Annotated in this window: 48 protein-coding genes, 1 tRNA gene and 1 riboswitch; of the genes, 6 read left to right on the forward strand and 43 right to left on the reverse strand. The window is 49.6% G+C overall.

Features of this window, described 5'->3' with window-relative positions:
- A complete protein-coding gene (locus GF404_08170; GenBank protein MBD3382158.1) occupies positions 1–267 on the forward strand; it encodes a cupin domain-containing protein in 267 nt (88 codons plus the stop codon).
- Between the two features lie 106 nt (positions 268–373).
- On the forward strand, positions 374–862 hold the full coding sequence (locus GF404_08175; GenBank protein ID MBD3382159.1) for a hypothetical protein: 489 nt from the start codon (positions 374–376) through the stop codon (positions 860–862).
- A 120-nt stretch (positions 863–982) separates the two neighbouring features.
- Here GF404_08175 and GF404_08180 read toward each other — a convergent pair whose 3' ends face one another.
- Genes GF404_08180 through rfaE1 form a run of 5 tightly spaced genes read right to left on the reverse strand, consistent with a single transcriptional unit; the run spans position 983 to position 5,899 of the window.
- Positions 983–2,098 carry a PilT/PilU family type 4a pilus ATPase gene (locus GF404_08180; GenBank protein MBD3382160.1) on the reverse strand — a complete coding sequence of 372 codons (1,116 nt, stop codon included), beginning with the start codon at positions 2,096–2,098 and terminating at the stop codon, positions 983–985.
- 39 nt (positions 2,099–2,137) lie between these two features.
- The gene (gene accB / locus GF404_08185; protein ID MBD3382161.1) at positions 2,138–2,674 is read right to left on the reverse strand and encodes an acetyl-CoA carboxylase biotin carboxyl carrier protein; all 537 of its coding nucleotides are present in this window, start codon (positions 2,672–2,674) and stop codon (positions 2,138–2,140) included.
- 16 nt (positions 2,675–2,690) lie between these two features.
- Positions 2,691–3,761, reverse strand: a complete 1,071-nt coding sequence (locus tag GF404_08190; protein MBD3382162.1) for a M24 family metallopeptidase — start codon at positions 3,759–3,761, stop codon at positions 2,691–2,693.
- A gap of 3 nt (positions 3,762–3,764) precedes the next feature.
- Positions 3,765–4,370 (reverse strand): hypothetical protein, encoded by a 606-nt coding sequence (locus GF404_08195; GenBank protein MBD3382163.1) that lies wholly within the window; start codon positions 4,368–4,370, stop codon positions 3,765–3,767.
- Between the two features lie 56 nt (positions 4,371–4,426).
- On the reverse strand, positions 4,427–5,899 hold the full coding sequence (gene rfaE1, locus GF404_08200) for a D-glycero-beta-D-manno-heptose-7-phosphate kinase (GenBank protein ID MBD3382164.1): 1,473 nt from the start codon (positions 5,897–5,899) through the stop codon (positions 4,427–4,429).
- 76 nt (positions 5,900–5,975) lie between these two features.
- Between rfaE1 and GF404_08205 the strand changes: the two genes are divergently transcribed.
- The 3 genes from GF404_08205 (at position 5,976) to GF404_08215 (ending at position 8,828) form a co-directional block, all read left to right on the forward strand.
- Positions 5,976–6,290 carry a DUF3467 domain-containing protein gene (locus tag GF404_08205; protein ID MBD3382165.1) on the forward strand — a complete coding sequence of 105 codons (315 nt, stop codon included), beginning with the start codon at positions 5,976–5,978 and terminating at the stop codon, positions 6,288–6,290.
- Positions 6,291–6,356: 66 nt separating this feature from the next.
- Positions 6,357–8,105, forward strand: a complete 1,749-nt coding sequence (locus GF404_08210; protein ID MBD3382166.1) for a DUF1957 domain-containing protein — start codon at positions 6,357–6,359, stop codon at positions 8,103–8,105.
- A gap of 150 nt (positions 8,106–8,255) precedes the next feature.
- Positions 8,256–8,828 (forward strand): DUF1579 domain-containing protein, encoded by a 573-nt coding sequence (locus GF404_08215; GenBank protein ID MBD3382167.1) that lies wholly within the window; start codon positions 8,256–8,258, stop codon positions 8,826–8,828.
- Positions 8,829–8,875: 47 nt separating this feature from the next.
- Here GF404_08215 and GF404_08220 read toward each other — a convergent pair whose 3' ends face one another.
- Complete coding sequence (locus tag GF404_08220; GenBank protein ID MBD3382168.1) at positions 8,876–9,244, reverse strand: VOC family protein; 369 nt, start codon at positions 9,242–9,244, stop codon at positions 8,876–8,878.
- 343 nt (positions 9,245–9,587) lie between these two features.
- On the opposite strand from GF404_08220, the gene GF404_08225 reads away from it, so the two are divergent.
- Positions 9,588–11,942 carry an endonuclease MutS2 gene (locus tag GF404_08225; GenBank protein MBD3382169.1) on the forward strand — a complete coding sequence of 785 codons (2,355 nt, stop codon included), beginning with the start codon at positions 9,588–9,590 and terminating at the stop codon, positions 11,940–11,942.
- A gap of 6 nt (positions 11,943–11,948) precedes the next feature.
- Here the strand turns inward: GF404_08225 and GF404_08230 are convergent, their stop codons facing one another.
- From GF404_08230 to GF404_08410, 37 genes are all read right to left on the reverse strand, one after another.
- Positions 11,949–12,905, reverse strand: coding sequence for a ChbG/HpnK family deacetylase (locus GF404_08230; protein MBD3382170.1), 957 nt, complete (start codon positions 12,903–12,905; stop codon positions 11,949–11,951).
- A 512-nt stretch (positions 12,906–13,417) separates the two neighbouring features.
- A complete protein-coding gene (locus GF404_08235) occupies positions 13,418–14,659 on the reverse strand; it encodes a hypothetical protein (protein MBD3382171.1) in 1,242 nt (413 codons plus the stop codon).
- Complete coding sequence (locus GF404_08240; GenBank protein MBD3382172.1) at positions 14,656–16,887, reverse strand: TonB-dependent receptor; 2,232 nt, start codon at positions 16,885–16,887, stop codon at positions 14,656–14,658. Before GF404_08240 ends, GF404_08235 begins: the two co-directional genes overlap by 4 nt.
- A 27-nt stretch (positions 16,888–16,914) precedes the next feature.
- A riboswitch (cobalamin riboswitch) is annotated at positions 16,915–17,112 on the reverse strand.
- Between the two features lie 44 nt (positions 17,113–17,156).
- Complete coding sequence (gene rlmN, locus GF404_08245) at positions 17,157–18,188, reverse strand: 23S rRNA (adenine(2503)-C(2))-methyltransferase RlmN (protein ID MBD3382173.1); 1,032 nt, start codon at positions 18,186–18,188, stop codon at positions 17,157–17,159.
- Positions 18,181–19,506, reverse strand: a complete 1,326-nt coding sequence (locus tag GF404_08250) for a ribosome biogenesis GTPase Der (GenBank protein ID MBD3382174.1) — start codon at positions 19,504–19,506, stop codon at positions 18,181–18,183. The genes rlmN and GF404_08250 overlap by 8 nt, the downstream gene beginning before the upstream one ends.
- A complete protein-coding gene (locus tag GF404_08255) occupies positions 19,506–20,783 on the reverse strand; it encodes a DUF512 domain-containing protein (GenBank protein MBD3382175.1) in 1,278 nt (425 codons plus the stop codon). Before GF404_08255 ends, GF404_08250 begins: the two co-directional genes overlap by 1 nt.
- A 15-nt stretch (positions 20,784–20,798) precedes the next feature.
- Positions 20,799–20,870: transfer RNA gene (locus GF404_08260), tRNA-Gly, on the reverse strand.
- A gap of 137 nt (positions 20,871–21,007) precedes the next feature.
- Complete coding sequence (locus tag GF404_08265; GenBank protein MBD3382176.1) at positions 21,008–22,528, reverse strand: DUF342 domain-containing protein; 1,521 nt, start codon at positions 22,526–22,528, stop codon at positions 21,008–21,010.
- A gap of 4 nt (positions 22,529–22,532) precedes the next feature.
- Complete coding sequence (locus GF404_08270; protein MBD3382177.1) at positions 22,533–22,940, reverse strand: response regulator; 408 nt, start codon at positions 22,938–22,940, stop codon at positions 22,533–22,535.
- Between the two features lie 22 nt (positions 22,941–22,962).
- A complete protein-coding gene (locus GF404_08275) occupies positions 22,963–23,610 on the reverse strand; it encodes a hypothetical protein (protein MBD3382178.1) in 648 nt (215 codons plus the stop codon).
- A gap of 107 nt (positions 23,611–23,717) precedes the next feature.
- The gene (locus tag GF404_08280) at positions 23,718–24,071 is read right to left on the reverse strand and encodes a hypothetical protein (GenBank protein MBD3382179.1); all 354 of its coding nucleotides are present in this window, start codon (positions 24,069–24,071) and stop codon (positions 23,718–23,720) included.
- Positions 24,071–24,424 (reverse strand): response regulator, encoded by a 354-nt coding sequence (locus tag GF404_08285; GenBank protein MBD3382180.1) that lies wholly within the window; start codon positions 24,422–24,424, stop codon positions 24,071–24,073. The genes GF404_08280 and GF404_08285 overlap by 1 nt, the downstream gene beginning before the upstream one ends.
- A 3-nt stretch (positions 24,425–24,427) precedes the next feature.
- Complete coding sequence (locus GF404_08290; protein ID MBD3382181.1) at positions 24,428–26,182, reverse strand: GAF domain-containing protein; 1,755 nt, start codon at positions 26,180–26,182, stop codon at positions 24,428–24,430.
- Between the two features lie 52 nt (positions 26,183–26,234).
- Entirely contained in the window at positions 26,235–26,837 is a 603-nt protein-coding gene (locus GF404_08295) for a hypothetical protein (GenBank protein ID MBD3382182.1), read from the reverse strand.
- On the reverse strand, positions 26,837–27,355 hold the full coding sequence (locus tag GF404_08300; protein MBD3382183.1) for a hypothetical protein: 519 nt from the start codon (positions 27,353–27,355) through the stop codon (positions 26,837–26,839). Before GF404_08300 ends, GF404_08295 begins: the two co-directional genes overlap by 1 nt.
- Positions 27,356–27,365: 10 nt before the next feature.
- Positions 27,366–28,292 carry a hypothetical protein gene (locus GF404_08305; GenBank protein ID MBD3382184.1) on the reverse strand — a complete coding sequence of 309 codons (927 nt, stop codon included), beginning with the start codon at positions 28,290–28,292 and terminating at the stop codon, positions 27,366–27,368.
- Positions 28,117–29,319 (reverse strand): DUF2225 domain-containing protein, encoded by a 1,203-nt coding sequence (locus GF404_08310; GenBank protein MBD3382185.1) that lies wholly within the window; start codon positions 29,317–29,319, stop codon positions 28,117–28,119. The genes GF404_08305 and GF404_08310 overlap by 176 nt, the downstream gene beginning before the upstream one ends.
- A 12-nt stretch (positions 29,320–29,331) precedes the next feature.
- Positions 29,332–33,690, reverse strand: a complete 4,359-nt coding sequence (locus GF404_08315) for a hypothetical protein (GenBank protein ID MBD3382186.1) — start codon at positions 33,688–33,690, stop codon at positions 29,332–29,334.
- A gap of 93 nt (positions 33,691–33,783) precedes the next feature.
- Entirely contained in the window at positions 33,784–34,065 is a 282-nt protein-coding gene (locus tag GF404_08320; GenBank protein ID MBD3382187.1) for a hypothetical protein, read from the reverse strand.
- A 15-nt stretch (positions 34,066–34,080) separates the two neighbouring features.
- Positions 34,081–34,845: a FliA/WhiG family RNA polymerase sigma factor gene (locus GF404_08325; GenBank protein MBD3382188.1), complete on the reverse strand. Its 765-nt coding sequence runs from the start codon at positions 34,843–34,845 to the stop codon at positions 34,081–34,083.
- Positions 34,842–35,783, reverse strand: a complete 942-nt coding sequence (locus GF404_08330; protein MBD3382189.1) for an AAA family ATPase — start codon at positions 35,781–35,783, stop codon at positions 34,842–34,844. The genes GF404_08325 and GF404_08330 overlap by 4 nt, the downstream gene beginning before the upstream one ends.
- A complete protein-coding gene (locus GF404_08335; GenBank protein ID MBD3382190.1) occupies positions 35,767–36,891 on the reverse strand; it encodes a hypothetical protein in 1,125 nt (374 codons plus the stop codon). The genes GF404_08330 and GF404_08335 overlap by 17 nt, the downstream gene beginning before the upstream one ends.
- Complete coding sequence (gene flhA, locus GF404_08340) at positions 36,881–38,965, reverse strand: flagellar biosynthesis protein FlhA (protein ID MBD3382191.1); 2,085 nt, start codon at positions 38,963–38,965, stop codon at positions 36,881–36,883. Before flhA ends, GF404_08335 begins: the two co-directional genes overlap by 11 nt.
- Before the next feature lie 2 nt (positions 38,966–38,967).
- Entirely contained in the window at positions 38,968–40,032 is a 1,065-nt protein-coding gene (gene flhB / locus GF404_08345) for a flagellar biosynthesis protein FlhB (protein MBD3382192.1), read from the reverse strand.
- A 3-nt stretch (positions 40,033–40,035) separates the two neighbouring features.
- Complete coding sequence (gene fliR, locus GF404_08350; GenBank protein MBD3382193.1) at positions 40,036–40,815, reverse strand: flagellar type III secretion system protein FliR; 780 nt, start codon at positions 40,813–40,815, stop codon at positions 40,036–40,038.
- A 181-nt stretch (positions 40,816–40,996) separates the two neighbouring features.
- Entirely contained in the window at positions 40,997–41,266 is a 270-nt protein-coding gene (fliQ, locus tag GF404_08355) for a flagellar biosynthesis protein FliQ (GenBank protein MBD3382194.1), read from the reverse strand.
- A gap of 11 nt (positions 41,267–41,277) precedes the next feature.
- Positions 41,278–42,033: a flagellar type III secretion system pore protein FliP gene (gene fliP / locus GF404_08360; GenBank protein MBD3382195.1), complete on the reverse strand. Its 756-nt coding sequence runs from the start codon at positions 42,031–42,033 to the stop codon at positions 41,278–41,280.
- Positions 42,034–42,037: 4 nt separating this feature from the next.
- Positions 42,038–42,544, reverse strand: a complete 507-nt coding sequence (locus GF404_08365; GenBank protein ID MBD3382196.1) for a hypothetical protein — start codon at positions 42,542–42,544, stop codon at positions 42,038–42,040.
- Positions 42,541–43,218, reverse strand: coding sequence for a flagellar motor switch protein FliN (gene fliN / locus GF404_08370; protein ID MBD3382197.1), 678 nt, complete (start codon positions 43,216–43,218; stop codon positions 42,541–42,543). The genes GF404_08365 and fliN overlap by 4 nt, the downstream gene beginning before the upstream one ends.
- An 11-nt stretch (positions 43,219–43,229) precedes the next feature.
- Positions 43,230–44,213, reverse strand: a complete 984-nt coding sequence (gene fliM / locus GF404_08375) for a flagellar motor switch protein FliM (protein ID MBD3382198.1) — start codon at positions 44,211–44,213, stop codon at positions 43,230–43,232.
- A 6-nt stretch (positions 44,214–44,219) separates the two neighbouring features.
- Complete coding sequence (locus GF404_08380; GenBank protein MBD3382199.1) at positions 44,220–44,807, reverse strand: hypothetical protein; 588 nt, start codon at positions 44,805–44,807, stop codon at positions 44,220–44,222.
- Between the two features lie 6 nt (positions 44,808–44,813).
- Positions 44,814–45,023, reverse strand: coding sequence for an endoflagellar protein (locus GF404_08385; protein ID MBD3382200.1), 210 nt, complete (start codon positions 45,021–45,023; stop codon positions 44,814–44,816).
- 5 nt (positions 45,024–45,028) lie between these two features.
- The gene (locus GF404_08390; protein MBD3382201.1) at positions 45,029–46,972 is read right to left on the reverse strand and encodes a flagellar hook-basal body complex protein; all 1,944 of its coding nucleotides are present in this window, start codon (positions 46,970–46,972) and stop codon (positions 45,029–45,031) included.
- A gap of 63 nt (positions 46,973–47,035) precedes the next feature.
- Positions 47,036–47,389 carry a hypothetical protein gene (locus GF404_08395; protein ID MBD3382202.1) on the reverse strand — a complete coding sequence of 118 codons (354 nt, stop codon included), beginning with the start codon at positions 47,387–47,389 and terminating at the stop codon, positions 47,036–47,038.
- A 9-nt stretch (positions 47,390–47,398) separates the two neighbouring features.
- Positions 47,399–48,076, reverse strand: a complete 678-nt coding sequence (locus tag GF404_08400) for a flagellar hook assembly protein FlgD (protein ID MBD3382203.1) — start codon at positions 48,074–48,076, stop codon at positions 47,399–47,401.
- A 13-nt stretch (positions 48,077–48,089) separates the two neighbouring features.
- The gene (locus GF404_08405) at positions 48,090–49,997 is read right to left on the reverse strand and encodes a hypothetical protein (protein ID MBD3382204.1); all 1,908 of its coding nucleotides are present in this window, start codon (positions 49,995–49,997) and stop codon (positions 48,090–48,092) included.
- Positions 49,997–50,629 carry a hypothetical protein gene (locus tag GF404_08410; GenBank protein MBD3382205.1) on the reverse strand — a complete coding sequence of 211 codons (633 nt, stop codon included), beginning with the start codon at positions 50,627–50,629 and terminating at the stop codon, positions 49,997–49,999. The genes GF404_08405 and GF404_08410 overlap by 1 nt, the downstream gene beginning before the upstream one ends.
- Positions 50,630–50,727 lie beyond the last annotated feature (98 nt).

Below are 50,727 nucleotides of genomic sequence, written 5' to 3' on the forward strand. Positions count from 1 at the left end.
ATACTGAATAAATCCAATGCCGCCCGGATGATCTCCGGATTCGTGACTTTAAAACCTGGCGAAGAAGTCGGCATCCACAACACCGAGGACTACGAAGAGCTGATTGTGGTACTGGAAGGCTCGGGCGTGGTCGTAACCGAGAGCGATGGTGAGCGCGCGGTCAGAATCGGCCAGGTGGCCTACAATCCTCCCCATTCCGAACACAATGTCAAAAATTCAGGTAAGAGCCTTTTGCGTTATATTTATATCGTTTCTAAAGCTGACTAGATCGCCTACTTTATCTTCATCCTCATGATGAGTTAAACTGTAAGCCAAGAAATCCTCCAATCCAAATATCATCAACATACCCAATGACTCCATGGAAATCAGCGATATGCCGATTGATCTGGATAAATTCAACATCTACGGTCGAGATGAAAATGCTGAAACACCAATTCTTATTGGATTTACAGGAAAACAGGAAGACTTAGAAAGGCTCGGAATAAGATTAGACTGGATCTCGGAGACTACTATATCGACATCTATTAAACTTAAGATGTTACCACTTTTATGTCAAGTTAAGGGAGTACAAAGAATCAAATCTCAACCTATACCAGACTTGGAACTAAATTACAGCACAGACGATATCAATTGTGTTTATTCAAATGTACAGACGAATTTGAAAGTGAGTGGCGACAGTGTTATAGTTGGAATAATCGATGGCGGTCTGGATTGGCTGCATGAGGACTTCATAGATTCCAGCGGAAACACGAGAATACGCTATTTCTGGGATCAAAGCGACTCATCGGGACTAAATCCCATAAATCCCGCCTTCAATTTCTTCAGTAAACACTCAAATATACTCTTTCACAAACACTGTTAAGCTATGATGTTTATCTAAATATCAATTAAATACTTTGTCTACCCAACAGGTGGGATTATAAAAAACCGCCCTTTCGAGCGGTTTGCATTTTTATCAAATCTATGCGGATATGTATGCGATTTATTCCGTCTGGCTGGGTTCCCAGTCGTTCCAGCCCCGGTCCGAAGCGGCCGTGATTCCCTTCAATCTCAAATCGAAATCATCAGGATTAGTCGCCTGGGTCATCGCCTCCTCATAGGAAATAACCCCGTTGCGATAGAGCTTCATAATCGACTGGTCAAACGACTGCATACCATATTGTACACCGCCCGACTCGATCAAATCCTGGATCTCCATCGTCCGATCCGGCTTGATCAGACATTCCCGGATCGACCCCGTCGAAACCATCACCTCCACCGCCGGAACTCGTCCCGGACGGTCAGCCCGTGACAACAGTCTCTGGCAGATGATCGATTTCAGGGTTCCCGCCAGAAGCAGGCGGATCTGCTGGTGCTGATGGGGCGGGAAAAACGAAATAATTCGCGAGACAGTCTCGATCACATTCATGGTATGCAGAGTGGTCAGCACAAAGTGCCCGGTATCGGCCGCCGATAAAGCAGTCGACATCGTATCGGCATCACGAATCTCACCGATCAGGATCGTATCCGGATCCTGGCGGAAAGCGTGGCGCAGAGCCGAAGTAAACGAAGGCGTGTCTCCGCCGACTTCACGTTGCGAGACGATACTTTCCTTATCCCGGTAAATATATTCAATCGGGTCCTCGATCGTCAGGATATTGTCCTTGCGGTTGCCGTTGATATGCTCAATCATCGAGGCCAGTGTAGTCGATTTACCCGAACCGGTGGTCCCGGTAACGATCACCAATCCGCGGCGATTCTCGGCGATCTTCTTGATAATCGGCGGAAGATACAATTCCTCAAAAGTCGGTACAGTAGTGTTGACCGCGCGCAGGGCGATACCGATCGTGCCACGCTGGCGAAAGAGGTTGATCCTGAACCGTCCCAGCTTGGCTACCGACAACGCCAGATCCATCTCGTTTCTGGCCAGAAATCGCTTCTGCTGTTCTGGGGTTAATATCTGGTTGATGACCTCATTTAGATCATCCTTGGACATCGGCGCAGTATTGATCGGTGTCAATACACCATCGACACGCAAAGTGGGCCTGATTCCCACACGGATATGCAAATCGGAGGCGCCCTTGGAAAGCATCTCCACCAGCATCTGGCGCAGATTCATACACAAACCTCCCCGGGATGTAAGCGATAGTTATTTAGATCAGGTGGGATCGACCAGAAACAGGGTCTGCCCGAATTCCACCGGCTGACCATTTTCGACCAGCCGCTTGACAACTTTGCCCGATACCTCCGATTCGATCTCGTTCATCAGCTTCATAGCCTCGACAATACAGACGACTGTGCCCTTCTGGACATTGCCACCCACTTCCACATACGGCGGAGCGCTCGGCTCCGGCGAGATGTAGAACGTGCCGACCATCGGAGATTTTACCGGTACATAATTATCATCGGCAGATTCGGTTTTCTCTGCAACCGGTGCGGGTTCTTTTTGTTGCGGAACCGCCGCGGGAGGAGGTGAGGAAACTTCGGATGGTGCTGAAACCGGTGCCGGTTCCATACGCTGAGAAACAGCCGGGACATTGATCTCGGTCGCGCCTCGATTCTTGCCATGGCCGTTCGAGCCCGACGCGAAACGCTTAATTATCTTAACCTTTCGTCCCCAGCGGGTTACCTCGAGTTGAGCGATATCGGATTCTTCAACCAACTTGACCAGTTTTCTTATCTGTGACTCAAACATAGCAACCACCCATTTATTACAGTTCGATAAGTTCTTTTTCAGCCTTGTTCAAAATCAGGCTCTTGTTCTTCTTGATAACGACATCATCCTCGATCCGGACTCCTCCCCAGTCAGGAATATACACTCCCGGCTCGATCGTAATGACCATATTCGATTTCAGTTCCGTTTCGGAACGGTTTGAAACCGCGGGTTTGTCGTGAACCACCACCCCGAGGCCATGACCGAGGCCATGACCGAAATACTTACCATAGCCGGCCTTGTCGATCATCTTACGTACTTTTTCGTCCAGGTCTTTGGCCATAATCCCGGCTTTGGCATAACGGCATCCAGCCTTCTGCGCCTTGAGCACGAGATTATACACCTTTTTCTGTTTCGAAGTTGCCTTGCCCAGAACGATAGTACGGGTCATGTCGGAATGATAACCATTGTAAATCGCCCCGAAATCCATGGTGATGAAATCACCTTTCTCGACCTTCTTGTCGGAAGCTACTCCATGAGGCATGGCAGAACGATAGCCGGAAGCGACGATTGTATCGAAAGCGGGATTGGAAGAACCCAGCATCTTCATCTGGTATTCCAGTTCGGCGGCAATTTCATTTTCACGAACACCCGGCTCGATTATATTTAGAATCCTCTCGAAGGCGGCGTCGGAAATCTTGACTGCCTCTTTGATATCATTGATTTCGCTTTGTGTCTTGGTGATCGATAATTCACCGACCAGATCTTCCGCGGGAATAAAAACCGTATGAGGCAACAGCTGGCGGAGCTGTTCCAGCATACCGAAAGTCAGGTCACCCGACTGGAAGCCGATCTTGATATTTTTCTTTTGAAGCGGTTTGAATTCCGGAAAATCCATTACCGGGTCTCGCTGACCGATCTCTATTTTGGCCCCTTTGACCTGTTGGGCAGATTGATCTTTGTAACGGAAATCTGTAAAGAAATAAGATTGAGTCGGAAATACCAGAACCTTTGCCGACGATCCGGAAAAACCAGTCAGGTACCTGATATCTGTAATCCGTGTAACCAGCAGGCAATCAAGATTGTCCCGCTTAACAAGTTTCTGTAGTTTTTTCAAATTCTGTACCATGATCTAATTCTCCAGTGATTCCAGCAATTCCTCAATCCGCTTGTTATCGGGTTGCCGTTGTAAAATCTGTTTGCACATCCTTTTAGCCTGGTTTTTATGTCCCTGGCGAATAAACAGCTTGACCATTGTCAGAGTCGCAAACTCTCCTTTTAAAGCAGTATCATCGGATTTCGTACTTTTAGGCCTCGCTTTGGGCTCAGGTTTCAGCTCGATTTTAGAAATTTCCCTGAAATCAACCTGACCCAGCGGATCAAGTTGACTTACCTGTTTTAAATACGACCTTGCCAGTGCATGTTCCCCGGTTTCCATATAAATCCTGCCAACCAGCTCAAGCGCGGCGGGATGTTCCGGGAGAATCTGCAGAGTCCGAAGCAGGTAATCTAAGGCCTTCTCCTTTTTATCGAGCGTATAATAGACTTTACCCAGCATCCAATACAGGGTTGGGTAACCGTCAAAATCGTTAAGATGTTCCTTTAATACATCTAAAGCCTTCTGGCACTCATCTCTCGACAGGTGTACATCAGCTAACCGGGCAAAAGCTTCCGGCAGTAACCGTTCGCATTCAGCTATATCCTCAACTCGTCCCCTGATAAATGTAAGCTTCGCCACGACCTGCCTTTCCGGGTCAAAGTTAAGTTTACGTTAGTTTAGTGTCAAGTAAAACTTTAGCTCTCGGAATTGGCCACGATCCGATTTATTATCTCGGTGGTAGACAATCCCGGCTGAAGTTTCACCCGTACGACCTTTCCCCCGTTATTTTTGACCTGTTCCGCTCCGACTATTTCCGATATGGCGTAATCCGCACCCTTGGCGAGGATGTCCGGTTTGATATTTTTAATCAATTCCAGCGGAGTTTCATCGTCAAAAGGGATCACGTAATCGACCGCCTCTAAAGCGGCCAGCACCCTGCTTCGGTCGGTATACGGTATAATCGGTCTTTCCGGTCCCTTGATCCGGTGGACCGAGCGGTCAGAATTCAAACCGACTATCAATATGTCGCCCAGCTTTTTACAATCGGTCAGAAGCTTTATATGACCGTAATGCAGGAGATCAAAAACTCCGTTTGTGAAAACAACTTTTTTGTCTTTCCATTGAGGTTTCAATGCCAGCAGTCTTTCCAGGCTGACAATTTTCCCGCTGGCCTCCCCTTTCAGGTAGCGCTTGATCTGGCTAAACAACTCAAACCTGCTGACCTGAGCTGTTCCCAGCTCCTCCACCACCATACCGGCCGCCTGGTTCGAAATAAACGCCGCCTCCGGCAGACTCGCCCCGGACGCGACCGCCGAGGTAAATGCGGCGATAACAGTGTCGCCGGCTCCGGTAACATCGAAAACCCTGCGTGCGACAGTATTGAGATAAGTCACCTGGCCCTCCTTTTCGAACAAAGCCATACCTTCGGCACCGCGTGTGATCAATATCGATTGGGCATTGAGTTCATCCAATAGCCCCCGGCCGACCTCCTGCAGATCATCGTCGGTGCGGATTTTTCTGCCGTAGGCAAACCCGGCTTCATGGTGGTTTGGCGTAATCACTGAAACATCACGGTATGACCTGAAGTTGACGTCCTTGGGATCGACCGCCACGAAAATATCTTTTTTGCGACAGAGCCTGATGATTTCCTCCAGCAATCCGGGGGTGATAACTCCCTTACCGTAATCGGATATTATAACACTGCTAATATCCGCCAGGCAGGCCTTGAAATTATCTATAAGCTTCTTTTCAACCTGCTCGGAAACCGGTCCGACCAGTTCATCATCAGCCCGTACAACCTGTTGATTTGAGGCGATTATCCGTGTTTTGACCGTTGTAGGTCGATTATCATCAACTACGATGTTAGAAAAGTCGATACCCCTGCTCTCCAAAAGCGAGTTGAACATGTTCGATTCAGAATCATGTCCGTAAACACCCAGCAAAACCGGCTCATCCCCCAGCCTCTTGATATTCAACGCGACATTGGCCGCGCCGCCCAGACGCAATGTTTCATCGCGGATTTCCACAACAGGGACCGGCGCTTCGGGCGAAATCCTCTGCACATCACCGATCAGGTAGCGATCCAGCATCAGGTCGCCAATAATCACTATCTTACTGCGGCCGAAGTCAGCAAACAGCTGTTCTACGCGTAATTCGTCTATGTCCATCTCTTTATACCTTTTTTGAGGTTGACTTTGACTTAAATTGTAATACTTTTACCTCAAAACTTCAAGGAGGAAATCAATGCAACAGCCTCAGGGCAGGCCGCAAAAGATTCAAGTCGAGATGGGGGATAAGCTTCCTGACGAGGTCTATTCCAACCTGCAATTTATAAATTTTTCCCCTGCGGAATTTATTGTTGACTTCGCGCGCTTCTCCCCGGGCCATACCAAAGCAAGGATTCATGCCCGGATTATAATCAACCCTACAACAGCTAAGGGACTTTTGAAAAACCTCGAGAACGCGGTTTCCAAATATGAAAACCAGTTCGGTGAAATAAAACTCTTTGGCCAGCAGGATAAAACCATCGGCTTCCAGTCACCTGACAAAGCCGAATGATAATAATTTCTTGTAGCGAATATAAGTGATCTTATCTCGTGCATATATACGGAAAGGAAATTTAATATGGCAGAGGGCAAAATTGGCGCATTCACATTTGTTCTGCATTCCCATCTACCGTACGTGCTTTCGCATGGGCGCTGGCCGCATGGTACCGACTGGCTCAATGAGGCCTGTGCCGAAACCTATATTCCGATTCTGGATATGATCCATGAACTTGTCGACGAGGGCATTTCGCCTAAATTGACGATCGGGATTTCACCTGTTCTCTGCGAGCAACTGGGGCATAAATCATTCAAAAATGAATTTTGTGGTTACCTTGAAAACAAAATCCAGGCCGCCAATACGGACCGTGAAGTCTTCGACCGCCATGGCGACACGCATATGCTTCAGCTGGCCGAAATGTGGCAAAATTTCTATACCCGTACCAAAATTCACTTCGAAAAAAACTATCGCCATAACCTGCCCGAAGCGTTCAAAAAACTCCAGGACGACGGCCATATCGAAATTATGACCTGCGGTGCAACTCATGGTTATATGCCGCTTTTGTCGCAGGACACGACGGTCCAGGCCCAGGTCAAACAGGCGGTGCAGTCCTATGAGAATTTCTTCGGATGTAAACCGCGCGGGATCTGGCTCCCCGAATGCGCTTACCGTCCACGCTATGAATGGGGTCCCCCGGTTGAAACCGACGCTCTCGGTAGCAGTCCCTATCTGCGTAAAGGTGTGGAGGAATTCCTGTCTGAAAACGGGATCGAATATTTCGTTATTGACAGCGCTCTGCTCAAAGGCGGGAAGGCAATCGGTGTCTATATCGATCGCTTCGATGCGCTCCAGAGACTCTGGGGCCAGTTCGAAAAAGGTTACAAACCCAGAAAAGAAAGCACCGAACGCTCCCCGCACGAGATCTACCTGGTCTCCTCCGGGGACAGCAATAAAAAGCCGGTGGCGGTCTTCACGCGCGACCCTGATACCGGCCTGCAGGTCTGGTCGGGCGAACATGGTTATCCCGGCGACGGCAATTACCTCGATTTCCATAAAAAGCGGTTCCCCGGAGGCCATCGCTACTGGAGAGTAACTTCTCCCAAATCCGACCTGGCCGACAAGAAAGAATACAGTCCGGAAAAAGCCGCCCAGCGCATTCCGGAAAACGCCGGCCATTTCAAGTCACTTATTAAGGAAATCCTGACCCAGCACTACGGCAATTCCGTCAAACCCGGTTTCCTGTGTGCGCCGTTTGACTGCGAACTGTTCGGCCACTGGTGGTTCGAGGGTGTCAACTTCCTGAAACTGGTGGTTCAGTATGTTCAGCAGGATGAGAATATCGAGCTGGCAACCTGTAGTGAATACCTGGACCAGGCCAAACCGACCGATGTAATCTCGATTCCCGAGGGAAGCTGGGGCCAGGGAGGTTATCATTATATATGGCTGAACGAATGGACTGACTGGACCTGGAAACATATTTATCCCGATGAGCTCAAGATGAGTGAGCTGGCACGCAAATATGGTGATTCAGACGACGATAAACTTCACAATATCCTCAAGCAGGCGGCGCGTGAATTGATGCTTCTGTGCGCCTCCGACTGGCAGTTTTTGATATCGACCTGGGCCGCACGTGATTACGCCGAAATGAGGCTGGCTGAACATCACGCCCACTTCAGGCGCCTGGCAAATATGGCTGAAGCCTACGCCGAAGGCCTAGATGTCGACAAAGAAGACTGGACGTTTTTAGGCGACCTGGAATCGCAGGACAACATCTTTCCGAATATCGAACCAAAATGGTTCGCCGAAGTCGAATTCCCGGCTGATTCCTGACATAAAACTAACAGAGTAATGATTTACAGTTTCCGGTAAAAAATATCTTTACCGGAAACTTTTTTGTTGTGGTTTTCGTTAATACCAGACTATAAAGATCGTGTTTGCATATTATCGTTGTTAAAATCATACTATCTATCCGGAGGAAAGATGAAGTATCTCGAATTATTGTTTGCTTTTTCGATGGTGTTCTGCGTGTTTGGCGCGATGGCTATCGCCGACAATCACCAGCAAGATGTGCAGCAACAGGCGGGTGCCATGGGTGCTCCGCCGGAGATGAAGGAATGCCGGATGCTGATCGGCGACTGGGATGTTGTGCAGAAATGGAAAATGGATCCGACTTCCGACGAATGGATGACCGAGGAGGGCACCAGCACTTTTGAATATGCCCTCGACGGAGCAACCGTCATCCAGCATTTCGAGTCGCAGATGATGGGGATGCCGTTTGCAGGACTCGGTATGACCTGCTTCAACCGTGAAACCGGCATGTGGCAGACAAGCTGGGTCGATAATATGGGTGCCCAGATTATGCTGATGGAAGGCGATATGCACGATGATAAGATGGTTTTGGATGGTACCGGTTTATGGAACGGCCAGAAGTACTGGGCCAGGGTTTCATTCTATAATATGACCGACGACCGCTTCGAGTGGAGTTATGAAATGTCTATGGACGGTAAAAACTTTGTCCAGACCGGCCACATGGTGTACTCGAAAAAGAAATAAGATTCCCGGAGTAAAAAAGGCGGGGTGGATCATCCCGCCTCTTTTAGTTAATTCTGCGACCAGAGTCCGATAATATTTCCTCCCGGGTCTTTAAATAATGCTATATATCCATGTTCGGGTGATATCTGGGTCTTGTCACTGAGGATTTCAGTTCCGGCATCTCTCAGCTTCGCCAGCATCGCTTCCATATCCTCCACCTTCAAATAGAAGTAGTTCTGGGTGGTGTTCGGCTCGCCGGCTGTTGAAAAACCTCCCGCTCCACCATGAGTATCCTGCCAGAGAGCATAGTCGGGCATCACACCAACATCAACTTTCCAGTTAAATATCTCGGTGTAGAACTTGGCGCTTTTCTCCAGATCGGGCGCATGAATCTCCAGGTGACAGATCATTCCGTCGGGCATTTTTTCCATAGACATTTCAGCTCCTTGTTAAAACAATTATACACTTGGCACAGAGGAAAAAATACCGCCTGGTGCGATTTACACAATCATTTTCTGACCGAATTACTAAATTTTACTAAATTTGTCGAATATTGCTTGAAGTAAAAAGAAAAGCCTGCTATTGGCGAGCAGGCTTTCAAGGTCAGAGCCTAATGGATTGGTCACGTAACTTAGGTATCTTGTCTTTTCATAATGGTATACACACACCCTCTTTATCGGTTCCAGAAATTAATTGTAAAACTTTCACAAAAATTACAATTTGCAAATTTCCGGCTAACATGTATCTTCATCATCATTAGAATTTGGCGATAGATAGAATATGGATAAGCAGACACTCGACAAACTGGAATTTTCCCGAATCCGTGAGAGCCTGTCCCAAAAATGCTACTCTCCTCCCGGGCTGGCATTTTCGGAAGCGCTGTATCCGCTGACAGATCATGATAAGATCAGTGCTGAGCTGGATGAGACCGCCCAGATGACCGAAATCCTGCGATTCGAGGAACCATTTCCGCTGGAGACAGTCGATCCGGTCGATGATTACCTATACCGCCTGAAAATCGACAACACATACCTCGATCCTTCCGAATATCGTAAGATAGCGCACTTTATAAATGTCTGCGATCGGATCAAGCGCTACTTCAGGAACAAGTCCGAAAAGTATACACTGATAACAAGTTACATTAAAGAAATCGCTTCCGCCCCCGAGATCTGTCAGAAAGTCGAAAAAGCGATCGACCGTGATGGTGAAATCAAGGACTCCGCCTCCTCCAAACTGCGCAAGATCAGGATCGACAAGCAGGTCGTCCGCAACCGCATCCTCGACCGCCTTGAATCGATGTTGTCAAACCGGCGGTCATCGGGCGACCGCCAGGATGATCTGGTTACAATCCGCGACGGCCGTTATGTCATTCCGGTCTCATCATCAGATTTCACTTCCAAATCGGGTGTGGTCCACGGCCGTTCTAAATCCGGGGCTACTTTCTTTGTAGAGCCGATGCAGACGGTGGAGATGAACAACCAGTTGCGCGGGCTGTACCTCGAGGAAGAGGCTGAAATCGAGAGGATTTTGATCGATATCGGTGATTCGATCCGCGAACGATCAGACGAACTCAAAGCTAATTACCAGATTATCGGGAGAATAGATTTCCTGCATGCCAAAGCACGGCTGGCCGTGCAACTCGACTGCAACAAACCGGAACTGGCCCATAAAGCGTTGTTAGAGCTGAATCAGGCTCGTCATCCCCTGCTGATTATGGCCCATGAGGACAAGCACAAAGTGGTCCCGCTCGACCTCAGCCTGGGAGTGGACTTTAACTGTCTTGTGATTACCGGTCCCAATATGGGCGGTAAGACAGTCGCGCTGAAAACTGCCGGGCTTTTGGCACTTATGGCGCAGTCGGGCCTGTTGATACCCGCCGGAGAAAACTGCAAAGTTGGAATCTTCGACCATGTTTTTGCGGATATCGGAGATGAGCAGTCGATCGAGCTTTCACTGTCCACTTTTTCAGCGCATATCTCGCGCATAATATCAGCCATAAAAGAATGCCGTCAGAGCAGTCTGATTTTGATCGATGAGCTCGGGGCCGGAACCGACCCGGTCGAGGGCTCAGCTTTGGGTGAAGCGATCTTAAACGAGATCCTCAGATGCCGGGGCAAGGCTGTTGTAACGACCCATTATTCGGCCCTCAAAACACTGCCTGAAAAGGACCGGCGGATTCAAAACGCCAGCCTTGAATTCAACCAGAAGACTCTCGAACCGACCTACCGGCTGAAAATCGGACTGCCGGGATCATCTTACGCGATCGAAATGGCCAAACGACTGGGTATGCCGGAAAAAGTCGTTGCCGAAGCGGTCAAACTGGTCGGAAGCCAGGAACGCAACCTGGCCGAACTGATCTCGAAGCTCCAGTCGGCAACCCAAAAGGCGGAATTTGAACGTAAAGTCATGAATGAGCAAAAGGCCGCAATTGATGAAGCCAAAACATTTTACGAGAACAAGAAAGCTGAAATAGAAAAATCTGAAAAAGAACACAAGAAAAACGCGGAAAAAGAGGCCCGGGTGCTGGTCGAAAAAACACGCGCTGATCTCGAACGCTTGATAAAAGAGATAAAAGAAAGCCAGGCCAGCAAAAAGAGCGTCAAAAAAAGCCACGAGTACATCGACCGAAAACGTGAAGAACTGCGCGAGAAGACGACAGACTTTAAAGCCAAACCCGAGCAGTCGCTTTCTCCGGGTGACCGTGTGCTGGTCGAAAACCTTCAGGCCGAGGGCGAGCTACTCGATAAAAACGCTAACACAGGCATCTGGCGCGTTCAGGTCGGTAATCTGGTAGTCAACACCTCTGACGGGCTTTTGAAAAAACTTAAATCAAAAGAAAAAGCTCCCAAACCTCCAGCCGGGGTAAACTATGCTCCCTTTTCTGATATATCGATGCAGATATCACTGCGCGGGATGACCTCCGATGAAGCGGTCAGCGCGCTGGAAAAATATCTCGATTCGGTCGCCCTGGCAAACCTGGAAAAAGTATATATCCTGCACGGCAAAGGCACCGGCGCATTGCGTAAAGCGGTCCATGATTACCTCAAAACTCATCCGGCGATCGAGGATTACAGGCTCGGCTATTTCGATGAAGGTGGATCGGGTGTGACAGTGGTAAGCATGAAACAGGTATAACCGCCCTCACAAAAGAGCTTTTAAATCACTGTAACTGACACGGATTATGTCGTTGTCTTCTATAATCCTGGAGAAATCATCCGAAACCAGAAACTGGTAATCCCAGATCCTGACAGCATTGTAATCAAGGTTTTTTCTTTCGCTGTACTGATGATTCAGTGCACGAAAATCATCGCTGTCGTAAGTTGGGTGAAAATAAAGCTCGGTCACCCCGGCCGGCAGGTTCTCGAGCATAAACTTGTATATCGCCAGCCTCTCATTCTTTCTCGGGGTGAGCGACATCGGAATGTACACCAGGTTGTCGGTAAAGATAAGCCCCATTTGAAGAGCCCGTTTGAGTAGCTCTCCCGGAAGATTCATGAGCTCGGCCAGAGCCATGGAACCAAGCCTCACAGGAAGCTTTAACTTATACGCCATATCCATATACAATTCAACAAGATCAGTGTGCAACTGAAGTGCGCCCATATGGGTGTCGAGATGATCTATCTCAAGTCCGGTTTCAGCAATTTTCTCGTATTGCGCAAGGCACTCCGACTTGACCTCAGCCAGCTTAAAACTGTCATACAAGTCGGTAATTTCATTATATAACCCCCCCTCGCCATTAAGAAGCGATGGGATCCGATCGATGGGCATAAGAGGGCGAATGATATCCCCTTCCCATTCCGAGGTCAGGCTGAAATGAACTCCGGTCGGTTTGTGTAGTCTTTTGAGTAACTCGACCGCGTGATCGAATTCCCGGGCTCCGGCAATCAGGGAGACTGAATCGAGGCGTCCGGTTTCAAGCAGATTTGCAACTGCGCTGTTGGTCCCATGACAGATTCCCATGTCATCAGCATTGACTATAACAACTTTGCTACCCGGATCGAAACCGAGCATTTCAGTTAAAGTCACTGCCCGCTCGGATCCGCGCAGGGGTGGCGGTGAGTAGATCTTAAGCAAATCATCATGGCTTTCGAATCGCATTCAGACAATTAGCTCAGTTCCCGACGTTCAGTCAACAACATCTTATGTGAACAGAATTTTTTAGATGATTTTGGATAAAAAAAGATGGGAGTGGTGGAGGGGGGACGCCCGACTCTAACGTCAGGTGGCTGGTTACCCAGCACGCACCACTCCCAAATTTTTCAGTAGGAGCTTTCGATCTTTCACAGTGAAACATCGCAAATAGTATGCCTCAAACTCAGTTTAGTCTGGATTTTTAGGTTCGAGCTGGCGGTTCAGGGATGTATTTGTATCTTGTTCCAGGGCTTAAACTTACAACCACAATTAAGCCCTTACATATAGATTCCCGGTAATTTATACGATTCTACTCATGAAATAAGTTGACAATCCGGCAGTAATTTTATAGAAAAGCGCATAATTTTTCACATATCGTTAAGCCGTTCAGGGTTTCTGACTCGCAAACTAATCCGAAACAATAAAAACCCTCGTTACAGGTCGAATTTTATCGATTTAATCGAGTTTTACATGTTTTTTCAGCAATCTGCTTCTCCGTCGCCGTCGCTGTCACAGGGTTGATTACCACCCGCAAATGAGTAGTTGATAATATAGACCGCATCGGAAACATCGACAGAACTGTCACAGTTAGCATCACCTGACTCAATCGGATCTGGCGGAGTTCCGCCCGCAAAAGCGAAATTGATGATATAGACGGCGTCGGAGACATCGACGCTCTCATCTGAGTTGGCATCACCGCAAACATAGTCAGGCTCAGGTTCGACGACATTGACCGCCATTGAAAGCGGACCGTCGCCGACCGGATAGGCATTGTAAATTGTCCCGGCCGAATCGAGCTCAGTGATATAATCGGCATAGAAATTAGCCGTAAAGATCGTGCTGTCTGTGGCGGGAACGACCGAGATAACTCCGGTTGAGGTCAGAAGCGGATTGTTCTCGTCATGCAGCATCTGGTTGGAGTGGGCATCGAATGTGAAGACCTGCCCGTTTCCGAACCATCCCCCCCCCGCCAGAAAACCGCTGTGACCGGAAACGACAGCGATATCATTGGGAGTGTTGGCGACAGAGGCGCAGTAAAATGAATCCACGACCGTGAGATTTGTGGAATCGACCACATAGATATAGGCAGGAATATCGACATAATTTCCCGAACAGAGGACATACAGTTCACCATCGGAATCGAGCGCCAGATCCTGCGGGTTTTTACCTATATTAACCTGGACCAAAATCGAATCGCCAGAATTATCCCATTTTGCCAGGCGCCCCTGACCATAAGTTGTATCAGCTGGATCAAACTCATTTAGCGTGATAAAACTGCTGTTTTCTGAGACCAGTATCCCCTGGGGCCTGAGACCGATCGGGTAACTTTCGAGAAGTACATGGTTTTTTGTATCGACTTTGCTCAGGGTATTGGCCACGAAGTTAGTAACCAGCATCAGGCTGTCGTCGATGAATGCGCCGTACCACGGATTAGTTCCGGAACCGAGGTCGATCTCGGCAATCAGGCTGTCATTTTCAAGCGCTATGATATACAAATCAGCCGAGGTCGAATTGATCACGTAAGCGAAATTATCTCTGCAAATCACCTGGTTCGGCACAAGACCGAGCTGGATGAAATCATTGTCGACCTGTCCGGTTTCGAGATCGATACGCGAAAGCGTTTCAGCAGTACCGTTTACTACGATCAACTCGTTGGCCGAAGAAGAAACCGAAACCAGCGATAACAATATTAGTGCCGTACATGAAATTTTAAGTATCATTGTTTTTCTCCCTTATTTAGATCACAGGTGAGATTGATTCCGAGCGAATAATTTCGGCCCGGAAGTGGATAGCGTTCGAGTAACTCGTAGCTTTCGGAGAAGACATTGTTCGCAGAAGCTTCGAACTGTATTGTAAAGATATAGACTTCCTGCTTAATCCCGATTGTCAGATCGGTCAGATTGTATGGATCAAGCGATTTGGTGTTGGCACGACGGCTGTACCGTTTGGACACCCATCGATTTTCGATTGACAAAAATATACTGCCCGGGGTCAGGGTGTAGCTTAAGTCAACCATCCGGCGCGGATAAAAGACCAGATCGTTGTCATGATAGTTCGATTCCCAACTGCGATCCTGAGGGTCACACATTGTCAACGCGAAACAGATCTGCCCCAGGTCGCTTAGAAGTTTCCAGCGCAGGTTGAAGCTGACATTTTCGACCACGGCAGAGGAGAGGTTGCGCGGGAAGAATTTCCCGTCAAAGCGACGGGTCCAGTAGATCAGGTCGCGAATATAGCGATGTTCATACTCGATACCGAACCGCCATATCCCGCCCCACATGAAATCGTAATCGAGACCGCTTTTAAATATTTCCGCCTTCTCCGGTTTCAGGTTCGGGTTGCCGACTGAAAAGGCATCTTCTCCCCAGAATAGTGAAGCATAAGTCGGCGCGCGATAAGTATTGGAATAAGATGCGAACAGACTGAATCCACTTAATGCACCTCCATCCAGGCTGACCCTGCAAAACGGCGATGTCAGGGGCTGGTTCAGGCGGGAAACTGTCTGTGAAAGACCGAGATGAATGTGGATATCCTCGAAGACCTGATTGCGCGGTAAATCGAAACGGCTGTCGTAACCTAAACTTAAACTACCACGATTCTCTTCAACAGATAAGGGTGCCTGGTCGGTTTTAACCATATTGGTCTGCCGGAATCGATTGAACTCACTTTCCATTCTTGTGTTGATCTGATGATCGACCGACAGAAGAAAACTGTTTTCCAGATAGACATTTACACGGCTGTCACGGTACTTGCTGTCGTATGGAATAAATGAGTCATGGTCAGCATAATGCTGATGCGAAAGCAGGTAAGTGCCCCCGCCCATGATTTGCCAGCAGGGTTTGAGTTTGAAATTACCTGCAAGCATAAAGCGACGATCCGACTCCGATTTTCCGGCAGTCTCGGTCAATTCATAGACCGCACCCGGAAGACCCGCCTGCGAGGCAACTTCCGAAAAAGTCAGCCTCAGGTCACCACGGTTTTGGAGCATATAATCCAAATTAACGTAAAAAGCAGTGCTCTGGCGGTGATTATTCGAGCGTTTTACTTTCCCCTCTTTGGGATCATCATAATTGAAATCATTGGAAGAGGTTGTTCGAGAAAAAAGCGCTTTTACTGACAGCGATGAATTGAAGCGATGTTCGAAATCCATGCCGGTCGAAGTGTAGGAATAACTGCCAAATTCCTGCCTCAACGAACTCTTTTCCGTATTTGAGTTCCGGCGTGTTATAATATTAACGGTACCCGCTAATCCCCCCGCTCCCATAGCTGAACCGGACCCATCGGTGTAAATCTCAATTTTTTCGACTATCTGCTTGGGGATTCTGTTTAGGTCGACCTCCCCGGTCAAGCGGGAATTGAGCGCTACACCATCGATAAAAACAGCGGTCTGTCTGGCAGGTGCTCCGCCGATTGAAATAGAGGCCGACTGACCGGAAGCCCCCGACGACAGCATCATAACGCCCGCAACATTATCGAGCAGGTCAGCAAGATTTCCCGCCTTTTTGAATTCGGGACTGTCCGAAGATAAAACTATTTTCCCGGCATGATCCGGATCGTAATCAGAAACAACAACCTGGTCTGACTGGGAATAGAGATGTTTAACGAGCACGACATGATGGCAGATGCTGTTTCCGGGCGAGAGCCTGATCTCATTCGACTCATGGCTGTAATATCCCTCGGCGCGCACAATCAGGACAGCTTTCTCGATTCCCGATGTATGGAAACTGTACTGGCCGTTTTGGTCCGTAAACACACTTAACCCGTCGGGTGAAAGAATCACCTCGGCGGAGACAACCGGCTGGCCGCTTCCATGTTCGCTGACCCGGCCGTAGAGCGATATATCAGGATCCGCCATTACTGAAGCATACAAAATAAATAGAAACAATGCTGAAAAGGCCGGGATGCCGAATGGATTCGGGGAGCAGTAAGGTCGTTTGCAGGAGGACATGATTAAACTCTCCTCGCCCGCGCAAGGTTGAAGTTCAAACCATCCGGCAGGTCTCCTGACTTCACGGTTTCGAACCCGAAACCCGACCTTCCCATCATATCTGACAGTGGTGTTATCACATTTTCGTGATAGCAGGTTTCAGTAACCGCATACAGTAGCGGGGCTGTGACGGATTCTCACCGCCTTCCCTGTTAGGCTGCATGCACCGGACAATTGTCGAATTTAATTTAAAGATATGGTTCATGAAGTCAAAGTCAAGCAAAAACAAATCATCCCCGGTCAGCGGCGAGTTGGCCGCAGGCGGCCTTGATATCTGCCCCGCGCGAATTGCGCACCGTGACTGCCGGCGCACGCGGATAGAGGTAATCCCTGAATGCCAGGAGATCTTCGTTGGTGGAGGGCTTTAAGTCGGGAGGCATATCCTCTGCTGGATTGTAATTGATCAGGTTTATCTTGCAGGGTACTCCCTTGATGAATTCGGCCAGTTTCTGAGCCATTTCGAGCGTATCGGTAATCCCGGACAGCATCAGGTATTCAAATGTCACACGCATACCGAACTTGTCGCAATAGTACTGTGCGGCGCGCTTGAGTTCCGGCAACGGGTACTTATTCGCAATCGGCATCAATTTTCGCCTCACATCCTGGTCAGCGCAGTTGAGCGAGATTGCCAGACGGATTTTGAGCAAATCGTCGCTGAGGCGGTAGATGCCGTCGACATGCCCGGAAGTCGAGATCGTGATCTTGCGGTAACCGATGCCAAAGCCTTTTTCAGAACGAAGTATTTCGACAGCCTTTTTGATATTTTCGTAGTTCAGAAACGGCTCACCCATCCCCATGAAAACCAGGTTGGTAATCCGTTCCTCAGATGACAGCCCGGCCCTGATAACAGCCACCTGAGCGAGAATCTCACCCACCTCCAAATCACGCATGAATCCCATACCGGAAGTTCTGCAGAATTGACATCCCAGCGGACATCCGACCTGCGAGGAAATACACAAAGTCAGGCGGTCATATTCGGGAATCTTGACTGCTTCGACACAATCGCCATCACCGAGACGAAAGAGATACTTGATCGTACCGTCCGCTGATCTTTGAACTTTTTCTACCACAGGCAGGCTGACATGGCAGTTGTTTTCCAGCTCGGACCTGAATCCCTTGGAGAGGTTGGTCATATCTGAGAAATCGTAACGGCCTTTCTGGTACATCCATTGAAACAACTGTCTGCCGGCGAATTTTTTGTACCCTTTGTCGAGGACAAACTTTTCGAGTTCAGTCTCTGTCAAACCGAACAGGTTAGTCATTGCGGTCACTCTTTCTCAGTTTGAACATTATCTTGATCGGCACACCTTCGAACTTGAAGTGATCTCGAAGCTGATTCTCGAGGTATCGCTGATAATCATCTTTTATCAGCTTGGGGAAATTAGAGAAAATTATGAAACGCGGGGGTTTGATGTCGACCTGTGTTATGTAAAGCAGGCGGATATGCTTGCCCTGCACCGCCGGTGGATGTTTCCGGGCGACTGTCTTTTCCAAAAATTTGTTCAATTCGGAGGTCTTGATGCGTTTATTCTGTTCGTCATCGACATATTGCATAAACTTAAACATGCGCATGACTTTCCTGCCGGTCAAAGCAGACATGAACATAATCGGTATAAACCTGTAGGTCGGAATCTTGTTGTAGATGGCCTGCCGATATCGATCGGCCATATCCTGACCTGCATCAATCAGGTCCCACTTGTTAACACACAGCACAAGCGCTTTGCCCGCTTTCATGATCTGGTTGATAATCTGGACATCCTGGTTCAGGAGACCCTCCTGGGCTTCAATCAGGAGCATGGCCACATCACAGCGTTCGAGTGCCTTGATTGTCCTCAAGGTCATAAAGTACTCGAGGTTTTCCTTGATTCTCGATCTGCGCCTGAGCCCGGCCGTGTCGATCAGTATATATTCGCGGTCTTCGAAACGGACCGCAAGATCGACCGCGTCGCGGGTCGTGCCGGGAATATCTGTGACTATCTGCCTCTGGCACCCGAGTAGAAAGTTAACCAGGGAGGATTTACCGACATTGGGACGGCCCAGTATCGCAATCTTGAGCTTGTCCGATTCAGGCTCGTCAACCTGTTCCGGCATTAATTCAGTCAGTCGATCGAGCATATCCGCCAGGTTGAGACCATTCGCGGCGGATATAGGCTGTGGCTCATCCAATCCGAGGTTCATGAACTCATAGACATCGATAGCCAGATCGGGATTATCGGCCTTGTTGGCAACGAGGAGAACCGGCTTGTCCTGCTTTAAGAGCCTGACAGCGATTTCACGATCGAGATCGGTAGGTCCCACCCGGGCATCGACAATGAAGATTATCTGGTCGGCTTCCTCGATTGCGGCCTCGGCTTGCTCACGCACCATCGTCTCGATCAGGTCCTCAGATTTGGGGACATATCCTCCCGTATCGATCAAGTTGAATTCGCGGCCGTTCCATTCGCCCTTGCTGTAGATACGGTCACGAGTCACACCCGGCTGGTCATCCGTGATCGAGAGACGGTCGCGGATAATCCGGTTGAACATGGTCGACTTACCGACATTCGGTCGACCAACTATCGCCACCAGTGGTAACGGCATCAGCTGTACCTCCTCAGAATCGGCATGCAGGTAGTATACGGAGAATAGCACCCTGCCACCACCGGTATATTTAACTTGGCGGAAATATCTTCAGGAGTCCAGTCGTCCAGGAACTTCCCCTCGCTGTTGAGACAGTTTGGAGGCAACAGGATAACATCATAACAACATTTTTGCTTTTTGAGGTTGCGATAGATATCCTCACCTCCCAGAAGTCCTGACACAGTGATCGAATTCCCCAGAAGCTTGTTTTCGACCGCCGACACATCGATATCGAAGTTTTCGATTCGCTCGAGTTTTTGAGCCAAGACCTGAGGCAACAGTTTTTCCATGAGCATCCCCGTCACCACAACCGCGCGCAGTTTCCTGGTCAGGTGTATTGCCGGCAGTTTCCTGCTTGAAAGCAATTGCCTGAGCATCCCCACCCCGTCCTCGATCTGGGGAAAGCCATCGTAGTATCCTCTGGATGGGATCTCCCTTTTAGCCAGAATAAAGAACTCATCGGCCGGATAAACAAAGCGACAGTCAAGACGCTTCTGAAAAGCAGATTGCATTTTTTCGATCTGGTCCAATGCTGAAACCGCTGTTGCAGGTGTTACCGGATCCAGCTCGGGCAGATATTTCCTGTGAGCTGTCAGCCCGACAGGAACGACCGCGACTGAACTCAGATGGGGATACATCCGCGACAAATCCGTAACCGTCCGCTCCAGGTGGATTTTGTCGTTGATTCCCGGGCACAACACCACCTGCGTATGCAAATCGATTCCGGCCGATATCAGCCTTGTAAGCTGAGGTCTGAGCGGGGGCAGATTCTTTTTTCCCAGCATATATTCGCGTAGTTTTTCGTCAGTGGAATGAACCGAAATATACAAAGGCGACAAATGCATCTCGATAATCCGCTCGAAATCGGCCTCGCTCAGATTTGTCAAGGTTATGTAGTTTCCATGAAGAAACGACTGACGATAATCCTCGTCTTTGAGATAGAGGCTTTTACGCAAACCTCCGGGTAACTGGTGGATAAAACAGAAGATACATTTATTGCGGCATTTTTTGATCGGATCCGGTTCAAATTCGAGTTCGAGAGGCCCGAACTCGGAAGCGTCATACTCAATCTCCTCCTCCGAACCATCGCGCTTACGAATCTGCAATTTCAGGAAATCATCTGTCGAATGATACTTGAAATCGAGCAGGTCATTTATTGGATTACCGTTGATCGCAACCAGGCAATCGCCCGGTTCGAGCTGTGGTTCATATATTTCGCACTTGCTGATTTTCAACATATCACAAAATAACAAAGCGGCGGACGGGACTCGAACCCGCAACAACCAGCTTGGGAAGCTGGTGCTCTACCATTGAACTACCGCCGCAAACCGATAACAAAACACTAATATAAATAGAAATTGCCTGTCAGGCAACAGAATTGAGAAGACTCGAATAGGAATGATTAGACTATCCGGCCATGGATAGCATAGGATAAAATTAAGATTCCCAGGCTAATATCTTATCAAGCGGGAGCACTGCTCTTTTTGGCAGTTTCAGCCTGAGATTTTTCCTGCTCTTTTTTGGCTTCCTCGACGGCCTCTTTACGTTGCTGGGCTTCGAAAGTGGCCTTATCGTACGGCCCCGCCATGATGTTATCATCATAGTATTCGAACAGGGTCGGGCCTCGTTCGGACTGGAGTTCCTTGTACTTGATCCCGATATGGGCCTGGACTCCGGGAAAGGCCTGTAACTCGGCAACGATTTTGGCCTTGATCAGCGACTTGAATTTCTCCTTGAGTTCTATTTTGCGCTGTTTGAGAGCCTCGAGCTGTTGCGGAAGATTACGCTTGAAGGCGTCCAGTTTATTGAAGACTTCGACCTTACTCTTGGGAAGCTTATTCGACAGTTTAAGTTTATAGAGATCGACTAATGCCTCCTTGACACGACTGCCATCGGCCTGCAAACGCTCCATCTCGCCGTCGATATCCTTGATTTCCTTCATGAGCTTGGCGTCATAGGCGACCTTTAGAACGGTCTTGGTACCAGCATCTGCGCCCAGAACCGGTGCTTTTATCAGCTTGCGCGCCGTGCTCGTACCGCCGACAATTTTACCCTTCTGACCAAGCACATTAATCTCGTTTTTGGCATGAACATGGGCATTGACCGCTTCCCCGCCGATAGTGACATCGCCATCGGCATTGATAGTCTGATTGAGAATATACTTAATTGTGACATTGCCGGCAGAATTTATTACGCCGTCGCCACGGCCGATGAATCCGCCTCGTATGACAACTTCACCCTTACAATTGATCTCGGCATCCTCGACATTACCCTCGACCTCGAGATCACCCTCGACTTCGACCTTGAAATCGGATTTAATATCTTCAGTAACTTTCAACGTCCCCTTGCAGGTAATGTTGCCGGTCGACTGATCAATTGAGCCGTTTATTGTAGTTACGGGCTGTACACTTACGACCGATCCGGTACTGACAATTGTTCCGGCCTCAGTGGCAGACAGAGTCAGGCCATCGGCTGACAGTTCTGTGTTGGAGCCCTTCGAAATTTTGGAATCCTTCCCAGGCTTGGCGGCCAGCTCAGCGCCCAGGACAGATTTACCCGGAGTTCCTTTTGTTGCAGGAGTCTTTTTGACCAGCACCTGGCCAGGTTCGGCGTTCTGCAGAAAATCCATGTCGCGGTAGTCGATACGACCGTCTTCACCCTCTTTGGGCGCGATCTTGCGGTCTTTTTCAAAGCAGTATTCGATCGTGGCATCGACTCCGTGCACCGGCGCCTTACCCTCGGCGACAACACGTTTTTCATCGTACTGTTTGGCCAATACCATCTCATCGATGGCTTCCTGCTTGATACCGAAATTCACATTTGCCGCCGTCAGCGCTCTCATGACATCACTCGAATCAATCGTCAAATCAGCCAGTTCCGCTGAACGCAACTCTACTGTGGCCGAGAGCTTATCGGAAGCGACGGCTACTTTGATGCCCCTTTTTAGTCGTTCTTCCTTGGTCAGTTCTTCTGAATTACCCATAACATCACTTCACGGTTGATCCCTCGCGCGAACGCGAAGAAATGATTCTCCAGTATGCTCTTTCGACCACCATAGTGATCTCAAAGCTCTTAAACGGTTTGGTTATGTATTCATCCGCGCCGAGTAAGAGAGCGTCTCTGACCGTGTAGGCGTCCCCGAAGGCTGTCATTACAATGACTCCTATCTGGGGAGTTTTTTCCTTGATGTGTTTCAGCAGGTCAAAACCGTTCATCTCGGGCATTTTAACATCAGTTATTACTAAATCAACTTTGCCTTCATCGATTATCTTTAAAGCTTCAGCACCGGAAGACGCTGACAAAATCGAGTAGCCGTCCTTTTCAAGAATCTTGGACAGCAACCCGCGCATCATCTCCTCATCATCGACAACCAGTATGGTTACTTCCTCTTTCATCTAACCTCCGGAATTGTTGAATCTACCCGTTTCGAAAATCTGGAATAGCTTCGGGTACCTGATATGGTGATGCCGAAAGCTTGTTTAAATAGCTGACTATCTGATCGATCTCCATCTCGAGGTAACCGGAAACCGGCGGTTTCTCGGACGAAAACGATCCTGAAACTTCCTGGGATTCACGGCAGTATACTATTGTGCCACCACTGTTTTGCAAAGATAGCAGGTCGTTTTTCAGCTCTTCGGTTTTCAACGCGGCATTGGTCAACATGATCAGAATCACCTGCCCGGCGAACACGTCTGCGCAGTTCTTGAAACAACTTCCCCATTGCAAGGACACATCGCCTTCCTGCCCGCATCTTTGCGAATGCGCGCTCAATAAATCTTCTTCGCGCTCAAACATCGGGCACATACCGTAAGGTATCACATAGGCTTCACCATTGTAAATGCTTCTCCTCTGTTGCAGGCGAACCGTCTTCAGAACCGAAGTTTTGCTCCAGGCCGCTGTCAGCGGTTCGGAGAAATCCGACTCCATCTGTTGTAGCACAACTACCGGCATAGAAAAATCTTTCACCAATCCCGAAAGGATATCATTTACCAGGGGCGGTCCCCCCAGGGAGGCCGCCAGTATCACAATTTTATCGATCAATGGACTTACTTCCTTTGACACCATCTATGATTAATTTATCGGCACATAAACCTTATTGCTTAGTCAACTTTGCCGAATAACTCGCCGATTTTGCATTTAGCGTTACGGGAGTATTTACTATATCCAACAGTCTACTTTAAACCACGCGCCTGAAGAAAATTTTTGCTGATTCTCTGGACAAAATCAAGTATGTTTTTCAGGTTTTCTTCTAAAGCTTCATGGTCGACATCGTCGTCGCACGGTTCAGATTTTCGTTCCAGACCCACCAGTCCCAGAAATTTTGTTAACTGGTTGACAGATTCCAAAGAAGTCGTCACCAGCTCAGTAAGATCTTTCTTGGCGGCATCGAGACCGGGTGAATCGGGATGAAACTTGGCCGAGGCGATCGCCAGGTTAAGAGCGGTCATACGAATTTCCTCGACCAGTTCGACCAGGTCTTTCAACTGGCCTCTGGGCGGCGGCGCGGTTTTTCTTGTTTCTTCCATCAGAGCTTGAGGATCTCCCTTATCTTGTTTTTTAACTCACTCAGGTCAGCCGATTTGATTACATAGTCCTCTGCAAGCCAGGACTGGAAATTGTTCTTATAAGTGTTATAAGCCGTGTTCAGGATGACGGGCAGGTCGCTGTATTTCTGTTTTACCTGCGACAATGTCTCCAGGCCATCCTTGTCATCCATTTTAACATCCAAAACGATGATATCTGGAAGGCCCTCTTCGAGCCTCACCAGAGCCTGATCGCCGGAGGATGCCAGATCGACATCAAAACCCTCCGAAGTTAATTCCATTTTGTACAGTTTGAGGATATTTTCCTCGTCATCGACAACCAGCACCCTGGCCATTGTTCACCTCGCTTGCGGCAAAAGCAGAAACAGGCTGCTCATATCTGTATCACCCGATTCCACTCCGACCTGGCCGCCATTGTAATGTATGACTTCGATTGCCATGTTCAGTTTCAGTCCATGCCTGCCCACACGGGGATTGACCAAACCTGCCAGTACATCATTATTGCAGTTTTCCGTATCTTGTGGGCATATTACGGCTTTAATAGATTTATCGGCAGTATGAAATCCAATATTAACCGCTTGATCTGGATTAACTTTCTCTGAAAGTAGTGACAAAATTGTGAACATCGCAAACTTGATCTGATCGCGCCGGGCATTCACCTTGAAATCATGTTCCATAAATGAACGATCTATTAGCGCGTTAAGGTTCAATAAGCGCGCGTTCATCAATTCCAGCACTTCACGTATCAAAGCCGGGAGATTGAAATCAGACTTTTCCTGTGAAAATGATTTCGAGAAATCGAGCACCGTATTGATGGCTTTTTCAAGTCTCTGGCATTCGGCAAAGATAATATCAGACTGTTCTCTAATATGTTCGGGCAGATCGTTTGATTTCTGCATGAGGGCAGCGAACCCCCCGATTATCGAAGCCGGATTGCGCAGTTCATGAGCGATATCATAGGTCAATTCACTCCAGAGCGAGACTTTTTCGAGTTTCAACAATTCATCCTGGGCGTTGATCAGATTCTGGTTGGTAGCCTCGAGTTCGACTAAATTTGCCTCCAGGCTTTCGTACAGGCGGCTACGCTCAATTGCCACCGCGGCCTGGTCGGCAAATGTCTTCAGACGCGAGAGGTCCCCGCTTGAAATCGGACGGGCGGTGATCAGGTTGTCGGCAACGATCACACCCAGCACGTTGTCGCCGGTAACCATAGGTACGGCCGCGAATTCACCTGCGTCATGAAGCAGGCATCCCCTGCAATCCAGCTCGCAGAGACAGTCAACGGCGCAGATGATTTCACCCCGTTTTTCGAACAGTACAGATTCGAGCAGTTTGCTGCCCGTCTTCAGTGGAATCTTCACGGAACGTATCTTTTTAGCCAGTCCTTCCGATGAATAACCGGGAATCCCGGCATATTGGTTGAGAATTTCTTCGAGACTTTTACCCTCGTCAGGCAATGATTCCCAGATCCTGCCGGCTTCGCTGGGTGTTGATGGTCCAATCGCGGAATGCCCCATCAGGCAGTTTTCCCGGTCGTCATACATAAACAGCATGGCACGATTGAATCCGAGCCCTTCTCTCGCTGTTACGGCCACAAGAATGATCTGCAGGATTTCCTCGAAACTCGACTTCGACCCGAGGGCCGAGGCCACCTGGGATATCAAAGATATTTCATTATTCTTGCGGGTTAGCTGTTTCGAGAGACTGACTGTTTCACTCTGATCCTCGAAGAGATAGACACACAGGTTGTTTCCCCCGAGATCGAGCCGGTAGAATTTCAGACTGCAATGGCGTTTTTCACCTTTAAGGCTGGAGAACTGGAAATTGGCATCGGAGGCGATACTGCAGAGTCCACCCGTCCGATGAGAGGGCATTAGCTTAAATCCCAATACGGATTCTACCCGGCAGAGCTGATCGAATTGATCGTGATTATCTTCAGAGCCACCCAAAAAGCGAATAAACGCCGGGTTGTAATAGACACACTGCAGATCGTCATCCACGATCAGGCACGGTAATGAAATATTCTGTAGAAATCCGGTCAGAAGGCTGAGAGACTCCCTGCCGGTGCGAATTAGCGGAGTCAGTGACGGCATCCGATGACCTCACTCTGAGTTCCGATTCTATGTTGTCATTCAGCCAGCGTAATCATTCTGCTTTGGGCTGAATACTGCGGGCAAATTCTATCAGGTTTTCCGCGATCTTTTCGGCGACTTCCGCTTCCATATCGGCAAATATAGTAATCTGCCTCGGATGAGAAATCGCCAGGGCAGGTTCGGCACTGGCATCGAGATCGAGATAGGCCAGCGCGCGCGAGCCGTTGCGTGAAGTCGAAAATCTTTCGCTGGAGACGATTCTTTCCAGTTTCGAATCTATCACCCTCACCTCGGCCTCAAAGCGGTATTTTCTTTTGTGCGCTTTGAAGACCGCGGGAATTAAAGTCGAAGACTTGATTTTAGAATCCGCCTCAACGACGTCGATCAGAACGATGTAGCGGACATTGTTATCGACGGCCCTGCGGATACGTGCTTTGAGATCATAATCCACCGGCGCGTATGGATCGCGGGCATGACCATTAAGGACAAGATCGAAACCATTGATTCCAGAGAGTATAAACTCCAGGCGGGTCTCGAGATTGTGATCGAGGTAGCCTCTTTCGGGTCCCTGCACCTCGAGCATAAACTCTGTTGCAAAAGCGTTAGATGTGACACAGGTTATGACAATTATCGTAATAGCAATCGTTTTGAACATCACTTCGACTCCCTCAGCTTTTGGGCGAAAACATGTTTTAGGAGCATCTTACGAATCTGTTCGTCGAAACTGAAGGCGTTGTCACCCAGGGCTTTAATAGCATCATCGGGCAACTCGGCGCGAAGCTGTTCTACCGTCATGAATTCTATTCCGACCAATGGCTTTTCCTCGGCGTCTTCATCGTCGACTCGCTTGACCTTGCCAATTATCCCGGACAAGGTTTCGGTCTGACAGAGGGTGAATTTCATCATGACGAAATCTTCTTCAGATACAGGGAAGTCAGATTCGATCAGCACACCGCCCCCGGAGATATTTAGTATCCGGCCGTCGCTGAGCTGTTTTTCATCCATTGAAGTATCCGGCTTATAAGGGTCGAACTGCTTGAATTGAATCGGCGAATCGACATCCAGGCGAACGTAGCGCCGGCGTTTGTGATGGTAGACCCGAAACGGCTTCCGGGTTTTCTGCTGAGACTGCGCCCCCTTGTTCTTACTACGGGCGGCTTGACGAGATGCCATACCTGTCCTCCTAAATCAAACCTTTTTGTCGCAACTTAACCTGATAGTTAAAAACATATTGCATAAGCTTTTGCTTCTTCTTCAAATCGAACTTCATTAGATCAGCAGGGATCTTTTTCTGGTATTCCGGTTTAACAATCTTGGCTGAATCCTCAAGCGGTATAAACTGTACACCGGCTCGGATTCGATCGTCCCTTTCCGCTTCTACCAGCCTCCTGACTATTCCCAAAACTGGATGAGGGATCCTCATCTCCGCATCAATGAGGGATACTGCAAGAAGATCATCTACCCCCAGCACTTTTTTAGATTCAAACAGTATTCCGGAGGCCGAGAGGTTAATACTTATCCCGGAATATTCCTTCAAATCATCGATTTCGTACTCGCCCTCGAGGTACTTTGTCAGGATTATGAAATTTACGCTGAAATCAACATCCACACGGCAGTCCCCCCGTCTCTGGAGACGGTAGACAGATTTTGGATACCCGGCTATATAGTATCTTCTGCCTTTTTCCGACAGGCTATTGATAATCGATGTTTTAAATCGATATGCCCCGTCCTCGCGGAAGATAGTAACCAGAAACGGTTCCATCACATCGAAGGAAGGCTCACCGGCCATCCATATCGGACGATCGATCATAATCCCTTCCGGACGCATATCCTCCACGCGGGCGGAGTATATACCCTTGCTTTCGTCACTGCCCCACTGGAGCTCAAGGCGTTCCCAGAGTTGCAGTTTGATGTTTTCCCCTATGGTGCGTGTTTCAAGCGGGCTCATTGGCTGTCTGTTTTGCCTCCTGGAGGTTAAGTTTTCCCTGCTCCATAGCCATTTCGAATATCTTGCGCGCCAGTGCGGTGCGGGATTTATCGCCCTTGTTCTGATGGATATATTCCTGGGCGAGCTTGATGGCTGTATTGAAATATCCTTTGGCTTCATCATGACTGCCGATGCGTCGTGAAAGTTCAGCGATCAGGTACACCGCCTGGATAGACTGGTTGCCATGAGAAATTTCACCACCGGTTTCATAAGCGGCCTTGTAATAATCAGAAGCGGATTTAAGCGCCTCCTGCTCAGATAATGGAACTTCCACCCACATCGATTTGGCTTCACGAAGGAAATTGCGATAAGAATCAAATGACATGAAAGGTTGATCCATAGGGGAAGCTGAATCCGTATGACTGTTCATGACATCAGTCGATAATCCCAGACTGCCTTTGAAGGTGACCACCGCGCCCTTTTGCTTTTCGAGGGCGGCCTTCATTTCTTCAAATCCCTTCTGGTATTGCTCCATCAAGCTGGCCCGGTTGTCGCCATCCGGGAAAGAACTGTCATTCATGAAGTTATCTGTGGCTTTTTTCAAATCCTCAGCTCCGGCTCTGATCTGCTCGTACTGGGATCCCATCCGGTAGATCAAATCCTCGATTCTCATCGCATGACTGGCCAGCTGGCTGGTATTCTGGCTGGAACCATCCGAAATTTCGCGGAACAGCCAGCCGATCCGGAGAAAATAGCGCCCCAGGTCGAGGTTCGAGAACTTCATATTGAATTTTTCGTCGTATATTCCCAACAGGATTTTATTGACAGCTGTCTGAAAAGGATACTTTTCACCATCGAGGTTTTCGCCTAAGAGCTTGATAATATTCTTTTTACGCTTGACCTCGTTTTGATGTTTTTCCTGCAGTGGTTTTTGTTTGTAGTTACGAAAAGCTGAGTCACTTTTCCAATCCTTGAACTTGGTTGTAAACTCCTTCGTGAAGTGACACCCTGCGCAGGTTGCCATAAAGAACAAGAGCGGGTTGAACTTCTGATAGTTGGGGTTTTTCCAGGTTCTTTTCTTGGGGCAAAAATCGGTATCCCGGCCTTCTTCAATATAAGCTCCCATACGAAGGGTCTTATGCTCGTTTTTACCACCACAGACCGGGCATTCCCATTTCGATAAATATACGGGTGAGTCATTGCTTTTCATAACACGTTCCTTCTATTGCTTTACTGACATCTTGCGTTTATTGAGTTCTTTCAGAAATTCCTTTTCCAGGCCGGAAACGGCCTTCTTCTTCTTATTTTCCTCGGCCAGTTGGGCCAGTTTATCCAGTCTCAATCTGGGCTGGACAGCCCCTTCGGAGCGTTTCTTGTGAAGATCCAACAGGAATCTGGCCATGTCCTCGGAGGACACCTGGTCGGTCGAGGTCACCGCTGACTGCTCCTGCGTTTCAGGCTTAAGCTCTTGATTCGATTTGTCTTGTCCCAGAAGTTTTTCGGGTGATTTGAGGATCAGTTTGCGTTTTTCCGATGTCTTCTCCGTCTTGGCGGAGCTGTCTTCGGTTTCAGATTGAGCCAGTTTGCTAATCAAATTTGAAGCTTTATCGGAGATCGTATCCAGTATAGATTTAGATTTTTGTTTTTTCGGTTTCTGGCTGACCGGTGCGACCTTTTTGCCTGATGCTGGCTTGCCATCGACAAACTTCTTACCGTCCAGAAGCTGGCGAAGCTTACCCATCGCCTTCAGACGAGGCCACTTAGACTGGGTGCGGTTGAGGTGGATAAAGATCGGGTAGAGCGATTCTTCATAGAAGCGGTCGTATTTGTAGATCGTCGCCAGGAGTTCGCCGGATGGAAACACAGTGCTCAGGTGCCGGCTGATGGTAATATCGTTCCAGTGCTTCTGGGGAAAGTCGAAATAGCGCAACAGACCTTCTTTGTACTTCAGCAGGTTTCCCACCGCAACGCTGTTCTCACGCCCGTAGATACCGCGGAAACGATCGATAAGCTCAAGCGCTTCATGTTTTGATTGTGCCTGGCTGATCAGGTCCAGCAACTTGGAGGCGGCATTCTTTTTAGAGGCCGTAATCCGTCGCAAAACCCTGCGCTTGATATTGTTCCAGCAGTACTGCTTTTCTGCGCGAGGGAAAATTCTGGCCAGTTCCGACCAGGCCGCCAGGTCCGGTGCTCCGACGAACAGGCGCGGATTGGCCAGCCCCCTCTTTTCCAGGTCCATCAATGTCTTCTTCCAGTCCTCGCCGGAGGTCGGATCACCTTCGGTCAGTGCCAGAAGCTTGCGTTGTCCGGTCGCGTTTGCGCCGATCACCGCCAGATAATGCTTGATTTTTCCGGTCGGATGGGATTTGTCAAGGCAGGAGTCAAGCCAGATATAGGGAAAGCGCGATGAGGAAACCACCTGGTCAAAGTACTCATTATAAGCTTTCTTCCAGTCATAGATCACCTCGTCGAGGCTGGACTCGTCGAGATTGTCGATATTGCCCACAAGATCGCGCAACGCTATCTCGACATCCAGAGACCATGGTTTTACAGGCTTGTTGCTTTTAACTTCATAGTAGCTGGTTTCGGAATCCGGAATCTTCTCGAACTCTTCATCATCCGGAGTTACGAGATCGTCTTTGAGCTGATCCACCATACCATCCGCAGAAAACTGCTCGGACTCTAATCCGGTCTCTTCAAACTCACTTTCAGATTTTTTCAGCTTTTCGGTTTGGTTGTTTAACCTCTCCAATTCAGCTTTCTGTTCGATTTCCATTCCGGAATTCTGCTCCAGTTCAGCCTCTTTCTGGGCCCTGACCAGCAGTTCCTCGATCTCGTCATCATCGTCGTCGTCTTCCTCATCGAAATGAATATCCGACGTTTCATTCAGCTTTTGAGTATCATCAGGATCTTCCTCGATGACCTCCTGCTCGGCAGTCATCATCACCAGATCGACAGCATCTTCCGGGATATCATCCTGGGGGTCTATCTGATCGGAATCTTCGACAGGATCTGTACCGACCTGCTCGGTTATCTCTTTTGTGGAATGAGCCGGCTTGTCTGTATTCTCTTCCGCCAGGATTTCTTCCATTTTATCGATCGATTCTTTTTCCCGCACAGCAGAATCGGATTTATCCAGTTTAAAAGTCGGTCGCGAATCGATAATCCTCTGCTTGAGATCTGCATCCGCGGTTTCAGCTCTCTGTGGTTCTGGCTTTCTTTTTATTTCACCGGAAACCGCTGTTTCACTATGCTGTTTCGGTTGTACAGTTTCAGTTTTGCTGGTTTCTGACTTGACCACAGGTTTTGATTCAGTAACTGCTTTGCTTTGGAGAGCTTCTTTCGACGCTTCTGCCTGTTTGCGTGCAACAGTCTTTTCGGGTTGCATCTTATGGGAATGCTTCTCAGGGGAAGAATTGACCTGTTCCTGCTTGTTATCTTTTCTGGTTGCCTTCCCGGGTTCATCGTCAAACGCCTTCAGGGGCGCTTTCGGCTCGGAAGGTCCCCAGGGCTCATCTTCCGGAATCTCTGTCAACTGCGCGCCCTCGGGCAACATCTCCCTGTAAAAACGGGAGATCACATCCGGAATAGCGTCCTTGCCACTCCGTTTCGAGGAGGCTCTGGAAGGTCGGGCTGACGGCTTGTCAATTCGAGACTGCGACTTCGTCTGCTTTTTAGTCTCGCTCGCTTTCGCTTCTTCATCAGCAGTTTTTGCTTTGGAAGCAGGCTTTGTTTCAATCTCAGGCTCTTCATCCTGATGGCGCTCGCGATCGAAGTCACGATAAAGGCGTGCGATCAGATCAGGGATTTTTCTTTTGACACGGCATCTCTGAATATCGGTATTGAAATCATCCTCATCGAGGTCACCTTCGCCCAAAGTCTCCCTGGCAGGCTTGCCTTCATTTGAAGAAACGAAGACGGATTCTTGTTCGGGTTCACTATTTTGTTTACCAGCTTCAGTCTTTTGCTCAATTTCCTGGCTGTCTGTTAGGGATGTCGCTTTTTCTGTTTTCGTTTTTGAGACATCAGGCTGTACCAGATCAGTTTTTGCAGGAGTTTCTTCATGCTCGGAAGCTTCAACCTTCTCAGGGTTGAATGATTTTATCCGATTTTTCTCCATACGGGCCTGTCTCTCAGAATCGAGCAGTTTACTCGCAACTACTTTTTTCTCGACCGCTGGTTTGCCGGTTCTTGCATTAGTCAGGTTATCGTAAGTCTCCTGGTCGAGGCCATGATAATCTGTCGTCTCGCTAACTTCAATCCGGCTGGGTTGCCAGCTTTTAACTTCGTCGCTATGCTCATGTTTAATGCTCTTGCTCTGGCGAATCAGGACGGGTTGATCAGTCTCAGATTTATCAGCTTTAACAGGAGGCTGTTTCGATTTAACCTCAGCATCAGTTTGATCTGTTTTGGGCTCTTTAGTTTTGGGTTCTTTAGCCTCAGGCTTAGTTTCCAGCTCAGGCGCAGACTTATTTTCCGGCTCAGGGATGGATTCTTCTTCCGTTTCGGATTCGGTTTTCACCTCGGGATCGTCATCGGCCCTTATGATCCTGGCCGGTTCGGTTTTCACCTCGCTCGGTTTGACCAGCTTGAGGAGCCACTTGGCAATGGTTGAAACCGCGGACTCATCTTTTTCCGAGTCTTCAGTGTCTTCGCCCAGCTCCTTAGCGGCACTATCTTCTAACTCTTTTGTGAGCGACGCTTCAAGTTCAGAAGCAGTCAGTCCGGCCTTGTCCTCTGGCGCAACTGTCAACGACTGTGCTTCATCTTCCGCTTTGGCCAGTTCGACTGTCTCGGTTTCAGTCTCATCCTGAGTTCGGTCCTCTGTGGCAATCGGAGTGGCATTAGTTACAGTTTTTTCGGCTTCGGCCGCTGAGTCATTTCGGGCTTCCTCTCGATCATCCTGGTTTTGCGAAGTTTTATCAGCAGTCTTCTCTCCCAGGATCCTTTTGATTATCTCCTGCTCTTCACCGACAGAGCGACTTTCGGGTTGAGTATAGGAAGACACAAAGGTTTCGTTTTCAGGCTCAGCTTTGCTATCACCTGTTTTCTTTCGAATTTTCCTCGATGCCGGAATTACAGGTTCCTGCTTGGCGGCCGACAACGGCGCAAATTTCAGATTCTGCTGATTCTTATCTTCTTCACTGGTCTGAACAGTTGGCTTTTGGGCATAGGTTGTGGCAGATGTCGAATCTTCTGCCACGGTTTTCACGGACGGGTCGGTGACGAGTTTAAAATATTTGTTGTAACCCCGGGCGGTTGGTTTGCGCCTGGTTAACGCGGCACCGGATTGCATTGCCGACCTGGTCGCGATAAAGCTTTTTTCGGCTGTATGCCGATTCTTCTCTGACTGCTGCTTTTTTAACTCAGTAATGCTGTTGATCCCGCTTGACTGCGGGGTCGGTGTTTTCTTTTTTCCGCTCGACGTCGATCTTGGCGATGACCTGCTGACCGCCCCCTTTTTGGTTTTGGGTTCAGTTTGGGTTTTACGAGTGCGTTTCGTTTTGGCTTTCGCCTGCGCAGATTTTCTGCGGTTTTTGGTCGCAGATTTTCCGGATTTTTCCATGCTTTTAGTAGCCATGACTTAACCTCTCCTATTATCAGGCTGTTGGCGCGGCTAATCCGGTCTGCCATCTGCCGGAAATCATTGCGCCGACCTGTCCGCCTGATCTTCCTATGCCTTTAAGTCTATGCTCAACTGTTGATTATTTTTCTTGTCCGATTTTTTCTTTTTCTTCTTTTCCCTGCGTTTTTCTTTCTCTTTCTCACGATGGATGATGGCCTCGTCGGTCTTTGAAGACGCCTGTGTCTTGCGCTGTCGCTCAGCCGCCTGGTCTGACAGCGAAAGCGAAAACTGTCTCTGGGCGGCGTCCGGCGCGGACTTCTCGATCTGGTTGACCTTTTCAGCCGCGACAGTCTTTGACAAGTTATCCGATATGTCGATCGGACGGACCATCTTTTTCTCCTCGGTCTACGTCAGTGCGAACTTCTCGCGAACCATGCCGCGCAGTTTCATAACCGCCTTGGTATGAATCTGCGAAACACGAGATTCGGAGATCGTCATGACCTCACCGATTTCCTTCAAAGTTAACTCCTCGTAGTAGTACAAGGCGATGACCAGCTTCTCCTGCTCTGTCAAATTCGAAATCGCGATTGTCAGGTAAGCCCTGAGCTCATCTTTTTCGATCGCGTTCAGGATCGAATCCTTCGATTCAGCATGAATGGTTTCGACCCGGGGAATCTGGCGATTGTCCTCTTCCCGGAAGATCATCTCATCCAGTGACAACAGGACGGTTGAATTGGAATCATCCATGGCCTTATGCAGATCTGCCAGGCTGATTTTGAGTTCGGTGGCCAGCTCGGTATCATTGGGTGACCGTCCGAGTTGTGCCTCCAGTTTAACCATTGCCCGTTCAATTACTCGAGTACGCGCGCGAGTTGAACGAGGCACCCAGTCCAGCGATCTCAATTCATCCAGTATCGCCCCCCTGATTCTCGGGACAGCATAAGTCTCGAATTTGACTCCGCGCGAAGGATCGTAATTGGAGAAAGCCTCTATCAAGCCGATAACACCGGTATTGATCAGGTCTCCAATTTCGACTGATTTCGGAAAACCGACTGCCATCCGGCTGGCAACATTTCTCACTAGCGGAAGGTACTGTGAGATCAACTGGTCGCGCGCTTCCGGAGAGCCGGTTTGATTGTACGCCTCCCAAATTGCTTCCTTAGCTTTCATAAAGAATCGTTCCTTGATACTATGCGTGATGGATTGGTTACTCTATTACCAGGTTCCCCTGCATACTTTTTCACATTTCTTTTATCGGATTTGTGGGCCTGAGAGCTTAACATTAAATCGGAATTTATCTTATCCTCTTTAACCTCTGGCTTATTTTTTTCCGATGCCGGGGAATCTTCAAAAATACCCATAAGGGCGTTTTGCATATGTTTAAGAAATATACAGCTCTGGCCATCCTCCCGTAACAGGCTCTGTCTCATAAGGATAGACCGCAGGCTCTGATCATACGGGAGCCACAGGCTGTATTTTAGTTCAAGACCGAGAAAAGTATCTGCCATACGGCTGAATTTCTCGGCAGTGTTTTCACCTTCCTGCCCGGACTGGACCATATTTACCACCAGCACGAACTGCTGGATGGAGGTATTTTGGGCGGCGTTTTTCAAGACCGCGTAGCCGTCAGCCAGGGACGCCAGTTCAGGTGTCACTACAACCATAAACTCGTCGGCCAGAGAGGTAAAACTCTCGGTCCGGCTGGAAATACCGGCGGCGGTATCGAAAATGACCAGGTCGTAATCCTGGTGCAAACCGGAAAGTGCGAGTTTGAGATTGTTGTTTTCCGGATTATACTTGATTTGACTTTCGCTCAAGCCCGAGGCGGCTGGAAGAAGATCGAGGTTTTTTCCGACTTTAACCAGCACGTCGGCAAGAGCGCATTCTCCCGCCAGGAGATTTTCAACGGTGACTTCGGGAACAGAGTTGGTCAGAATATGCTGTGACCCGAGGCCCAGGTCGGTGTCGACCAGAAGCACCCTGCGGCCCGCAAAAGACAGCATATGCGCCATGCCCAGCGCTATGACCGACTTGCCCACGCCCCCTTTGCCGGAGGAAACCGCCCAGACAGGAGGTAGATTGAACCTTCTGTTAACTGAGTTCGGCATTATGATCCTCCAGGTTTTCGAACAATTTCGCGGACAATTGAGTCAGGCTGGCAATCTGCAGATCACTGCTCAGGTTACGGCCCCATCCGAAGTACGACAGCTTCATCTTCAGGTAAGCCGCAATATTGAACGGCAGTCCATACGACTGGGTCTGATCCAGAAATGTGATCGCCACTTGAGTCGGTCCCAGCGGCTCATAGAAATCGAGCCAGTTGACGACTTCCGACCAGCGGCTGTAGGCCGGCAGAACGAGGTGGATCTCATCCGGATTGAACAGGTCCAGCTTGGTGATCATCTTGTCCAGATCTTTATTGGACCCGAATGGCAATCCCTTGGTATCGGCCAGGACGACATTAAATTCCTTTTCTTCTTCCTCATCCGGATCGAGCCAGTCGGCTTCCTCGATATGCTGAACCTTAAGAAGCCGGGCATAGATTTCCATATCCTGCGATGCGGTCGGTTTGTAGTCATCCAGGTTCACCAGTGTCGTCTTGACGTTTTGCTGAAACACCAGACGGGCACCTACTTTTGCCAGAAGCGAGCTCTTCCCGCATCCGGGAGGGCCGATAAAGGCTACCTTGTGGCAACCCGTAGCAAACATCCGTACCGGTTGCGGCTTTTCACACATTGACAGGAGTTTGACGCGCAGAAGCTCGAGGTTGCGAATGTAATTGCGCTGTTCCTCTTCAGTGGCTTCGGCAAACAAACGCGCGATCAGGTCCTGCTCCAGATCCTGACGTGACAGGTAAGAACAGACCGGTTTGGCCTCGGTCGGCGCTTGTAGAAGCGTCTTGATCTCTTTCTGGGATTCGATCAGGTAAGAGATATCTTTTTCAAATCTCCTGATCACCAGACCGACATCGGACAAAAGCCTGCGATCCTCACTGGTCAGCCTGTGCGCCTTTTTGTCTTCTTCCGCTTTGGTGCGGCTCTTCAGGGGCACATCGCGACCAGCGGTGATCTCAAACCTTTTGATTGGTCTTGAACCCGGTATGCCCTTGTCCTCGAATACTCGCGTATTGAGTATTACGGCATCGGTACCGAGTTCCTTTTTCACCTGTTGCATGGCTTCCTGCATGGAGCCAGCTTGAAAGTTTTTAATCTGCATTCTCTATCTCCACTACTCCGATTGAATGAACTTCTACTTCAGGTAAGATTTCGTTATAAGAGAGCACCACTAACTGTCGCAGGCTGGGACTCAGGAACTTCCACAGGGCAAGCCTGAGATTGGCGGCCACCAAAAAGATCGGAGGTTCGCCCAATGAGGTGAATTTCTCCGCCTGCTTGACACAGGAGTTGATGACCTTTTCGCCCAGCTCGGGCGGAAGGATCAGGCTCAGACCGGATTTCTGGATATTGACAGAATCAGCCAATATCTTTTCCAGACCTGGATCGAGTGTCAACACCTTCAGGTTGCCGTCCAGGCTTAGATACTGGTCTGTTATAATCCGGCGCATCGAGAAACGGCAGTACTCGGCCAAAAGATCAGCATCCTTGGACTGCGGTCCGTAGTCGTTTAATGTCTCCAGGATGCTCTGCAGATCCTTGATCGGAATCCTTTCGCGCAGAAGATTCTGGAGGACTTTCTGGAGCACGCCCAGGCTGACAATTTCCGGGATCGTTTCCGTAACCACCGCGGGATAGTCTTTCTTAGCGATCTCGAGCAGGTTCTGCACATCCTGGCGCGACATGATTTCAGCCGCATGTTGCTTAATTATTTCAGTCAGGTGCGTGGCGATGACTGAGGAAGTCTCCACTACAGTATAGCCCTTCATCTCGGCCATTTCCTTGTAGTTCGGGATGATCCACTTGGATTTCAGTCCGAAGGCCGGATCGACAGTCTTGAAGCCTTCGAGATCATCCTCAGCGGAGCCAGAATTGATCGCCAAGAGGTGATCCATCATCAATTCATAGCCGTCTATCTTTACACCTTTGAGCTTGATTATATACTGGTTCGGTTTGAGTTGGATATTGTCACGGATTCTGATCGGCGGTACGATCATCCCCATATCGGATGCGATCTGCCTGCGGATCATGCCCACCCTCTCGAGCAGGTCACCGCCCTGCGAGCTGTCTACCAGAGGAATCAGGCCATAGCCTATTTCGATCTCGAGCGTATCGAGTCGCAGGAAATCTTCCGCCTGAGCCTGCGGTTCCGAATCATCTTCAGGCTTGTGGATCTCTTCCTCTGCCGCCCTCTCGGCCTTATCAGCTTTTTGTGTGCGCAGAAGCAGGAATCCGAACAAGCCAATCAGCACTCCCAGAAATCCGAACGGCAAAGTCGGCAGGCCCGGCATGACAGCGAATAAAAACAAGATTCCGGAGGTAGTCAAAATCGCACGCGGTCGATTGGAAAGCTGACTCAGGAGATCCTCGCCGAGGTTTGCCTTGGCCGCCGCCCGTGTCACCAGGATGCCGGCCGAGGTCGATACGATCAAAGCCGGGATCTGGGTCACCAGACCATCACCCACAGTCAGCAATGTGTATGTCGTCAGAGCTTCGCTCAGGTCCATCCCGCGCTGGAGTGCGCCGATAATCAAACCACCGACGATATTGATCGTTGTAATAATGATACCAGCTACGGCGTCACCGCGCACGAACTTCGAGGCACCGTCCATAGCCCCGTAAAAGTCTGCTTCATTAGTGATCTGTTCCCGCCGTTTAAGGGCTTCACGCTCATCAATAAGACCGGCATTCAAGTCGGCATCGATCGCCATCTGCTTACCAGGCATGGCATCCAGGGTGAAACGAGCCGCTACCTCTGAAATTCGCGTGGCACCTTTGGTAATCACCACGAACTGGATGATGACCAGGATCAGGAAGATGATCAATCCGACAACATAGTTGCCCTTGACGACGAAATTCCCGAAGGCGTAGATCACCTCACCGGCGTACGCATCGCCCAAAATCAGCCTCGTGGAGGCGACATTCAAGGCCAACCGCAACAGGGTTACAACCAGAAGCAGTCCCGGAAATACCGAGAGTTCCATCGGTTTATTGATGAACATGGTGGTCAAAAGGATTACCAGCGCGAAGGCGATATTGAAACTCAGGAGGACATCCAGCATCCCCGGCGCGGTCGGTATAACCAGTATCAATACAATACCGATTACCGCCACACCCATGACTATATCAGCCTGGGAAGACAACTGCGACAGTATGCCTTTACGTTTTTTCGCCATTCTTAAGCCTTACCTTTCAACCTGTAAACATAGGCCAGCACCTCGGCCACCGCCTTGTAGAGATTGGCGGGGACAGTCATGCCGACTTCCACAGCTTCATAGAGGGAGCGCGCCAGCGGTTTATTTTCGACTACAGGGACATCGTTTTCTTTCGCGATTGCCTTTATCTTATCAGCGATCAGGCGTTTACCCTTGGCAACCACGGTCGGAGCATCCATCTCTTCAGCATCGTACTTAAGGGCAACCGCAATATGTGTCGGGTTGGTTACTATCACGTCAGCGTCAGGCACAGCACCCATCATGCGTGCGTTAGCCATCTCGCGCTGAACTTTGCGGATACGATTTTTAGTATCGGGGGAGCCCTCGTATTTTTTCATCTCATCTTTGACATCCTGCTTGGACATCCGGAGTTCTTTTTCGTAATCATATTTTTGGAAAGCGTAATCGGCGGCGGCGATGACGATAAATGCCAGGCAGAGCTTGAGTACTACCCTGAAAGCGGCAGAACCGATAAAAGTGAGGATACTGCCGACCTCCGAATCGGCCAGTGGAACAACGTTTTTGAATTCGTGAGTGATAGCTAAGTATCCGATCAGTCCGATCGCGGCCAGTTTCAGAAAATCGCGCGCCAGATGAAACAGTGTGCGACCTGAAAAGAGCCGTTTGAAGCCCTTGGCCAGATTCAACCGCTCGAACTTGGGCTCGATCGCCTTGGTGGACAACATCGGCCCCACCTGCAAAAGAGATATTCCCGCCGCCATCACAGCCACGGTTATAAAGATCGGCAACAGCACCATGGCGTACTGGGCCAGTATCTGCGTAAAAAATTTAGTGAAACTGTCGGCGGACATGCTGAATGACGGCGCATTGGAAAAGAGATGCTTCTGCAAATTAGTAAGCCGGGCGAAACCGCTCGGTATAAAGAAAAACAACGCCACCGCTCCGGACATGAGGATCACCAGAGAAGAGGTCTCCTGACTACGGCAGACCTTGCCTTCTTTGCGCGCCTCCTGTCGCTTTCGTGGAGTTGCTGGTTCTGTTTTCTCCTGAAAACTCTCTTCCGCCACCTTTTACCTCGCCAGATAGCTGATAAGTTTCAATGACTCGGTGTTGATCATCCCCAGCGCCTTGCGGAATACCAGGGCAAAAATCGGCACAGATGCGCCGGTAAAAAACAATCCCAGAGCAATCTTGATAGGAAAACCGACGATGAAGATGTTCATCTGGGGCACCGTCCGGGATATCACCCCCAGGGCGACATCGGTCAAAATCAGAGCCGCCATTACCGGTGAAGCGATCTTTATGCCGATCACGAATATTCCCGTTATGATTGAGGCCAGTTCGGTGGTGACGGCAAATCGAAATACCGCTTCGTTGAGCGGTACCAGCTTGTAGCTCATCACCAAAGCCTGCAGTATCATGTGATGACCGTTCAGAATAAAGAACATCAAAGTCGCCAGGATATACTTGAATTGTGACATAATCGAAACCTGGTCCTGGGTAACCGGATCGATAACATTGACGATCATGAAACCCATCTGGAAACCGATAAAAGCTCCTGCCATCTGAACCCCGATAAACAGGCTGGCAAAGACGAATCCGATCAGCATACCGAGAGCGACTTCACGCAGTCCCAGGGCCACAAGGTCAAGAAGGTTAGTTGGCGCTGTATAGCCACCGAGAGTGACCAGCGGGCTGATCATAGCCGCCAGAATCAGCGCGAACATAATCTTCATGTGAGGAGGCATGCCTCTTTGCGAGAATACCGGTGCGATAAAAAACAGTCCGGATATCCTGAAAAAGACGAATAAAACCGTCTCCAGATTATATTGTAACAGGTCCAGTATCAAGTTAACTCCAGGCTACGAGTTTTTTCCTATTCTGCTTTTTAGCAAGCACAGTGCCATTTTGATACAGATATGCTAAGTTATTGCGAATAAACCAGTTAAAGTGCGCGGGGCTAATTTTGAAGCGCTTTGAGACGATTCGTTTTGGAAATATTTTCTTTTATATAAGGAAAAGAATACCCCCCTAACCGGTAACCGTCGGAATTGACATGAAGAGATTACGGGTAAAGTCTACCACAACTGTAATGATCCAGGGGAGAAAAACCGCCAGAGCTATCGCAACTGCCACGATCTTCGGAATGAAGGTCAAAGTCATCTCGTGGACCTGGGTGACGGCCTGTAACACCGATATAAAAAGTCCGACTATCAATCCAAAAAGCAACATCGGCGCGGCCACCATCAGGGTTACCGATACGGCCTCTCTTCCGAGCGCCAGGACGAATTCCATAGTCATAGCTTACCTCCTCAATAAAATGATCCCACCAGCGATTGAATGATCAGGTACCATCCATCTACCAGGACAAACAGCAGTATCTTGAACGGCAAAGCCACCATGATCGGCGGTAACATCATCATCCCCATAGACATCAAAACCGAGGCAACCACCATATCGATCACCAGAAACGGCACAAATATTATAAATGAGATCTGAAACGCAGTACGCAGTTCCGAGATAAGAAAACTCGGAATCAGGATATAGGTCGGCAGGTCGTCGCGATTCTGTGGCTTGGGCAAATTGGCAAAGGATGCAAACAACTCAATATCCTGTTCACGGGTCTGCTTGAACATGAAATCGCGAATCGGCTGGATACCGACATCGTAGGCATCCTCGCGCGTCATTTCACCGTCGATATATGGCTTGACGGCATCACTGTAAACCTGGTTAAAAACCGGCGCCATCACAAAAATCGTCAGTATCAGGGCGATACCCATCAGGACCTGAGCGGGGGGCATTTGAGGTGTCCCCATCGCCTGCCGGGTCATCATGATTACCACCACGATCCTCACGAATGAAGTGACCATGACCAGGATAGTCGGCACCAGAGCCAGGACCGTCAGGGCGATCAGTATTTTGAGGGTGGTCGAAAAATCCTGAGGGGAATCGGATTCATCCAGGGACAATGACAGCTTAGGCACACCCTGGGCTTGAAGATCGACCGGCACAATTGACAGGACCAGGAGCACTAATACCAGCACTCCTACAAGTTTTGGTTTCTGCATCATTTTAATTCTCTTGCGGATTTTCAACCTGATGGTTGAACATGGGCAAATGTTGCCTGGCATCGTTAAAAAATGTCTTGAAGCTGAACCCCTTGCTCTCGGGACTTGAAGCTGTCTGGGGCTTGATAAACTCCTGATCGGAGACATCGGCCACCAGGTTGACCGCCTGTTCGGTGACACCCACCAGCAGGTATTTCTTCTCCACCTTTAAAAGGCAGACCTGCTTTTTGGGTGAGATAAAATGACGGTCGACAACTTCAATAGCTCCGGACAGCGACTGCCTGCCCATTCTCGCTGTGGAAAGCCGCTTGAGCACAAAAACCGACAGGTAGATCAAGGCAATGATCAGAAGCAAAGCCAGCCCCATTTTCAGAAGCGTAGATCCAATCTCACCGCTGAATTCGGGCGAAAACGGCTGAGCACCGGCCTCGGTTGTATCTGCCTGAGAGAACGCGGCTTTATACCAGCACAATCCGATTGTTACTGTTAAAAAGACCGTTAGTTTTTTCATTCGAGCATCTTCAATCTTTCTTCGGGCGAAAGTAAACTGGTTATGCGCAGTCCGAAGTTTTCATCCACGACAACCACTTCTCCGCGAGCCACTATCTTGTTGTTGACGAGGAGGTCGACCGGCTCGCCTGCCAGTTTCTGAAGCTCCACGACCGCTCCGGGGCCGAGGTTCAAGATATCCTTAATTCTCATCGATGTACGGCCGAGTTCGATCGAAATCGGCAAATTGACATCCAGCAGAAGCTCGAGGTTCTTTCCCTCTTTTGGGGATGCCGATTCCGAGAAAGTCGGAAAATCAGGTCTCTGTACGCTGGTATCCGATCCGGACGCGGAGACCGCAGTTTCCGCCGGGTCACCAGCAGAGGCATCACCTTCATTTTCGAGCTTTTCGAGTTCAGCCAGCATCTGCTGTTCGACCATATCGTCGATAGAATCATCTTCGCCTTCCGCTTCCGCGGCCTCGCCTTCGGGCTCTGGTTCTGACTCTGACTCAGCCTGGGCCGCCTCTTCGGCCTCTGGCTCTTCCTCTTCCGGCTGAGCCGTATCTACATCGACTTTCTGCCCTGCTTCAGGCTCATCAGCCTCAGATTTTGGCGGAGATTCAGGCGTTTCCTGACCCGATTCTTCGGGCTTTTCCTCTTGTCCTTCGCCTTCCAGCAATTCATCATCTGCCATTTAGCAATCTCCTATTTAGGGGTATAATCCGATGTTATCTGGATCGCCGCCAGGTTATTACTCGTCCCGGGTTTGGCGTTGAATTTAATCTGGTTTCCCACCTTCACCGGGATATCCTGATTGATTTTATTGTCCATTGCGATAACATCGCCGGCTTTCAATTTTAAAAAGTCCCGTATCCGAATGTTTGTCATGCCCAATAGAGCCGTCAGGTCAACATTGATCTCGCGCAGGGATTTAGAGTTAGTAGCGTAATCCTCTTCATGCGAACGCTTCTTGGAGGAATCCACCCAGTGTTGCGCACTCAATTTTTCAACCGCGGGTTCCAAAGTCACATACGGGTAACAGATCGTCAGAAGTCCCGACGCGCCCAGAATTTTGAGATTGAACGATATCACGATCACCGTTTCACCGGGCGGGATAATCTGCAGGAACTGGGGGTTTGTTTCGAAACCGACCTGCTTGATATTCAGGTTTATTATCTGTTCCCACGCGATTTCAAGTTCGGCGTAAACACGGTTGGCAACCCTGCTCATAACTGATTTTTCGATCCCTGTCAGTTCACGGTCAGTCTCCAGCACCTTTCCCATCCCGCCGAATGTCCGGTCAATGAACAAAAAGCAAACGGTCGGGCTGAAATCGATGATGGCCGCGCCTTCCAGTGGCTCCATCGAGATCGTATATGTACAGCTCGGGCTCAACAGCGACATGATGAACTCGCTGTATGTGATCTGGTCAACCGAGACCAGCTCGACATCCACCATGGCGCGCAGGATGGTCGAGAGAGATGATCCCAGGTGCCCCGCAAAAGTGTCGTGAATATTTTCCAGCGTACGGATCTGATCCTTGGAAACTCGATTCGGATGCTTGAAGTCATAGGCCACTACCGACCTGACTATCTCTTCATCCTCCTGCTCTACATCCCCGGACTCCTCACCCGGCGCAACGCTGGTCAATAGAGCATCAATTTCGTCCTGTGATAATATTTTAGCCATAAGTCTCTACTGTAATACAAAATCCACAAAATAAATCGCTTCAGCTTTAGCCGGTTTACAGATATGATTGACCAGCTTTAGTATCTGTTTACGGATGTGTTCACGGGTTTCGATATCCGCCAGTTCTGTAACTGTCTTTGAGGACAGAATCGAAATCAACGCGTCACGAATCTTGACCTGTTTTTCCTTGAACGTACTGTAACTGTCATGTGAATCCAGCTCGAAACCGATGGTCGTGGTCAGAAATCGTGATCCACCGGTCGAGGCGGGATTTACAACGATGCCCTCGATATTAAATATCTTGGACTGCGGTTCGCCTTCTTCCCCATGACCACCACCGTGACCACCATGGCCATCGTCTTTTTTCGAATGACTGTCATTTTTCTTGACCGCTTCGGTCTTGCCCCCTCCGCCGCCAAGCATCGGCTTGAGCACCGTGCCTGCCACGAAATAGGCCGCCAGAAGCGCAACCACGATAACCGCGGCAGTCATCACCACCGGCGGTATACCGCCTTTCGCAGGGGTCTTTTCTTCTTCCTGAGATTCCTCTTCTTCAGGCTCCAGACCTTCTTCCAATTCATCTGGCATACTCATTCTCCTCTAAGCTTGTGGTGCCAGTTCCGCAGGACGCCATGAAGACATCCTGCGAAACTCAGCTACTTTCTCTATGATTTCTTCGACATTTTCCTGAACCATTATCTTTTTGCCGGTCGTGAGTGAAATGATCGTATCCGGAATCTCCTCCACAAACTCAATCAGGTCAGCGTTGATTACCAGTTGCGAGTCGTTCAGTCTTGTCACTTTAATCATTCAGATTACCTCTTCAGGTTGACCAATTCGTCGAGCATGGTATCCGATGTCGTAATCACACGCGCATTGGCCTGAAAACCGCGCTGAGCGGTAATCATACCGGTGAACTCAGCCGCCAGGTCAATGTTCGAAGTCTCCAGTGCGCCTGAACTGATCGTGGCGGAGATAGTCTCGCCGGCGGTGCCGATGATCGGATCACCGGAGTTGGCCGAAGTCACATACATCGACTGCCCCTGCTTCATCAGACCTGATTCGTTATTGAATCCGGCCAGCTGAACCTGGGCCAGTTCGCGCGAGATACCATTTGTGAATATTCCATAGATCATTCCGGTATCATCAACCGTAATGCTGTCCAGAATTCCCATTCCGTAACCATCCTGGTTGACGATCGCGGCAGTCGAGTTCGATGAGAACCCGGTCAGTCCATCGAACATACCGGTCGAACCCGGATTGAGATCCATGACTACATCTTCACCGCCGTTATTCGGATCGAACGAGAACTCCGGTGTACCGCTGTCGGACGAGAAATTCAACAGGGAACCGTCCGGATTGAAAGTTACCGAACCGGTATCGCCGTACCTGACAACCTCATCACCATTCAAGGTGATCTGCCAATTCCACTTATTGTCCGTATTGGTCTTGGTAAACGTTGTCACCAGGGTATGTTTACCGCCCTGGGAGTCATAGACAGTGGTCGACATGGCATGCTGGGTATCCTCAGTCTCAATCTTGAGAGTACCAGCATCCAGGCCAGCCGTCGCACGACAGGTGATTCCACCACCGCCGATTTCGCTAATGCCGTTGGGAAGGCCGGTCACCGGGTCAACTTCGATACCGAGGTTCACTGCGGCCTGCGGGGCTCCGCCGGTCGGAGTGAAGACATCCGTGGCAGTGAAGTCATGATCGACACCATCATTGGCATCGAATGTGGCGGTGGCATCCAGAAGTACACCGCAAACAGTCTCACCTGCCGGAGCGACTGCTGTGGTCGATACAGCCTGGACATTATAGGATGCGCCATCGCCGGCAAAATCACGTTCGACAACTATATACTCGTTGACATTATCCCAGTATGCAGTCACACCATCGACCGCGTTGATCTGTGTGATCACATCTCCGATGGTCGAGTTGACGGTTAAACCGGTCAGGTTAACCGATGAGGTACCATTATCGACCGAGATCGTAGTGGTCTCTCCCAGTCCCGCGGCAGTAACACCCAGTGAGCCAATGGTTGTGCTCTCCGTAGCACCACCCAGTACGATACCTGTATTGTCAGACTTTTCAGCCTGCTGAGTAAATGCGACCGTGATCTCATGCACACCACCGGCACCATCGGAAGCCTTACCGGTTACGGTATCCACTTTTGTGGTTCCGGCAGACTGCAGGCTGGCGGTCGAATCGGTGGCATTGGAATCGAGATTGTTAGCATAAGTGACACTTGATGTGGCATTGGGCGGATCCTGCTGACCGAACGGCACGGTGATATTACCGAGTTGCGCGGTAGCGGGAATTTCGCCGGTGCTATCGGCCATCTTACCCTGCACGAACATTCCATTGGCAGGATTAATCATGGTACCGTTGGCATCGAAACCGAAGTTGCCGGCACGAGTGAAATACTGCCCGCCGGAACCATCAGCCAGGATAAAGTATCCAGAACCCTGGATTGCCATGTCACTGATTTTTCCTGTCGATTCCAAACCACCCTGCGAATGGATATTATCGATACTGGCAACGCTCATTCCCAGTCCGAGCTGGACGGCATTGGTACCGCCCCTGTTATCAGTCGGTCGCCCGGCACCCTGCATGGTCTGGACAAGCGACTCCTGGAAAGTGGCACGACTGCCTTTGAATCCGATCGTGTTGACATTGGCGATGTTGTTACCCAGAACATCCATGCGCGTCTGGTGGTTGCGCAGTCCGGATACACCTGAGAACAGTGAACTAATCATCCTCCAAATCCTCCTTACATCAGGCTTCCTCAATGGAGGGCCGGCCTGAGTGTTATGTTTCCATTACAAAATAATTGCGCTGTCGATATTGGTGAACACACCTTCGTTCATGTTTTGTTTTTCGATGGCCGTCACCACTTTACGGTTCTGCACATTGACTATAAATGCCAGGTCATTTAGCAAAACCAGCGAATCCCTGGATCCTTTTTCCTGAGCCTTGTCGAGCGCCTGGTTGAGCCGGGCAGTTTCCTGAGGTCCAATTTCAAGCTGGCGACGTTTAATCCGATCCATCAGATGGCGGGAAAAATCCAGGCCGTCCGCCGTAGTCTGCTGGGCACGTCGTACCTGATTTGGCTGTGTCGGGTTGACCCTATCGATGGCAGCCGACTGTAACTGTACAGGATTTATTTTAGCCATGGCTCTACCTCAGCCCTCTTTAACGCCCACTTCGGACACATCACCCAGGGTGACCGTAGTGCCGTCGACGATCAGGTAAGCGGCGCCTTCCATATACTGCACACGCTCAACCGTACCGACCAGAAGCGGACTAACTGTAAGCCTCTCGCCGGAAGCGTCTTTGGCTTCGACACTGATCGAATAATGACCCTCGGGCAGTTCAACTCCATCACTGGATTTTCCATCCCATTTGACCGAATTGATCCCGCCCTCGCTGTGATCTTCATAGACCACATCCACGAGTTCTCCGAGTTCATTGTAGATCGAGATCTTGACCTCATGAGCCGGGCCATTGAGCTGGTATGATAGATTAGCTTCGCCCGAATCATCCAGGTAGATCATGTTGGATTCAGCGGTCACTTCTCTACCCAGAAGCGAGGTCGCCATGCTGTTGGCAATCGACTGCGAGGTGACATAATCCATATTCATCGCTTCAGTCATGTTGTTGTTCATGTTCACTAACTGTTCGAGTGAACTAAACTGCGACATCTGGGCGATGAAATCAGTGTCGTCCATCGGTTCCAATGGATCCTGGTTACGCAACTGTGTCACCAGAAGCTGAAGGAATTCATCCTTGCCCATGTCATCGGGCCGCTTGGCGACATTTCCAGCCGAGTAATCTAATCCCATGGAAATCGGATCGATCATAAGCGTTCTCCTGTTACGCGAATAAGTTTATTCGTCCTCTGAGATTTTGCGCGCCCATGGTCCTGTTCTGATTCTCAGGCATCGATTCAGGTGAGTGCGCAAAATTTCCACGATTTGCAAACCCGGAGCGACCACCGTTTTGATTGGCGGCCTGTCCGGAATTATCCTGTCCCTGATTTCCACCGGAGACGTCTACCGAGAAACTGTCCACCTTGATTCCCTGGGTGGCCAGAGTCTCTCGCAACTGCGGGAGATTCGATTCGACCATATGGCGCGCCAGATGAGAACTGACCTCCAGGCGGGCATTCATCTGGTCACCGACCACACGCAGTTGAACGTCGATTTTACCCAATGATTCAGGTTCCATCTTGATGCGGAATGTTCCACCCTCGGCAAGAGTTTTACCCGACGGAGGAGCATCCATCTTAAACGTTACCTGGCGCGGTTGTGTAGACTGCAGAGTCTTTTGAGTCGACTCGAGCGCAGGCGCGGTTTTGGCTTCGGTCATATTCTGCTGAGAGTTCTGCTCCAGCGGAATTTCCGCGGACATCTTTGTGTTCGTTCCAGAGGCAGTTTTAACCGCCTGCTGTTCGGTCGTCTTACTACCCTCGAGGTTGGCCTTGAATACACGGCCCTCCAATGCGCTCGATTGGGCTTCTTTTTCGGCGACGACCTGACGGCCCAAGCCTTCGGCAAACCGGTTAGGGTTGCCCTCTGACTTTTGATTCTGATTAAGGTTCAGATTGTTCTTCTGTCGATCGACAGATTTTTCGATCCCGACTGTTTTCTCAGATTTATCATCCAATGTCGGGGTTTCGTGCAGGTCAAGCGTTGGCCGGGTAATGCTCTTCTGGTTGACGGGAGCCCGCTCGAGTTTCAGATCTTCGCTTGCGGGGCGATAGATCGGAGCAGTCGGCGTCTTCGAATCCCGCATCGGAGAAAACAGATCATCCGCGGGTCTATCGAGTTTTGCTTCCTGCTGTAAAGCGGTCACCTGTGGCTGAGCGCCTGGTTTCTGAGCAACATGTTTGTCCGGAATAAACAGGACCAGGCGGGCTTTGCCTTTGGCCTCATTTTTCTCGATCAATTTGCCCAGATCGTTGAGATCAGCCGCTTTTTCGCCATTATCATTTTGCTTGACCAGAACAGCATCGAATTCAGCCGGTTTCTGCGCACCTTCCGCCTGCACCTTGAAGGCTGTCAGACTTTTGTCCTCGGCCATCCGTGTTTCGGAGGTACGCGTCAGCACGAGGGTCGCTAACTCCCTCGAACCGTCGTCGGTTTTAGCCTCGCCCGCCGGGGCCACCAGCTTGAGACTTTCGCCGACTTTGAGCTGTTCCAGATCAAAGACATCAGCCAGTTCTGACAGAGCCGACAGCTTCAGCGGAACATCCGCCAGCTGTCCGGACTGTTGCTGGCCGTTGACATCTTCGTTAATCTGCGGGAGACTGCTGTGAGCAGATGCCTGCAAGGATTTCTCGCTTGATTGAAGGGCAGTCTCACTGCCTGAACGGATAATTTCGACCTCGATCTCCGGCATAACCTTCTCTGCCGATGCTTTGATGCCCGACAGGTCAGGTCCCTGCAGAGATTTTTGAAGCGAGGCAAATTGCTTATCCGCCATCATGGTATCAGGCGATTTGCCATCGGACAACGGCAGAACAACCGGTAACGCGTTGTGCGCCTTGCCCTCCGGAATCATCGCAAGCAGTTTATCCAACTCCTGCGGAGTGAATTCGAGTTGGGGCCCGGACTCGTTCATCTGCGGATCAGCCTGGTTCAAAAAGAACAGCAGTTTTTCCGCGAAGTCCTCAGGCGCGATCGAATTCTTTCCGAGCCAAAGTTCGGAACCCGCGTTGGGAGCGGATAATCGCCCGCTGAAGATCTGGAGCAGGTTAAGTGGATTGGAAACAGCTTGCATCAATCTACTCCATCCAGATCAATCATAAACATGGTGATTTGTGCCGCGCGCTCCGACGGTAATTCCGCCATCACCTCGGCACCGTTTTGTTTCCGCATCCTCTGCAGAATCAGCCCCACTTTGGCATCGGAGATGTTTTCCATGATCGCGGCTACTTCTTCCGGTTTCATGGTATCGAACAGTTTGGCGAGGTTGGCGATATTGGTCTGTTCCAGGTTACGGCGCTGTTCAATCAACGCCTTGGTCTGAGCCCTCAGATTTTCGAGCTTGGCGCGTTCGGCCTGGACACGCAGCCACTCCCGTTCGATCTCCTCTTTCTGGGCCTCATACCACTTCACCTGTTCAACCGAATCCTCTTCTGACAGAGTAGAATCCTTCTTCTCCTCTTTCTTCTTGGGGTGATCCTCAGAATCACCTTTCGCCAGCGGTGAGTACTCGCCATGCCAGTCGCCGCTGAGGTACTCATAGTCCTCCGCGATTTCTTCCGGCAGTTCCTCCTCAACCACTTCCTCACCACTTTCAGATGAGAACATCCCCATGGTCAGGACAAATACGACCAGAAAGATCGCAAACGCCCCGGCGCCGATGAAGATGAACATCTTGAGTGGAACAGGTCCCTGTGCATTCGCCACGACTGTTATCTCCTTTGCATCATCCTATTATCTTCAATTCCATTGCATATAATTAGCCATGCAAAAATAGTTTTGCTCGTACTCCTTCTGAGCAATGA

It is taken from the genome of Candidatus Zixiibacteriota bacterium, assembly GCA_014728145.1.
Taxonomy (GTDB): domain Bacteria; phylum Zixibacteria; class MSB-5A5; order JAABVY01; family JAABVY01; genus WJMC01.

Coding starts and splice junctions, on each gene's coding strand:
- GF404_08380 (MBD3382199.1), bottom strand. CDS start 44,807: ATGAGTATGCCAGATGAATTGGAAGAAGGTCTGGAGCCTGAAGAAGAG.
- GF404_08400 (MBD3382203.1), bottom strand. CDS start 48,076: ATGATCGATCCGATTTCCATGGGATTAGATTACTCGGCTGGAAATGTC.
- GF404_08300 (MBD3382183.1), bottom strand. CDS start 27,355: ATGGCATCTCGTCAAGCCGCCCGTAGTAAGAACAAGGGGGCGCAGTCT.
- fliQ (MBD3382194.1), bottom strand. CDS start 41,266: ATGACTATGGAATTCGTCCTGGCGCTCGGAAGAGAGGCCGTATCGGTA.
- GF404_08205 (MBD3382165.1), top strand. CDS start 5,976: ATGCAACAGCCTCAGGGCAGGCCGCAAAAGATTCAAGTCGAGATGGGG.
- GF404_08175 (MBD3382159.1), top strand. CDS start 374: ATGCCGATTGATCTGGATAAATTCAACATCTACGGTCGAGATGAAAAT.
- GF404_08190 (MBD3382162.1), bottom strand. CDS start 3,761: ATGGTACAGAATTTGAAAAAACTACAGAAACTTGTTAAGCGGGACAAT.
- GF404_08250 (MBD3382174.1), bottom strand. CDS start 19,506: ATGCCGTTACCACTGGTGGCGATAGTTGGTCGACCGAATGTCGGTAAG.
- GF404_08265 (MBD3382176.1), bottom strand. CDS start 22,528: ATGGGTAATTCAGAAGAACTGACCAAGGAAGAACGACTAAAAAGGGGC.
- GF404_08225 (MBD3382169.1), top strand. CDS start 9,588: ATGGATAAGCAGACACTCGACAAACTGGAATTTTCCCGAATCCGTGAG.
- GF404_08365 (MBD3382196.1), bottom strand. CDS start 42,544: ATGAAAAAACTAACGGTCTTTTTAACAGTAACAATCGGATTGTGCTGG.
- GF404_08330 (MBD3382189.1), bottom strand. CDS start 35,783: ATGCCGAACTCAGTTAACAGAAGGTTCAATCTACCTCCTGTCTGGGCG.
- GF404_08255 (MBD3382175.1), bottom strand. CDS start 20,783: ATGTTGAAAATCAGCAAGTGCGAAATATATGAACCACAGCTCGAACCG.
- GF404_08240 (MBD3382172.1), bottom strand. CDS start 16,887: ATGTCCTCCTGCAAACGACCTTACTGCTCCCCGAATCCATTCGGCATC.
- GF404_08405 (MBD3382204.1), bottom strand. CDS start 49,997: ATGCAAGCTGTTTCCAATCCACTTAACCTGCTCCAGATCTTCAGCGGG.
- GF404_08385 (MBD3382200.1), bottom strand. CDS start 45,023: ATGATTAAAGTGACAAGACTGAACGACTCGCAACTGGTAATCAACGCT.
- GF404_08335 (MBD3382190.1), bottom strand. CDS start 36,891: ATGCAGATTAAAAACTTTCAAGCTGGCTCCATGCAGGAAGCCATGCAA.
- fliM (MBD3382198.1), bottom strand. CDS start 44,213: ATGGCTAAAATATTATCACAGGACGAAATTGATGCTCTATTGACCAGC.
- rfaE1 (MBD3382164.1), bottom strand. CDS start 5,899: ATGGACATAGACGAATTACGCGTAGAACAGCTGTTTGCTGACTTCGGC.
- GF404_08235 (MBD3382171.1), bottom strand. CDS start 14,659: ATGATACTTAAAATTTCATGTACGGCACTAATATTGTTATCGCTGGTT.
- GF404_08390 (MBD3382201.1), bottom strand. CDS start 46,972: ATGATTAGTTCACTGTTCTCAGGTGTATCCGGACTGCGCAACCACCAG.
- GF404_08230 (MBD3382170.1), bottom strand. CDS start 12,905: ATGCGATTCGAAAGCCATGATGATTTGCTTAAGATCTACTCACCGCCA.
- fliN (MBD3382197.1), bottom strand. CDS start 43,218: ATGGCAGATGATGAATTGCTGGAAGGCGAAGGACAAGAGGAAAAGCCC.
- GF404_08305 (MBD3382184.1), bottom strand. CDS start 28,292: ATGATGAAGCCAAAGGATATTTCAATACAGCCATCAAGCTCGCCCAGG.
- GF404_08315 (MBD3382186.1), bottom strand. CDS start 33,690: ATGGCTACTAAAAGCATGGAAAAATCCGGAAAATCTGCGACCAAAAAC.
- GF404_08215 (MBD3382167.1), top strand. CDS start 8,256: ATGAAGTATCTCGAATTATTGTTTGCTTTTTCGATGGTGTTCTGCGTG.
- rlmN (MBD3382173.1), bottom strand. CDS start 18,188: ATGACTAACCTGTTCGGTTTGACAGAGACTGAACTCGAAAAGTTTGTC.
- fliP (MBD3382195.1), bottom strand. CDS start 42,033: ATGCAGAAACCAAAACTTGTAGGAGTGCTGGTATTAGTGCTCCTGGTC.
- flhA (MBD3382191.1), bottom strand. CDS start 38,965: ATGGCGAAAAAACGTAAAGGCATACTGTCGCAGTTGTCTTCCCAGGCT.
- accB (MBD3382161.1), bottom strand. CDS start 2,674: ATGTTTGAGTCACAGATAAGAAAACTGGTCAAGTTGGTTGAAGAATCC.
- GF404_08395 (MBD3382202.1), bottom strand. CDS start 47,389: ATGGCTAAAATAAATCCTGTACAGTTACAGTCGGCTGCCATCGATAGG.
- GF404_08320 (MBD3382187.1), bottom strand. CDS start 34,065: ATGGTCCGTCCGATCGACATATCGGATAACTTGTCAAAGACTGTCGCG.
- GF404_08275 (MBD3382178.1), bottom strand. CDS start 23,610: ATGGTGTCAAAGGAAGTAAGTCCATTGATCGATAAAATTGTGATACTG.
- GF404_08325 (MBD3382188.1), bottom strand. CDS start 34,845: ATGAAAGCTAAGGAAGCAATTTGGGAGGCGTACAATCAAACCGGCTCT.
- GF404_08210 (MBD3382166.1), top strand. CDS start 6,357: ATGGCAGAGGGCAAAATTGGCGCATTCACATTTGTTCTGCATTCCCAT.
- GF404_08295 (MBD3382182.1), bottom strand. CDS start 26,837: ATGTTCAAAACGATTGCTATTACGATAATTGTCATAACCTGTGTCACA.
- GF404_08290 (MBD3382181.1), bottom strand. CDS start 26,182: ATGCCGTCACTGACTCCGCTAATTCGCACCGGCAGGGAGTCTCTCAGC.
- GF404_08285 (MBD3382180.1), bottom strand. CDS start 24,424: ATGGCCAGGGTGCTGGTTGTCGATGACGAGGAAAATATCCTCAAACTG.
- GF404_08310 (MBD3382185.1), bottom strand. CDS start 29,319: ATGAAAAGCAATGACTCACCCGTATATTTATCGAAATGGGAATGCCCG.
- GF404_08280 (MBD3382179.1), bottom strand. CDS start 24,071: ATGGAAGAAACAAGAAAAACCGCGCCGCCGCCCAGAGGCCAGTTGAAA.
- GF404_08220 (MBD3382168.1), bottom strand. CDS start 9,244: ATGTCTATGGAAAAAATGCCCGACGGAATGATCTGTCACCTGGAGATT.
- GF404_08180 (MBD3382160.1), bottom strand. CDS start 2,098: ATGAATCTGCGCCAGATGCTGGTGGAGATGCTTTCCAAGGGCGCCTCC.
- GF404_08270 (MBD3382177.1), bottom strand. CDS start 22,940: ATGAAAGAGGAAGTAACCATACTGGTTGTCGATGATGAGGAGATGATG.